The sequence below is a fragment of the Streptomyces sp. Ru71 genome, assembly GCF_002920535.1.
Lineage (GTDB): Bacteria > Actinomycetota > Actinomycetes > Streptomycetales > Streptomycetaceae > Streptomyces.
Genome location: NZ_PQSS01000009.1, coordinates 113,094 through 158,072, shown reverse-complemented (window position 1 = coordinate 158,072; position 44,979 = coordinate 113,094). Strand labels below are relative to the sequence as shown.

General features: G+C 68.9%; 49 protein-coding genes and 3 pseudogenes. 29 read left to right on the top strand and 23 right to left on the bottom strand.

The features are described 5' to 3' along the window. Positions 1-678: 678 nt before the first annotated feature. The 10 genes from C3489_RS08625 (at position 679) to C3489_RS08580 (ending at position 14,321) form a co-directional block, all read left to right on the top strand. Positions 679-2,133 (top strand): glycoside hydrolase, encoded by a 1,455-nt coding sequence (locus C3489_RS08625; RefSeq protein ID WP_181139573.1) that lies wholly within the window; start codon positions 679-681, stop codon positions 2,131-2,133. A gap of 134 nt (positions 2,134-2,267) precedes the next feature. Then, positions 2,268-4,244, top strand: coding sequence for an alpha-glucuronidase (locus C3489_RS08620; RefSeq protein WP_103781150.1), 1,977 nt, complete (start codon positions 2,268-2,270; stop codon positions 4,242-4,244). A 105-nt stretch (positions 4,245-4,349) separates the two neighbouring features. Beyond that, entirely contained in the window at positions 4,350-5,351 is a 1,002-nt protein-coding gene (locus C3489_RS08615) for an acetylxylan esterase (protein ID WP_103781159.1), read from the top strand. Between the two features lie 125 nt (positions 5,352-5,476). Then, positions 5,477-6,538, top strand: coding sequence for a LacI family DNA-binding transcriptional regulator (locus C3489_RS08610; protein WP_103781149.1), 1,062 nt, complete (start codon positions 5,477-5,479; stop codon positions 6,536-6,538). A gap of 125 nt (positions 6,539-6,663) precedes the next feature. Next, positions 6,664-7,998, top strand: coding sequence for an extracellular solute-binding protein (locus tag C3489_RS08605; protein ID WP_103781148.1), 1,335 nt, complete (start codon positions 6,664-6,666; stop codon positions 7,996-7,998). A gap of 6 nt (positions 7,999-8,004) precedes the next feature. Then, positions 8,005-8,991: a carbohydrate ABC transporter permease gene (locus C3489_RS08600; protein WP_103781147.1), complete on the top strand. Its 987-nt coding sequence runs from the start codon at positions 8,005-8,007 to the stop codon at positions 8,989-8,991. Next, positions 8,988-9,833, top strand: a complete 846-nt coding sequence (locus C3489_RS08595; protein WP_103781146.1) for a carbohydrate ABC transporter permease — start codon at positions 8,988-8,990, stop codon at positions 9,831-9,833. Before C3489_RS08600 ends, C3489_RS08595 begins: the two co-directional genes overlap by 4 nt. A gap of 52 nt (positions 9,834-9,885) precedes the next feature. Then, on the top strand, positions 9,886-12,108 hold the full coding sequence (locus C3489_RS08590; protein ID WP_103781145.1) for a glycoside hydrolase family 3 N-terminal domain-containing protein: 2,223 nt from the start codon (positions 9,886-9,888) through the stop codon (positions 12,106-12,108). A gap of 64 nt (positions 12,109-12,172) precedes the next feature. After that, entirely contained in the window at positions 12,173-13,258 is a 1,086-nt protein-coding gene (locus tag C3489_RS08585; protein ID WP_103781144.1) for an endo-1,4-beta-xylanase, read from the top strand. 1 nt (position 13,259) lies between these two features. Next, complete coding sequence (locus tag C3489_RS08580) at positions 13,260-14,321, top strand: non-reducing end alpha-L-arabinofuranosidase family hydrolase (protein ID WP_103781143.1); 1,062 nt, start codon at positions 13,260-13,262, stop codon at positions 14,319-14,321. Positions 14,322-14,585: 264 nt separating this feature from the next. On the opposite strand, the gene C3489_RS38315 is transcribed toward C3489_RS08580, so the two are convergent. Both C3489_RS38315 and C3489_RS08570 read right to left on the bottom strand, forming a co-directional pair. Next, a complete protein-coding gene (locus tag C3489_RS38315) occupies positions 14,586-15,089 on the bottom strand; it encodes a hypothetical protein (protein ID WP_146075295.1) in 504 nt (167 codons plus the stop codon). Continuing rightward, the gene (locus tag C3489_RS08570) at positions 15,090-16,649 is read right to left on the bottom strand and encodes a sialidase family protein (protein WP_146075294.1); all 1,560 of its coding nucleotides are present in this window, start codon (positions 16,647-16,649) and stop codon (positions 15,090-15,092) included. A gap of 510 nt (positions 16,650-17,159) precedes the next feature. Between C3489_RS08570 and C3489_RS08565 the strand changes: the two genes are divergently transcribed. Both C3489_RS08565 and C3489_RS39985 read left to right on the top strand, forming a co-directional pair. After that, on the top strand, positions 17,160-17,345 hold the full coding sequence (locus tag C3489_RS08565) for an FAD-dependent oxidoreductase (protein WP_103781140.1): 186 nt from the start codon (positions 17,160-17,162) through the stop codon (positions 17,343-17,345). Continuing rightward, on the top strand, positions 17,276-17,779 hold the full coding sequence (locus C3489_RS39985; RefSeq protein WP_103781139.1) for an FAD-dependent oxidoreductase: 504 nt from the start codon (positions 17,276-17,278) through the stop codon (positions 17,777-17,779). The genes C3489_RS08565 and C3489_RS39985 overlap by 70 nt, the downstream gene beginning before the upstream one ends. On the opposite strand, the gene C3489_RS08555 is transcribed toward C3489_RS39985, so the two are convergent. Together C3489_RS08555 and C3489_RS08550 are read right to left on the bottom strand one after the other, a co-directional pair. Further along, on the bottom strand, positions 17,679-18,248 hold the full coding sequence (locus C3489_RS08555) for a hypothetical protein (RefSeq protein WP_103781138.1): 570 nt from the start codon (positions 18,246-18,248) through the stop codon (positions 17,679-17,681). The genes C3489_RS39985 and C3489_RS08555 overlap by 101 nt on opposite strands. A 314-nt stretch (positions 18,249-18,562) precedes the next feature. Next, positions 18,563-18,856 carry a DUF1330 domain-containing protein gene (locus tag C3489_RS08550; RefSeq protein WP_103781137.1) on the bottom strand — a complete coding sequence of 98 codons (294 nt, stop codon included), beginning with the start codon at positions 18,854-18,856 and terminating at the stop codon, positions 18,563-18,565. Positions 18,857-19,044: 188 nt separating this feature from the next. Here C3489_RS08550 and C3489_RS08545 point away from each other — a divergent pair, with 188 nt between their 5' ends. The 5 genes and pseudogenes from C3489_RS08545 to C3489_RS39815 form a co-directional block, all read left to right on the top strand. After that, on the top strand, positions 19,045-19,947 hold the full coding sequence (locus C3489_RS08545; protein WP_103781136.1) for a LysR family transcriptional regulator: 903 nt from the start codon (positions 19,045-19,047) through the stop codon (positions 19,945-19,947). Between the two features lie 476 nt (positions 19,948-20,423). Further along, positions 20,424-21,047 carry an ISL3 family transposase gene (locus C3489_RS39030; protein ID WP_219821938.1) on the top strand — a complete coding sequence of 208 codons (624 nt, stop codon included), beginning with the start codon at positions 20,424-20,426 and terminating at the stop codon, positions 21,045-21,047. 41 nt (positions 21,048-21,088) lie between these two features. Further along, on the top strand, positions 21,089-21,736 hold the full coding sequence (locus C3489_RS39025; protein ID WP_219821937.1) for a transposase: 648 nt from the start codon (positions 21,089-21,091) through the stop codon (positions 21,734-21,736). Positions 21,737-21,785: 49 nt separating this feature from the next. After that, complete coding sequence (locus tag C3489_RS08535) at positions 21,786-22,373, top strand: SMI1/KNR4 family protein (protein ID WP_103781135.1); 588 nt, start codon at positions 21,786-21,788, stop codon at positions 22,371-22,373. Between the two features lie 154 nt (positions 22,374-22,527). Beyond that, positions 22,528-22,722, top strand: a pseudogene (locus C3489_RS39815) (ISL3 family transposase); the annotation flags it as partial. A 141-nt stretch (positions 22,723-22,863) separates the two neighbouring features. On the opposite strand, the gene C3489_RS39215 reads toward C3489_RS39815, so the two are convergent. Continuing rightward, positions 22,864-23,079 (bottom strand): hypothetical protein, encoded by a 216-nt coding sequence (locus tag C3489_RS39215; protein WP_258054607.1) that lies wholly within the window; start codon positions 23,077-23,079, stop codon positions 22,864-22,866. Here C3489_RS39215 and C3489_RS39210 point away from each other — a divergent pair. Next, a pseudogene (locus C3489_RS39210) lies at positions 23,056-23,109 on the top strand (hypothetical protein); the annotation flags it as partial. The gene C3489_RS39215 and the pseudogene C3489_RS39210 sit on opposite strands and share 24 nt — an antisense overlap. Positions 23,110-23,164: 55 nt before the next feature. Next, positions 23,165-24,121 (top strand): transposase, encoded by a 957-nt coding sequence (locus tag C3489_RS39205; RefSeq protein ID WP_258054606.1) that lies wholly within the window; start codon positions 23,165-23,167, stop codon positions 24,119-24,121. Positions 24,122-24,153: 32 nt separating this feature from the next. On the opposite strand, the gene C3489_RS08525 is transcribed toward C3489_RS39205, so the two are convergent. Continuing rightward, positions 24,154-24,795, bottom strand: a complete 642-nt coding sequence (locus C3489_RS08525) for a hypothetical protein (protein ID WP_146075293.1) — start codon at positions 24,793-24,795, stop codon at positions 24,154-24,156. Between the two features lie 574 nt (positions 24,796-25,369). Here C3489_RS08525 and C3489_RS08520 point away from each other — a divergent pair. Continuing rightward, positions 25,370-26,080, top strand: coding sequence for a helix-turn-helix transcriptional regulator (locus C3489_RS08520; protein WP_103781133.1), 711 nt, complete (start codon positions 25,370-25,372; stop codon positions 26,078-26,080). Positions 26,081-26,180: 100 nt separating this feature from the next. Here the strand turns inward: C3489_RS08520 and C3489_RS08515 are convergent, their stop codons facing one another. Together C3489_RS08515 and C3489_RS08510 are read right to left on the bottom strand one after the other, a co-directional pair. Continuing rightward, positions 26,181-27,641 carry a nucleobase:cation symporter-2 family protein gene (locus tag C3489_RS08515; protein WP_103781132.1) on the bottom strand — a complete coding sequence of 487 codons (1,461 nt, stop codon included), beginning with the start codon at positions 27,639-27,641 and terminating at the stop codon, positions 26,181-26,183. 511 nt (positions 27,642-28,152) lie between these two features. Further along, positions 28,153-28,608, bottom strand: a complete 456-nt coding sequence (locus C3489_RS08510; RefSeq protein ID WP_103781131.1) for an Lrp/AsnC family transcriptional regulator — start codon at positions 28,606-28,608, stop codon at positions 28,153-28,155. A gap of 122 nt (positions 28,609-28,730) precedes the next feature. Between C3489_RS08510 and C3489_RS08505 the strand changes: the two genes are divergently transcribed. After that, a complete protein-coding gene (locus C3489_RS08505; protein ID WP_103781130.1) occupies positions 28,731-29,279 on the top strand; it encodes an alpha/beta hydrolase in 549 nt (182 codons plus the stop codon). Between the two features lie 153 nt (positions 29,280-29,432). Here the strand turns inward: C3489_RS08505 and C3489_RS08500 are convergent, their stop codons facing one another. After that, positions 29,433-29,984, bottom strand: a complete 552-nt coding sequence (locus C3489_RS08500) for a DinB family protein (protein ID WP_103781129.1) — start codon at positions 29,982-29,984, stop codon at positions 29,433-29,435. 238 nt (positions 29,985-30,222) lie between these two features. After that, positions 30,223-31,395, bottom strand: a complete 1,173-nt coding sequence (locus C3489_RS08495) for an epoxide hydrolase family protein (protein ID WP_103781128.1) — start codon at positions 31,393-31,395, stop codon at positions 30,223-30,225. A 102-nt stretch (positions 31,396-31,497) separates the two neighbouring features. Between C3489_RS08495 and C3489_RS08490 the strand changes: the two genes are divergently transcribed. Beyond that, a complete protein-coding gene (locus tag C3489_RS08490; protein ID WP_103781127.1) occupies positions 31,498-32,073 on the top strand; it encodes an ABATE domain-containing protein in 576 nt (191 codons plus the stop codon). Positions 32,074-32,591: 518 nt separating this feature from the next. On the opposite strand, the pseudogene C3489_RS08485 reads toward C3489_RS08490, so the two are convergent. From C3489_RS08485 to C3489_RS08470, 4 genes and pseudogenes are all read right to left on the bottom strand, one after another. Further along, a pseudogene (locus C3489_RS08485) lies at positions 32,592-32,858 on the bottom strand (DUF4235 domain-containing protein). Positions 32,859-32,862: 4 nt separating this feature from the next. Next, positions 32,863-33,318 (bottom strand): DUF3618 domain-containing protein, encoded by a 456-nt coding sequence (locus C3489_RS08480; protein ID WP_103781126.1) that lies wholly within the window; start codon positions 33,316-33,318, stop codon positions 32,863-32,865. Continuing rightward, positions 33,315-33,743, bottom strand: coding sequence for a phage holin family protein (locus tag C3489_RS08475; RefSeq protein WP_374936725.1), 429 nt, complete (start codon positions 33,741-33,743; stop codon positions 33,315-33,317). The genes C3489_RS08480 and C3489_RS08475 overlap by 4 nt, the downstream gene beginning before the upstream one ends. Before the next feature lie 571 nt (positions 33,744-34,314). Then, complete coding sequence (locus tag C3489_RS08470) at positions 34,315-34,779, bottom strand: phosphatase PAP2 family protein (RefSeq protein ID WP_374936724.1); 465 nt, start codon at positions 34,777-34,779, stop codon at positions 34,315-34,317. A gap of 935 nt (positions 34,780-35,714) precedes the next feature. Between C3489_RS08470 and C3489_RS08460 the strand changes: the two genes are divergently transcribed. Then, on the top strand, positions 35,715-36,320 hold the full coding sequence (locus tag C3489_RS08460) for a dihydrofolate reductase family protein (RefSeq protein WP_103781124.1): 606 nt from the start codon (positions 35,715-35,717) through the stop codon (positions 36,318-36,320). A gap of 119 nt (positions 36,321-36,439) precedes the next feature. Here the strand turns inward: C3489_RS08460 and C3489_RS08455 are convergent, their stop codons facing one another. Further along, positions 36,440-37,009, bottom strand: a complete 570-nt coding sequence (locus tag C3489_RS08455) for a TIGR03086 family metal-binding protein (protein ID WP_103781123.1) — start codon at positions 37,007-37,009, stop codon at positions 36,440-36,442. A gap of 63 nt (positions 37,010-37,072) precedes the next feature. Here C3489_RS08455 and C3489_RS08450 point away from each other — a divergent pair, with 63 nt between their 5' ends. Continuing rightward, a complete protein-coding gene (locus tag C3489_RS08450) occupies positions 37,073-37,816 on the top strand; it encodes a helix-turn-helix domain-containing protein (RefSeq protein ID WP_219821936.1) in 744 nt (247 codons plus the stop codon). 58 nt (positions 37,817-37,874) lie between these two features. Here the strand turns inward: C3489_RS08450 and C3489_RS08445 are convergent, their stop codons facing one another. The 4 genes from C3489_RS08445 to C3489_RS08430 all read right to left on the bottom strand — a co-directional run bounded on the left by C3489_RS08445 (position 37,875) and on the right by C3489_RS08430 (position 41,175). Further along, the gene (locus tag C3489_RS08445) at positions 37,875-38,267 is read right to left on the bottom strand and encodes a DUF2267 domain-containing protein (RefSeq protein ID WP_103781121.1); all 393 of its coding nucleotides are present in this window, start codon (positions 38,265-38,267) and stop codon (positions 37,875-37,877) included. An 83-nt stretch (positions 38,268-38,350) separates the two neighbouring features. Continuing rightward, a complete protein-coding gene (grpE, locus tag C3489_RS08440; RefSeq protein ID WP_103781120.1) occupies positions 38,351-38,896 on the bottom strand; it encodes a nucleotide exchange factor GrpE in 546 nt (181 codons plus the stop codon). A gap of 2 nt (positions 38,897-38,898) precedes the next feature. Beyond that, positions 38,899-40,761: a molecular chaperone DnaK gene (gene dnaK, locus C3489_RS08435; RefSeq protein WP_103781119.1), complete on the bottom strand. Its 1,863-nt coding sequence runs from the start codon at positions 40,759-40,761 to the stop codon at positions 38,899-38,901. Positions 40,762-40,800: 39 nt separating this feature from the next. Then, a complete protein-coding gene (locus C3489_RS08430) occupies positions 40,801-41,175 on the bottom strand; it encodes a J domain-containing protein (protein WP_103781118.1) in 375 nt (124 codons plus the stop codon). Between the two features lie 233 nt (positions 41,176-41,408). On the opposite strand from C3489_RS08430, the gene C3489_RS08425 reads away from it, so the two are divergent. The 3 genes from C3489_RS08425 (at position 41,409) to C3489_RS38610 (ending at position 42,523) form a co-directional block, all read left to right on the top strand. Further along, a complete protein-coding gene (locus tag C3489_RS08425) occupies positions 41,409-41,789 on the top strand; it encodes an STAS domain-containing protein (protein ID WP_146075292.1) in 381 nt (126 codons plus the stop codon). Then, entirely contained in the window at positions 41,786-42,175 is a 390-nt protein-coding gene (locus tag C3489_RS08420; protein ID WP_103781116.1) for a hypothetical protein, read from the top strand. Before C3489_RS08425 ends, C3489_RS08420 begins: the two co-directional genes overlap by 4 nt. A 195-nt stretch (positions 42,176-42,370) precedes the next feature. Further along, entirely contained in the window at positions 42,371-42,523 is a 153-nt protein-coding gene (locus C3489_RS38610; protein WP_181139570.1) for a hypothetical protein, read from the top strand. Positions 42,524-42,838: 315 nt separating this feature from the next. Here C3489_RS38610 and C3489_RS08415 read toward each other — a convergent pair whose 3' ends face one another. The 4 genes from C3489_RS08415 to C3489_RS39810 all read right to left on the bottom strand — a co-directional run bounded on the left by C3489_RS08415 (position 42,839) and on the right by C3489_RS39810 (position 44,114). After that, positions 42,839-43,261 carry an Hsp20/alpha crystallin family protein gene (locus C3489_RS08415; RefSeq protein ID WP_103781115.1) on the bottom strand — a complete coding sequence of 141 codons (423 nt, stop codon included), beginning with the start codon at positions 43,259-43,261 and terminating at the stop codon, positions 42,839-42,841. Between the two features lie 86 nt (positions 43,262-43,347). Next, positions 43,348-43,530, bottom strand: coding sequence for a hypothetical protein (locus C3489_RS39200; protein ID WP_258054605.1), 183 nt, complete (start codon positions 43,528-43,530; stop codon positions 43,348-43,350). 198 nt (positions 43,531-43,728) lie between these two features. Further along, complete coding sequence (locus tag C3489_RS39195; RefSeq protein ID WP_258054614.1) at positions 43,729-43,944, bottom strand: hypothetical protein; 216 nt, start codon at positions 43,942-43,944, stop codon at positions 43,729-43,731. Continuing rightward, a complete protein-coding gene (locus C3489_RS39810) occupies positions 43,839-44,114 on the bottom strand; it encodes a DUF308 domain-containing protein (protein ID WP_308460803.1) in 276 nt (91 codons plus the stop codon). The genes C3489_RS39195 and C3489_RS39810 overlap by 106 nt, the downstream gene beginning before the upstream one ends. Positions 44,115-44,281: 167 nt before the next feature. Here C3489_RS39810 and C3489_RS08400 point away from each other — a divergent pair, with 167 nt between their 5' ends. Together C3489_RS08400 and C3489_RS08395 are read left to right on the top strand one after the other, a co-directional pair. Beyond that, the gene (locus C3489_RS08400; protein ID WP_103781114.1) at positions 44,282-44,704 is read left to right on the top strand and encodes an Hsp20/alpha crystallin family protein; all 423 of its coding nucleotides are present in this window, start codon (positions 44,282-44,284) and stop codon (positions 44,702-44,704) included. Between the two features lie 46 nt (positions 44,705-44,750). Continuing rightward, positions 44,751-44,930, top strand: coding sequence for a hypothetical protein (locus C3489_RS08395; protein WP_103781113.1), 180 nt, complete (start codon positions 44,751-44,753; stop codon positions 44,928-44,930). Positions 44,931-44,979: the final 49 nt, after the last annotated feature.

Here is a 44,979-nt window from a genome sequence, read left to right as displayed (position 1 = left end):
TCGCTGCTAACAGCAGGCCGCGGATCTTCCGTCGGACAACGGGTGGGGGGAGGGCGTAGGAGCCCATGACTGTGCCTCCAAGGTAGAAATCATGGAATGACTGAAAGCGGAGGGGAAAACGTCGTCCGCTCCCACTCGGCACCGGGGGATCGTCTCGTGGCGTCGCGTACCTCTCCAACTGCACGAAGAGCCGGGATGCGCTGGTGCGAACCTCACCGGAACGAAACGGAGTCGGCGCAGGTGCTGTGCTGCGCATATCTGTCGTGCGGCTTTGCGTAGAACTGCCGGGCGGTGCGGGTCGGCCGGGCCGAGGTGGTTCGACATTGCGAACCACAGCCGGTGTCTCAGACAGGGATGTTGAAGGAACGGCGATGGATCGTCAATACTCCCCGCAGAAAAGCTTTCTGTTCCAGACCGAAACTTTCGGAACGAGGAGTGGGGGCGGCGAACCCCGCGCCGTCGAGCGCGCACCGCCCCGAGGAACCCAGCCGTGCGTCAGCTGGGTTTCCTCTCGCCCTCGGTTGCAAGGGCTTTCGCGACCTCCAGCCGAATTTGTTAAGTGCCTTGACAGATTGGTCGCCGCTGGCGACGGTACCTGGAGCACGACGCACGTCTACCACCCACCGCACCGCACGCCCCTCTGGAACCACAGGTTCACCGGACTACGGGAGCACATGGATGCCGTCGAAGCTCAGGCCCCGCCGCCTCACCCTGCTCGCCTCCGCCGTGGCGCTGGCCTCGGCCGCGCTCGCCCTGCCCGGGGCCCCGGCAAGCGCCGACACAGCGCCGGGAGGCATCGACTTCTCAGTACGCCACCAGCGCATCGACGGCTTCGGCGTCTCGGAGGCATTCCAGCGCGCCGCCGTCATCCACGGTCTGAAGGGCCTGTCCGCCGAGAAGGGCGACGAGATCGTCAAGTTGCTCTTCTCGCGGGAGGACGGCGCGGGCCTGAGCATGCTGCGCCTCGGCGTCGGCTCGTCCACGGACGAGGTGTACGACCACATGCGGACCATCGCGCCGAACGCGCCCGCGAGCCCCGACGATCCGCTGACGTACACCTGGGACGGAAACGATGGCGGCCAGGTCTGGCTCGCCAAGGAGGCCCGGAAGTACGGGGTGAAGCGGTTCATCGCGGATGCGTGGAGCGCTCCCGCGTACATGAAGGACAACAACTCCGACTCGAACGGCGGCACCCTGTGCGGAGTCGTCGGCACCGACTGCGCAACCGGCGACTGGCGCACCGCTTACGGCAAGTACCTCGCCCAGTACGTGAAGTTCTACCAGCGCGAGGGCATCCGCATCACCGACCTGAACTTCACCAACGAGCCCGACTGGAAGGCGTCGTACGCCTCCATGCTCTTCACCCCCGCACAGGCCGCCGACGCCGTGAAGGCGATCGGCCCGGTGCTGCGCGCCGAGGCACCCGGCACCAAGCTGTACTGCTGCGACAGTTTCGGCTGGAACCAGGGGAAGGCGTACGCGGCCGCCATCGCGGCCGACCCGGCTGCCGAGAAGGAGGTGGCCGCGTACAGCGCCCACGGCTATGCCTCCGCCGCCACCAGCCCGCTGATCGACAGTGACAAGCCGGCGTGGATGTCGGAGTGGGCGGGCAGCGGCGTCTGGCCGAGCAAGTGGGACGACGGCACGAACGCGGCCGGTCTGTACGTGGCCGAGAACATCCACAACGCTCTCGCCCAGGCCGACGCCTCCGCCTACCTCTTCTGGCTCGGAGCCTCGATCGGCGACACCGGCGCGCTCATCCGCATGGACGGCGACAGCTACATGGTCTCCACACGGCTGCGGGCGATGACCGCGTTCAGCCGGTTCATCCGTCCCGGCGCAGTCCGCGTGGACGCCTCCTCCGGCGACGAGACGGTGCTCGCGTCGGCGTACCGCAACACGGACGGGACCGATGTGGCCGTCCTCATCAACACCGGTAGCCAGGCCACGACGACGGACATGGCCCTGAAGGCGGCGAAGGGACACCAGGTGACCGGATACCTCACCGACGGCGATCACGACACGAGGGCTGTGGAGGGCCTCGCACAGGTCGCCGACGGACATCTGACGGCGAAACTCCCGGCACGTTCGGTCGTCACCGTGGTCCTGGCTCCAGGCCGGTCCCAGGGCTGACAGCGGTTCGTCGAACCGACGGTCCTCACCTTCGACGCCGGACGTACAGGAAGGATCCGCCCCGACATGACCAGCAGCGACCCCGGAGCCGTCGAGGGCGTCCTCGGCAGCGTGGCCCTTGAGGCGGCGGCGTCATGACCACCGTCGAGACAGACCCTGCCTGGCTGCCTGACGAGGCACTGCGCGGCGTGGGGACACGGCGGGTGTGCGTGCGCGGCGAAGGACTGCTCGTCGACACCGTACGGGCAGAAGTCGGCCGTGCGTGCCACAAGTTCGGTGGCAGCGATGACGCGGACGACGCGGCGTGCGACCTGCTGCTGAAGGTGGTCGCCGGCGGTGACGAAGGTCCCGAGGGGTTCACGGTGACACGGACCGCGCGGCGCACCACCCTCACCGCCGCCGCCCCGGCCGGGCTCCTCCACGGCTTCTTCCACCTCGTGCGGATCGGCGAGGCCGCGTTCACGCAAGGCCCCGACGAGACCCACCGCCCCGCCCTCGCCCTGCGCATGCTGGACCACTGGGACAACGTCGACGTGCACCCCGTGATGGGGCAGGTCGAGCGAGGCTATGCGGGCGGCTCGCTGTTCTGGCGGGACGGACGGGCGCGAGGTGACCTCTCCAGGATCCGCGCGTACGCAAGGCTGCTCGCCTCCTGCGGCATCAACGCGCTCGCGGTCAACAACGTCAACGTCCACGCGAGTGAGACCCGCCTGCTTACCGAACGGTTCACTGAAGTGGCCGCCATCGCGGCCGAGTTGAGGCCGTACGGCATCCGAACCCACCTCTCCGTGAACTTCGCCGCACCCCTCCTGCTCGGCGATCTCGACACCGCCGATCCGCTCGACGAGGGTGTGCGTGCGTGGTGGCGCGAGGCGGCCGACCGGGTCTACGCGCTGGTCCCCGACTTCGGCGGTTTCGTCGTCAAGGCCGATTCGGAGGGGCAGCCGGGCCCGTTCGCCTACGGACGCAGCCACGCCGACGGCGCGAACCTCCTGGCCGGCGCGCTCGCCCGGCACGGCGGCACCGTCCACTGGCGGGCCTTCGTCTACGACCACCGACAGGACTGGCGCGACCGCTCGACAGACCGGGCGCGCGCCGCGTACGACCATTTCGCCCCGCTGGACGGTCAGTTCGCGGACAACGTCATCCTTCAGGTCAAGCACGGGCCGATGGACTTCCAGGTCCGTGAACCCGTCTCGCCCGTGATCGGCGCCCTGCCCCGCACCCGCGTCGCCGTCGAGCTGCAGGCCACCCAGGAGTACACGGGCCAGCAGCGGCATGTCTGCGCGCTCGCGCCGATGTGGTCCGAGGTACTCGCCTTCCGGCCGGAGGGGGAGGGCGGTCCCACGGTCGGGCAACTGGTTGCCGGCGGAGGTCTCGTGGCGGTGGCGAACGTCGGTGACGACCCCTTCTGGACCGGCCACCCCCTTGCCCAGGCCAACCTCTACTCCTATGGCCGCCTCGCCTGGGACCCGACCGCAGACGCAGATCAACTGCTCGACGAGTGGGCAGAGTTGACGTTCACACCGGATCTCACCGGTGACCCCGAGCGGCTGCGCTCCGGGCTTCGGGCGGTGCTGCACGGTTCCTGGGCCACGTACGAGAAGTACACCGCGCCCCTCGGCGTCGGCTTCATGGTGCAGCCCGGACACCACTACGGGCCGAGCGTCGACGGCTACGAGTACAGCACATGGGGGACGTACCACTTCGCCGACCGCGACGGCATCGGAGTCGACCGCAGCCGGGCCACCGGCACCGGATACGCAGGGCAGTACGCGAAGCCGTGGGCGGACACGTACGAGCGGGTGGAGAGCTGTCCCGACGAGCTGCTGCTCTTCTTCCACCATGTGCCGTACGGGCATGTGCTGCACAGCGGCAAGACCGTCGTGCAGCACATCTACGACACTCATTTCGAGGGAGTCGAGGAGGTCGAGGCCGCCCGGGAGGTCTGGGCCGCACTCGCCGACCTGGTCTCGCCCGCCCGGCACACTCGGGTGGCCGAGCTCTACGAGGAGCAGCTGCGCTGCGCCCGCGAGTGGCGGGACCAGATCAACAGCTACTTCCTGCGCAAGTCCGGGGTGCCGGACGCGCACGGCAGGCGCATTTACTGACGAGAATTTTCCGGCAACGTCGCCGCAACCTGAAGCCGCACCCGACCCCGTCCAACGGGTGTCGCACATGAGGAAGCCGGCTCCCCAGACCCGTGTGAGGTGTCCTTGCCCGCCGTCGATCTCCCCCTGGACCAGCTCGAACGTCACCGCCCACCCCTCGACGAACCCGCCGACTTCGACACCTTCTGGCAGACCACTCTGAAAGCCGCCGAGCATCCGCGGCCGGTCGTCAGTGCCGAACGGATCGACAGCGGGCTCCGGCTCGTCGAGACATGGGACGTGACGTTCCGCGGATTCGCCGGCGACCCGATCAGCGCCTGGTACACCCGGCCCGCCGGCACGGGCGGCCAACTCCTTCCCGCCGTCGTGGAGTTCGCCGGGTACGGGCGCGGCCGCGGCCTCCCGCACGAGCGGCTCACCTGGGCGAACGCCGGATACGCGCACCTGCTCATGGACAACCGCGGCCAGGGCGACCAGTACGGCAGCGGCGGCGCGACCCCCGACCCGCACGCGAGCGCGCCCGGTGGCCCCGGCGCCATCGTGCGCGGCATCCTCGACCCGCACGACCACCACTACCGGCGGCTGATCACCGATGCGGTGTGCTCCGTCGCCGCGCTGCGCGCGCTGCCCGGTGTCGCCGCGGACCGGGTCGCGGCCGTCGGCAACAGTCAAGGCGGGGGAGTGGCCCTCGCGGTCGCGGGACTCGTCCCGGATCTGGCGGCCGTGCTGGTCAGCGCGCCGTTGCTGTGTGGTGTCCGGCGGGCCCTGGACCTCACCGACGACGGGCCCTACGGAGAGGTGGCCGCCTATCTGGCCGTGCACCGGGGCGCCGAGAGGGCCGCGTACCGGACGCTGGCGTACGTCGAGGGGATCTCCTTTGCGCGTCGCGCGTACGCTCCCGCCCACTTCGGGGTCGGCCTGCGCGACACGGTCTGCCCGCCCAGTGGCGCGTACGCCGCATACCACCGCTACGGCGAGCTGACCGGCCACGATCCCGCGCGGGAGATCCACGCGTATCCGTTCAACGGGCACGAGCACGGGGACGCCACGCATACGCGGCGGCAACTTGCCTGGCTGCACTCGGTGCTGGACGGCGGGCAGGCGTAGACCCGAGCCCGTACGTTCGACGAGCCGGACGGACGCTGCCTCGACCGCGAGAGGGCCGGTGGCATGTTCTACGCTTTCCGGAAGATGCGCGGAGATTTTCCGGACGCAGAGCTACGGAGGTGGGGATGGTGGCCCCGGACGGCGCCCAGCACAAAACAGCCACGCGGAGCTCGGACGGGCCGGCCAAGGTGACGATCACCGAGATCGCGCGGGAGGCCGGGGTCTCGGTGCCGACCGTCTCACGGGTCGTCAACGGACGTTCGGACGTGTCGCCGGCCACCCGGGCGAAGGTCGAGGACCTGCTGCAACGGCACGGCTACCGGCGCCGTGCGCCCGCCCCCGGTGCCCGGCCGGTTCTGCTCGACCTGGTCTTCAACGACCTCGACAGCCCCTGGGCCGTGGAGATCATCCGCGGGGTCGAAGAGGTCACGCACGAGTCGGGCGTGGGGACGGTGGTCTCCGCGATCCACAACCGGGCGGGCTCGGCCCGGCAGTGGATGACGAATCTACGGGCCCGCGCGTCCGACGGCGTGATTCTCGTGACCTCCGTCCTGGAGCCGAGACTCCACGACGAACTGCGGCGTCTGGGCGTGCCGCTGGTGGTGATCGACCCGGCCGGCTCGCCCGCGTCCGAGGAACCGACCATCGGCGCCACCAACTGGGCGGGCGGCATGGCCGCGACCGAGTACCTGCTGGGCCTGGGGCACCGCAGGATCGGCTTCATCGAGGGTCCGTCCCGCCTGATGTGCTCACGGGCCAGGCTCGACGGCTACCGGGCCGCGCTCGACGTCGCCGGAGTACCGGTCGACGGCGAACTGATCGTGCCCGGCGACTTCTACCACGAGTCCGGGTTCACCGGCTGCAACCAGCTGCTCGACCTGGACGACCCGCCGACCGCCGTGTTCGCGGCCAGTGATCAGATGGCACTCGGCGCGATGGAGGCACTGCGCCGCCGAGGGCTGCGCGTGCCCGAGGACATGAGCGTCGTCGGTTTCGACGACCTGCCGGAGATGCTCTGGGCGTCGCCGCCTCTGACGACGGTCCGCCAGCCGCTGGCCGACATGGGCAAGCTGGCGGCACGGGTCGTACTGGACCTGGCCCGGTCCGTCGTACCCACGTCACCACGTGTGGAACTCGCCACTGAGCTGGTGGTCCGGGCGAGCACCGCGCCGCCGCGCCGGGCGTAGCGGAAGATAACACTCCGGGGGTGTCAGCGGCCCATTTTGTTAAGGCCGTTGACACCCCCGACGCGTGCCCGTAACTTGCGTGGCCATGTCCCGATAGTTTCGTAAGAACTTCCGGAAGGTGCGCCATGCCAACCTTCGATCGTGCCGCTGCAATCGCCTCCAGCGCCGCGTCATCCGTCTTCTCCCGCCGCCGGTTCCTGGGGACCGCGACAGCGGCGGGCCTGGGCGCGGCCGGTCTGTCCGCCTGCTCGGACTCCGACTCGGGCACCACCGACAGCAAGGGCCGTACTGTCGTGGAGTGGTGGAACATCCAGACCACCGAGCCGTCCAAGAGCGTCTGGCCCGAGCGGGCCAAGGCATTCGAGGCCGAGCACCCCGACGTGCACATCAAGCTCGTCACGCTGGAGAACGATGCCTACAAGTCGAAGATGACGGCGCTGACCAGTTCCGGAAAGCTTCCGGACATCTACCACACGTGGGGTGGCGGCGTTCTCAAGCAGCAGATCGACGCGGGCCTCGTCGAGGACCTCACCGACACCGTCAAGCCCATGGCCGGCACCCTCGTCGGGGTCTCCGCGAAAGCCTACGAGTTCGACGGCAAGACGTACGCGATGCCCTTCGACATCGGCGGCGTCGGCTTCTGGTACAACAAGGCGCTCTTCAAGCAGGCCGGCATCTCGTCCCCGCCCGCCACCTGGGACGACTACCTGGACGCCGTGAAGAAGCTGAAAAGCGCCGGGATCACGCCCATCGCCCTGGCGGGCAAGGAGAAGTGGCCCGGCATGTACTTCTGGGCCTACCTGGCGATGCGTATCGCCGGTGTCGACGGCATGCAGAAGGCCGCCGACGCCAAGGACTTCACCGGCGACGACTTCGTCAAGGCCGGTGAACGCCTCAAGGAACTCGTCGCCCTGCAGCCGTTCCAGAAGGGCTTCCTCGGCGCCGCGTACTCCACGCCCAACGGCGAGGCCGCGGCCATGGGCAACGGCAAGGCCGCGATGGAGCTGATGGGCCAGTGGGCGCCGGTCGTGCAGGCCGACGCGGGCAAGGGCATCGGCGAGGACCTCGGGTTCTTCACCTTCCCGACCGTCCCGGGAGGCAAGGGCGCCGCCACCGACATCTTCGGCGGAGGCGGCGGCTACGCCGTGCGCAAGGGCGCCCCCAAGGCGGCCGTCGACTTCCTGAAGTTCTTCTTGTCGGCCGAGTCCGACAAGATCCTCGTGTCCAAGGGCTCGATGATGCCCGTCGTGAAGGACGCCACCGGCTCCCTCACCGACCCCAACCTCAAGCTCGTCTCCGCCGCCCTGGACAAGGCGACCGGATTCCAGCTCTACCTCGACCAGGCCTACCCGCCTGCCGTCGGTCAGGAGGTCAACGACTCGGTCGCCGCCCTCATCGCCGGCGCCAAGTCACCCGAGCAGGTGGCGCGTTCCATCACCCAGGTCGCCAAGAGCCAGTAGCCCACGATGACCTCGACCCAGATCAACGAGGCACCCGCTCTCGCCAAGGAACCGGCGGCACCGGCACACAACCGGCGCCCGCTGGTGCGCCGGGTCCGGGACTGGCTGACCGCCTTCACCTTCACCGTGCCCGCCCTCGTTCTGTTCGCCCTGTTCGTCCTCACGCCGATCCTCTACGCGCTGTACGTCAGCTTCTTCAACTGGGGCGGGTTCGGAACGCCTTCGGACTTCGTCGGCACCGACAACTACACCCGCTTGTTCGACGACCCGGTCTTCCTCGGCGACCTGTGGCGCGGCCTGCTCCTGGTCGTGTTCTCCGTCGGCCTGCAGCTTCCGTTCGCGCTCGCCATGGCCGTCCTGCTCAACCAGAAGCTGCGTGGCCGTGCCGTCTACCGCATGCTGTTCTTCGCGCCGTACGTCCTGTCCGAGGTCATCACCGGCGTCCTGTTCTCCATGATCTTCGCGCCGGACGACGGACTCGCCGACAAGGTGCTCGGCTCGATCGGCCTCGACAGCCTCGGCGGTCTCTGGTTCGCCGACCAGGACTGGGTGCTGCCCACCCTCTTCCTCGTCATGATGTGGAAGTACTTCGGCTTCCACATGATGCTGTACCTGGCCGGCCTGCAGGGCATCCCCACCGAGCTGCACGAGGCGGCCCGGATCGACGGCGCAGGTCCCTGGCAGCGCTTTCGCAACATCACCCTGCCGCTGCTCGGACCGACCATCCGCATCAGCGTCTTCCTGTCCGTGATCGGCGCCATCCAGCTCTTCGACCTGGTGTGGGTCACCACCCAGGGCGGCCCCGACCATCACTCCGAGACGATGGCCGTCACCCTCTTCCAGTTCGGCTTCAAGCGCTACCAGATCGGCTATGCCAGCGCGATCAGCATCGCCATGTTCCTCATCAGCCTCGTCTTCGCCCTCGCCTACCAGCGGTTCGTGCTGCGCCGTGACACCGAAGGAGCCCTCACCACCATGCGAGGTAACCGATGAGCGGCCTGAGTCCCGCAGCCCGCCGGCGGCTGCGCTCCACACCGCTGTACGTCATCGTGTGGCTGGTCGGCGTCGTCATGGTCACCCCGCTCCTGTACGCGCTGGTGTCCGGCTTCAAGTCCACCGACCAGCTCTCCCAGAACGCCTTCGGGCTGCCCTCGCCCTGGGTCGTGTCCAACTACACGGACATCCTGGCCGACAGCTCGTTCTGGCGGATGCTCGGCTCGTCCACGCTGGTCGCCGTCGGCACCACGGCCCTCACCGTCGGCACCGCCGCGCTCGCGGCGTTCGCTCTCGCCCGATTCGCCTTCAAGGGAAGGGAGTTGATGTTCACTCTCTTCGCCGTCGGGCTGATGTTCCCGTTCGCCGTGGCGATCCTGCCGCTGTTCATCCTGCTGCGCACGTTCGGGCTGCTGGACAACCCGTGGGGCGTGATCCTGCCACAGGCCGCGTTCGGTCTGCCCATGACCATCGTCATCCTGCGCGGCTTCTTCCGGGAGATCCCCGGCGAGCTGGAGGAGGCCGCCACGCTCGACGGCTGCTCCCCGTTCGGCTTCTTCTGGCGGATCCTGCTGCCGATGGCACGGCCCGCGCTCGGCACCGTCTCCGTCCTCGCAGTCGTCGGCAGCTGGAACAACTTCCTGCTCCCGCTGCTCGTCTTCAGCGAACCCACCTGGTGGACGATCCCCGTCGGCGTCCAGCAGTTCCAAGGCCAGTACGCCGCCGACATCGCCCGCGTCTTCGCGTACCTCGTCCTCGCCATGGTGCCCGCGCTCGGCTTCTACGCGGTGGCCGAACGGCAGTTGATCGGCGGCATCACGATGGGCGCGACCAAGGGCTGACCGCGCCCTCACCCATCAACCGGCCTATTTTCTACTGCACTTGAGGAGTTCCATGGTCGAGCCATGGCAGGACACGACCCTGCCCGCGCACATCCGGGCGGCGGACCTGCTCGCCCGTATGACCACCGAGGAGAAGACCGCCCAGCTGTCCAGCGTATGGATCGGCGCCGACACCGAAGGCGCCGACGTCGCCCCCGGCCAGCACACCTACGCCTCCCGCAGCGCCGCCCTCGACGCGCTGCTCCCGTACGGGCTTGGCCACCTCACCCGACCTTTCGGCACCGTGCCCGTCGAACCGGCCGAGGGTGCGGCCCGTCTCGCGGAGCTGCAGCGCACCATCCGCGCGGGCAACCGGTTCGCCCTGCCGGCCATCGCCCACGAGGAGTGCCTGACCGGCTTCACCGCCTGGCAGGCCACCATCTTCCCGACACCGCTCGCCTGGGGCGCCACCTTCGACCCGGCGCTGATCATGGAAATGGCCCAGGCCATCGGCACGTCGATGCGCGCGGTCGGCATCCACCAGGGACTCGCCCCGGTCCTCGACGTCGTGCGCGACGCCCGCTGGGGCCGCACCGAGGAGTCCATCGGTGAGGACCCGTACCTGGTCGGCACCATCGGCACCGCGTATGTACGTGGACTTGAGGCCGCGGGCATCGTCGCCACGCTGAAGCACTTCGCCGGCTACTCGGCCTCGCGCGCCGCGCGCAACCACGCCCCCGCCTCGATCGGCCCGCGTGAGCTCGCCGATGTGATCCTGCCGCCGTTCGAGATGGCCGTGCGCGAGGGCGGTGCCCGCTCCGTGATGCCCGCCTACAACGATATCGACGGCCTGCCCGCCCACGCCCATGCCGGACTGCTCACCCAACTCCTGCGTGATCAGTGGGAGTTCGCCGGTACCGTGGTCTCGGACTACTACGGCGTCTCGCTGCTCGACGAGGCCCATCGCATCGCCGACGGCGAGAGCGCGGCGGCGCGCATCGCACTGGCGGCCGGTGTCGACGTGGAACTGCCGGCGGCCCGCTGCTTCAGCCCCGAGGATCCGCTGCCCGAGGAGCTGCTCGACCGGGCGGTGCTGCGCGTCCTCACCCAGAAGTGCGAACTCGGGCTGCTCGACGGCGACTGGGAACCGGTCACCGGCGACCTGCCCGTCGACCTGAACCCCCCGCACATGCGGGAGCTGGCGCAGAAGGTGGCCGAGGAGTCGGTCGTCCTGCTCGCCAACGACTCCGGGGTACTGCCGCTGAGCGACGGCCTGCGTATCGCGCTCCTCGGTCCGCTCGCCGACGAGCAGGCGGCCATGCTCGGCTGCTACACCTTCCCCCGGCATGTGGGCGTCCACCACCCCGACCTGCCGACCGGCGTCGAGGTGCCCACGCTCGCCGAGGCGCTCCGTGCCGAGCTGCCGAACGCCGTCCTCGGTGATGACCCGTCTGCCGCCGATGTCTGCGTCGTCGTCGTCGGTGACCGGTCAGGTCTGTTCGGACGCGGCTCGTCGGGTGAGGGATGCGACGCCGAGGACCTGGAACTGCCGTACGGGCAGGGTGAGTTGCTGGACGAGGCGATGGCCTCCGGTGTGCCGGTCGTCATCGTCGTGCTCAGCGGCAGGCCCTATGCGCTCGGCCGCTGGGCCGACCGGGCCGCAGCGATCGTCCAGGCGTTCTTCCCCGGGCAGGAGGGCGGCGCCGCCGTCGCGGGCGCCCTGTCCGGGCGTGTCGACCCCTCCGGGCGCCTGCCCGTCGGGGTACCCCGCACGCCCGGCGGCCAGCCCGCCCCGTACCTTGCCCCGCCGCTCGGCCGGCACGGCTTCCCCAGCACCGTGGACCCGACCCCCCTGTACCCCTTCGGCCACGGCCTGTCCTACACGACGTTCGCCTGGGACACCCCCCGGTGCGACACCGTCGAACTGCCCACCGACGGCGAGACCACACTGCGCCTCACCGTCCGAAACACCGGCCGCCGACCCGGCACCGAGGTCGTCCAGCTCTACCTCCACGACCCCGTCGGCACCGTCGCCCGGCCGGAGGTCCGGCTGGTCGGCTACGCCCGCGTCACGCTCGACGCCGGAGCGTCAGCCGAGGTGCACGCCACGTTCCCAGCCGACCTGGCCGCGTACACCGGCGCCGACGGCCGCCGCGTCGTCGAACCCGGCGCCCTGGAGCTGCGCGTCGCCGCGTCCAGCGAACACGTCCACCACACCGTGCCGCTCACCCTCACGGGGCCGGTGCGCGAGGTCGGCCACGACCGCAGGATGCGCTGCGAACTCCGCGTCAAGTGACCCCACGGACCAGCCCCGCGCAAGGCAACCGCGCCAACCCTTCCCACCGTTGAGGAGACCCGCCATGAACACACCCGCACGCCGTTCGCGCGTCAGATCCGCCGCGCTCGCCGCGTCGGCGGCCCTGCTGCTCGGCCTCGCCGTCGCCCCGGCCGCCCAGGCCGGCACCGACGGCGCGAAGAGGACGAAGACGCTGCACGAGCTCGCCCGCGAGACCGGGCGCTACTTCGGCTCCGCCGTGGACAACCCGGAGCTCGCCGACACCGAGTTCGCCGATCTGCTCGGCAAGGAGTTCGGCCAGACGACACCCGGCAACGGCATGAAGTGGTACGCCACCGAACCGCAGCGCGGCGTCTTCGACTACACCGCGGGCGACGAGATCGTGAACTACGCGAAGGCCGAGCACCTCAAGGTGCGCGGCCACACCCTGCTGTGGCACAACCAGCTGCCGAGCTGGCTCACCTCCGGCACCTGGACCAAGGACGAACTGCGCTCGATCCTCAAGAACCACATCACGAACGTCGTCAAGCACTACCGCGGCAAGGTCTTCGCCTGGGACGTCGCCAACGAGATCATGAACGAGGACGGCACCTACCGCGAGAACATCTTCTACAAGACCATCGGCCCGTCCTACATCGCCGACGCCCTGCGCTGGGCCCGCGCCGCCGACCCCCACGTCAAGCTCTACCTGAACGACTACAACGTCGAGGCCATCGGACCCAAGTCGGACGCCTACTACACGCTCATCAAGCAGCTCAAGGCCGACGGCGTCCCGATCGACGGCTTCGGCATGCAGGCACACCTCGCGCTGCAGTACGGTTTCCCCGACCGGCTGCAGCAGAACATCCAGCGGTTCGCCGACCTCGGTGTCGATGTCGCCATCACCGAGCTCGACATCCGCATGATCCTTCCCTCCGACACGGCCAAGCTGGCCGAGCAGGCCGACTGGTACGGGAAGGTGACCGACGCCTGCCTGGCCGTGCGGCGCTGTGTCGGCATCACGGTGTGGGGCTACACCGACCGGCACTCGTGGATCCCGTCGGTCTTCCAGGGCGAGGGCGCCGCCCTGCCCTGGGACGAGAACCTGCAGCACAAGCCGGCGTACGACGCGATCCACGACGCCCTCGCCGCGGCCGCGCAGGAGGACTGAGATGCGCATCCGCACGCGCCTGTCCGCTGCCGCGGCGGCGGTGGCCGCCCTGGTCGCCGTGCTCGGCACGGCGCCCGCCGCGACGGCCGACGGACAAGGGCGGCTCACCAGCACCTTCCAGTGGTCGTCGACGGGTCCGCTGATCGCCCCTCAGCCGGACGCCACGCACCCCGTCGTCTCCGTGAAGGACCCCTCGGTCGTCCGCTACAAGGGACGGTGGCACGTCTTCGCCACGACCGCCGACACGTCCGGCGGCTGGAGCCTCGTCCAGACAAGCTTCGACGACTGGTCGAAGGCCGGGGCGGCGCACCAGACCCCGCTGGACACGACGGCGATCGGCAAGGGCTACCGGGCGGCGCCGCAGGCCTTCTACTTCGCTCCGCAGAAGACGTGGTACCTCGTGTACCAGACGGGCCTGCCGTCGTACTCGACGACGAAGAACATCGACGACCCCACCTCCTGGAGCGCACCGAAGAACTTCCAGGACTCCATGCCACAGGTCATCAAGGACAACATCGGCAACGGCTACTGGGTCGACTTCTGGACCGTCTGCGACGAGGAGAAGTGCTATCTCTTCTCCTCCGACGACAACGGACACCTGTACCGCTCGGAGACCACGGTCAAGGACTTCCCGAACGGGTTCGGCAACACGAAGATCGTCCTCCAGGACAGCAAGTTCTCGCTTTTCGAGGCGAGCAACGTCTACAAGATCAAGGGCACGGCCGACCAGTACCTGCTGCTCGTCGAGGCCATCGGCAGCGACGGGCGGCGCTACTTCCGCTCGTGGACGGCGCATGGACTCGACGGTCGGTGGACACCGCTGGCCGACACGGAGGCCAACCCCTTCGCGAGGTCCAGCAATGTGACCTTCGCGGACGGGACGGCATGGTCCAAGGACATCAGCCACGGTGAGATGGTCCGCGACGGCATCGACCAGACCATGGAGATCGACCCGTGCCGGCTGCAGTTCCTGTACCAGGGGCTGGATCCGGCGGCGTCCGGAGCCTACTCACAACTCCCGTACAGGCTGGGTCTGCTGACGCAGACGAACAGCAACTGCTGACGCCACTCACCCATCTGGGGCGCGAGGCGCGAGTCGGGGGTACACCCGCCACTCGCGCCTCGCGCAGCGGCATACGCACGTGGGCACACACCGCGCGCGACCCGGCTTGCCGCACGGGGCGGCGCCTGGCTGCGCACCGTCGTGTCGTTGACTGACGACCGGTGGGCCTGTGTCGAGCCGTTGCTGCCGGACCGGACCTCTCGGAGTCACGGAAGGTGGCCCCTTGCAGTGTCACCGGTCGGCAAGAGGGTGGCCGGGCCGGGTTCAGGGGACGGCGGACGTCAGGTACGTGAGGTACACCCCTGCCTCGCAGTCGGGCATCTTCCGCAGGGTCCAGCGGCCCCGGACGCTCGTGGAGGAGAAGTTCGACTCGGCGTCGTCCTCTTCCACTTCGCCCTCCTCAGGGATGTAGCCGGCCTTGGGGAGCTGCTTGTGCAGGAACGCCAGGGTGGTGTCGAATCCGTCCCGTACGACGGTGGCGACGACGAGCCGGCCGCCGGTGCGGTGCTCCACCGAGGTCACGATCGCGCCGTCGGGCACTGGCAGGTTCTTCGGGAAGTCCTTGGGGAGCGGCAGTGAGGCGGTAGTCGGACAGCTGCCGGTGACGGAACCGGCTGCGTTGCCGTCCGGGGGATCGGTTGCTTGCTTCTGCGCGTACGGCGTCGCCCGCGGGGGCTTGGCGTGCTGGTTCGTCGCCGAACATCCTGTGACCGAGGCCAGGCTGAAGACAGCTGCTGCCAGTACGGCAGCCGTGGGCGGTGGTTTCATCTAGTGGCTTCCTTTGCGCTTGTTGTGCTTGCCCTGGACCACGGCGTCGTACGCGCCGTACAGCGTGTTGCCGGAGGCCTGGCGGGCGATGGAGGCCAGGGCGTCGAAGTTCTGGGCGCCTGCGGTCGCGCAGGTGCCGGTGCAGCCGTCGGCGTAGGCGGCGAGCACGCGGCCCTGGGCGTCGGTGGTGACGTCGATGAAGTCCAGGAGGTTGCGGTCCTGGCCGCAGGTGGTGCCGCCCGTGCAGATCGACCCTTTCTGCACCGGGTCGGTGGGGGTGGCGTCGACGGTGACCCAGGACTGGCCGCCGTCGTAGGTGGTGGCCACGTACAGGTGCCAGACTCCCTTGAAGTCGGCCGCGTCCTGATAGTTGCCGCCCGTGGTGGTGCCCAGGAAGGCGAAGGCGGCGCGGTTGTCGTCGCCCGCGGTCACGGCTGGGAAGACGATGTTCTTGATGCCGAGGGCCGCGCCGACGTTCTGGTCGTACAGCCACGTCTTGCCCTTGTCGTGGCTGACAGCGATGCGCGCAGTGCCGTCGTTGTTCTGGTAGCCCATGTAGACGGTCCCGCCGGACCCGATCCCCACGCTCGGGTCCGAGTCACCGGGGGTGCTGGACGGGTTATTGCGGACGGTCCACGTCAGTCCATTGTCCTCGGAGACGGCCACGGCCTGATGACCACTGCAGCCCTTGTTGGGCACGTACACCGTGCCGTCCGGGGCCACCTTCACATGCCCGTGCAGGCCGCCGCAGTCCAGCAGCGAGTACATGGGAACGGCGGGCCCGTACGTCCTGCCGCCGTCACGGCTGACCGCGCAGGATGCGTCGGCGATGTCCTGGGAGCAGTAGTAGACGGCGTTCGGATACGACGTGAGGGCACCTGGACCGCTCGTGGCGAAGGGGCCACCACCGATGGTCTGGTGGTCCACACCGGAGTTGATTCCGGAGCCGCCCGTCGGCGACCACGTTTCACCGTCGTCGTCGGTGTAGCAGGTCAGGGCGGTCTTGCCGGCGAGCTGCGACTCGAAGGTGCGATGGGTGACGGGGTCGGTGAACAGGATCGGGTCGAGGCTGGTGGTGCTGCCCTGGGGGCAGCCATTGGCCGCGCTCGCACTCTTGTCCTGCCACGTGGCGGCACCGGCACTGTCGTAGGTGACCTTGAGGGTCGATGTGTACGCCTGGAACATCGCGGCGCCGCTCGCACGGTCAACGCCTATCGAGGGTTCACCGGCGTTGTGCGCATCGGCGATGCCGTCAGGTGCCCAGGAGTTCGCGTACGTCGGTGGTGTGGCCGTACTCGGCGGCGGATCGGCCGGAGCGGTGATCAGGCTCGCGGTGCCGGTGAAGCTGTCGCCGAGCGGCGCGTACGGCACCACGCGCACGGTGTAGGACGCCGACACCGCCGGAAGCAGCACGGTCTCCGGGTCGCTGGAAGAGGCCGAGGCAGCCACCTCTCGGCCGTCCGCATCGAGGACGTACAGGTCGAAGTCGGCGGCGGAGTCCGGCCATTTGACGTCGATGCGTAGGCTGTGACCGGCGTCGTAGCCGGCAGGCACCGACACCTTCAGGGCGTAGTCGTCGCAGGGTTCCGCATTCCCGCAGCTCACCGTTCCGGCGGTGCCGGAGACATTCGGGACGGCGAAGGGACCGGCGCTCCACGTGGTCGTGGGCGCGGTGTCGCTGATCGATCCGGAGAGCGGGGTGGCGGCGTCGGCAGCCGCATTCGGCAGGGTTCCGGCGATGAGGGCCAGCAACCCGACGGCGAGGCGCCCTCGCGACCGCGGGTGGCGGTGAGGACGTAGTGCGCAGAGGAGAGTCACGGGTACCTCTTGGGTTCGCGAGTCGGACGAACGGTGGCTGTGTGCGGCGGTACGGGTGATGCCTTCGTCTGCTCTACGGGGACGCAGCCGGCGTCCGTCGCGTGAAACCGAACTCTTTCGAAAACGGGTGGGGTTCAGCGGGAGTCGGTGACGTAGGGCGTGTATCGAAGGTGGGCCAGGCGGCAGCTGATCTACGGCATACCGTTCCGGGTTCGCACCGGCATCCCGTGGTGACCCTGGAGAGAGAAGAAGATGGACACCATCGTCGTCGGCGCTGGAATCGCCGGCATCACCGCGGCACGACTGCTGCACGCCGCAGGACAGTGCGTGGTCGTGCCTGAGGCGCGAGAGGGTGTCGGTGGACGGATATGGACGGGACGGCGAGGCGGGGTTCTCCGACGACGGTGGAGCCTCATGGATCCGCGGTCTCACCGATAACCCGCTCACGGAACTATGGGTTCACCTTCGCCGGCGGTGGTTGGGGTCGGGAGATCGCGCGGAAGACCGATGCGGAGGTTTTCTCGTCGGTGCTCGGCTCCTCCGCGAGATCTACGGCGACTCCATCCCCCGTTGCGCACGGGATCACACGCTGGGGCTTCGACCCTCTCGCCCTCGGCTCGCACTCCTACGTCGCCGTCGGCTCCTCGCACGACGACCACGATGCGATGGCAGGACCCGTCGACGGCGTTCCCCACTTCGCGGGAGAGGCGACCTGGGGGCGCGAGCCGGCTACCGTCCACGGCGCACTGCACTCAGGGCGGCAGTCGACGGTCAGCCGACGCGGCGCCGCACCGCTTCCAGGACCTCCGCCACCTCGCGGGCGCCCTGTCCCATGTCCCAGGCGGACAGGCCGAGCCGGGGCGCGCTGCTGACCCGGACCACGGAACGCTCCGGCCCGCCGGCGGCCTCGACCCGCACCACTATCCGCTGGGCCATGCGCTGGCGGGAGCCTGGGCGCACCGCTGACAGCTGCCCGTCACCGTCGCTGCGGGCGGGCCGTCCATACAGCGTCTTCAGGGCCCGGGCGGCGGCCTCCCGCACCTCGGCGGGGGAGGCCGCCAGCTCGCTTTCACCGTGCTGCCCGACCCGGACGGCGGCGAGCTCGGCCGGGCGGCCCGCGGCGCGCACGGCGCGGACGTGGGCGAGCCCAACGCCGAACTGGCCCAGCACGAGCACCGCGCACAGGCCGGCGCCGACGACCGCGGCCGCTTCGAGACGGCCGCCCTCGCGGCCATGTCCGGTCAGCTCGGTGACGGCGACGACGACGGCTGTCAGCATGATCCCGTAGGCGATCCCGTACAGCAGGGCACGGCGGGCGACGTACAGGACGATGGGGAACATTTCACCTCATGTGTGACTACGGGGAACGGTCGTCGGAACGAATGTGAGAAAGGCGGGGGTTCCGCATCGCCCGAATGTGATGCGGAACCCCCGACTGGTGCTGGAACCGGTCAGGAAGTCGCCCAGTTCACAGCGCTGCGTATCTTGTTGTAAACGCCCCGCCCCAGGTAGTCGATGATATAGGGGCGGGCCTTGCCCAGGAAACGGAAGATCTGTCGCCGGTACTTGCGCGCCAGTTTGAACGCGCCTTGTGCGGCGCCGTCACCCGTGCGCGTATCAGGTGACGGGAGGTCAGCGATGGCTGGGCCCGCCGGTCACTCGATGCCTTCGATGATGCGGAAGTCGCGCTGGACGCCGCTGGGGAGGGCCACCAGCGCCTTCTGGTATGCCTCGCTCTCGTATGCTGCGACGGCCTTCTCAAAGCTGTCGAACTCGATCAGAACGACGCGTTGCGTGATGCCGTCCTCGTGGGCGACGACTCGACTGCCACGGGACAGGAGGCGCCCGCCCCCAGCCTGGACAGCCGGACGGGCCAGCTTGTCGTAGGCAGTCAGCCTCTCAGGGTCGGAAATGGTGGGGTAGACACTGACCCAGTAGCCCTTAGCCATGGAAGCCTCCTGTGTTCGGCCGGACACGTCCAACTTCGAAAAGACACTCAGATCCATCGATCCCGGCGACGGGAACTGCGGTCAATGGAACCGACATATGCGCAGGCTAGGGCTTGATGTGCGGTCGAGGGAAAGACCGGTACGGGATAGACTCAGAAAGGATCGCTATGAATCGCCAGGGAGGGCACGTGGCGCCGGATACGGTGAGCCTGCGGTACTTCCTGGTGCTGGCGCAGGAGTTGAACTTCACCCGCGCGGCCGCACGGATCGGTATCGCACAGCCCGCACTCAGCGCCCGGATGCGCCGATTGGAGGCGGAACTCGGTACGGCCCTGCTGGTCCGCAACACGCGTAGCGTCGTATTGACCACGGCAGGTGCGGCTTTGGCGGAATCCGCGCCGCCCGCGCTGGCGGCGCTGGACCGGGCATGGGACACCGCCCGGAGCGCGGCGGCCGGTGAACTGGGCACGCTACGCATCGGATACAGCCTCAGCACCGGGGCCGAGACGGCGCCGGCCCTGGTGGACAGGCTGATTCGCGGCAACAGCGGACTCCGGGTCGGAGCGGTCCCGATGGCGACACCGGAGATCTCCCCCGCGGTCGCCGACGGCCGCATCGACGCCGGGATCACCCGAGGTGAACAACCGGGCCGTGGCGTGCGCCGGTTCCTGCTGCGGCGGGCGCGCATCGGTGTCCAGCTGGCGCAGCACCATCCTCTGGCCGAACACCCGGAGATCGAGATCTCCGACGCGGCCGCGTATCCGCTGCGACTCCCGGACCGTGCGGCCAACCCCGTGATCCACGATCAGCTGTCCGCACTGTTCCAAGACGCCCGACCACGCCCCCGATTCCACACGCCCGCAGTCTCTTTCGACATGTCTCAGCGCGACCTGCACGACGGGGTCACCCTCGCCCCGGCCGGAGAAGCCGCGGCCACGGCACAACCGGCCGGTCTCACCTGGCGACCGCTGCGAGGCGTGCCCAGCCTGACGATCCACCTGGTCCTCCCGCGCGAGCAGTCGCCACTACACCGCCGCATCCTTACCGTCGCCAAAACCCTGGCGCACGAGCTGCACTGGCTGCCGGACTGACGCGCAAGAGGTCAAGCGGGACGGACGCCCGGTGGCGAGGCCGAAGACCCTGCGCCCGGCGGACTTCGCGGTGATGACGACGGCGGCCTTGCTGAATGTCCGACACGAGGCCCCGTTGCCTCCAGGTGACGTCTTATCTGGGGTTCTGGCTCAACTTCTGTGGCGCGGCCACGCTGAGTGACGGCTGAGCTTCTCCGGGCAGTAGGTGAAGTCGCCCGAAAATGAGCCGTGGTCAAGGCGGTTGCGATGACAGTTCGGGGCCGTGGAAGAGATCGTGCTCCGGTTGAAGGAGCTGTTGTTCCCGTCGATCGCGGACGTTGCGGTGCTGTCGGTGGACGTGAGCATCGCGATAGTGCGGGTCGACGCGGAATGCACTGCGAACGGTGCCGCTTGCCCGGCGTGCGGGGTCTGGTCGAACCGGGTTCATGGTTCCTACCTGCGGTTTCCCGCTGATGTGCCCAGCGCCGGGCGAAGCGTTGTTCTTTCAGCTGAGGGTCCGCCGGTTCGCCTGCAGGAACTCGGGGTGCACCCGCCGCACCTTCGTCGAGCAGATACGCGGCCTGACCCGTCCGCACGGTCAGCGGACCGAGCGGCTGCGCGCGACGCTGGCCGCGGTCGGCCTCGCCCTGGCGGGCCGTGCCGGCGCCCGCCTGAGCTCCGCGCTCGGGGTCTGCGTCAGCCGGAGCACCATCCTGCGCCTGGTCGACGCCCTTCCCGAGCCGGAAGTGCCCGCACCGCGTGTGGTCGGCGTTGACGAGTACGCCACCCGCAAGGGCCGTCATTACGGCACTGTTCTCGTCGACGTCGAGACCCGCCGTCCTGTCGACCTACTGCCCGACCGGGAGGCATCGAGCCTGGCGGCCTGGCTCGCCGATCGGCCCGGCGTCGAGGTCGTATGCCGGGACCGGGCGCCGTTCTTCGCCGAGGGCGCCACCGCCGGTGCACCGCAGGCCGTCCAGGTCGCGGACCGGTGGCATCTCTGGCACAACCTCAGCGAGGCCACCGAGCGGAGCGTCGCCCAGCACCGTCGCTGCCTCCGCGCTCTGGTCCCCGCGGTCCCCGGACCCGGGCCAGGCATGCCGCCGTCCATGCACTGCTGACGGCGGGACACAGCCGGCGCTCGGTCCAGCGGCAGCTCGGGATGACCTACCGCACCGTCAAGCAGTTCGCTGACGCCACGACGCCGGAAGAGCTGTTCATCGGTCAGTGGCAGAACCGGCCCTCCGTCCTCGACGACTACAAGCCCTACCTGGACGACCGCTGGAGCAAGGGCTGCACCAACGCCTGGAAGCTGTGGGAGGAGATCGTGCCACTCGGCTACAAGGGCAGCTACCAGCGCGTTCGCGCCTACCTGCACGACAAGCGCACCTCGCTGCAGCCGGTGACCGCCCGGCCGCCCTCGCCCCGGACCGTCGCCGGATGGATCCTCCGCCGTCCGGACGCCCTCACCGAGACCGAGCAACTCCAGCTCAAGGCTGTCCGGACGCACTGCTCCGAACTCGACGCCCTCACCAGGCACGTCCGCTCCTTCGCGACCATGCTCACCGAGCGCAAGGGCGAGCGCCTGCCCGACTGGCTCGACGCCGTCCGGCGAGACACCCTCCCCAGCCTCCACACCCTGGCCGCGGGCATCGACCGCGACCGCGACGCCGTCATCGCCGGCCTCACTCTGCCGTGGAGTTCTGGCGTTGTTGAAGGGCACGTCAACCGGATCAAGATGCTCAAGCGCCAGATGTTTGGCCGGGCCGGCTTCCAGCTGCTGAGGAAGCGAGTCCTGCTCGCAGGATGAGCTCTGGTGCCGTGCGATAGATTGCGGGCGACACGAGAGAAGAGCTCGCATGGACTCCCGTATCCCGCGGTTGCGACGCAAGCTGGCACGCATCCCCTACGCGCCCAACCGAAGCCACTCCTTTGGGGAGGAGCGGCACGAATTTCGTCTCGGCCCCCGCCTCACCAAAGGTCAGGCAGATGCCTTTCAGGCCGAGCATGACGTGGAACTCCCGCAGCCCTATCGAGACTTCCTCATCAACATGGGCGGCAGTGGTGCGTCTCCGTACTACGGACTGATCCCGTTGGGGGACTGCACGCTCTTCACGATGAACTCCAAAGACGCCAGCACGGGCTCAAGAGGATTCAGCCGGGCCTACCGCCCCACCCGCCGTGGTGACCTGTTCCTACACGTCATCGAACGCGGATGCAGCGATCTCGTCCTCATAGGCATAACCGGCCCTCTCACCGGGCGCATGCTCATCGGCAACGCAGACGGCTTCTGGGGCCCGAACGTCTCCTCAGCCCCGGACTTTCTCGCCTGGTATGAACGATGGCTTGACCACATGGCTGCCGGACAGGACAACCGGGCTCTGGAGCTCACCTCACCCCAGCTCCGAGCGCATCCGATTCGGCAGCAGCTCGCTCACTCGCCGTGACCACTCGACAGAACCTTAGCCAGAACCCGTTCTGGCTCTGGTCCAACTTCTGTGGTGTACCTACTCCCTGTGACTGCCGGTCCTGCTGATAGGTCTCGCGAGATCGTCCGGAAACTGCCGGTACCGACCGCTTCCGGGCTGATGGTTCTGGGTTGTGCGCGAGGTACTGCTCCGATTGGAAGAGCTCCTCTTCCTGGCGGATCCGGGGATCAGGGTGGAGTCGGTCCAGGAGGATAGCGAGGTGATCCGAGTCGGTGTCAGATGCCGGACGGCTGGGGCTCAGTGCCCAAGCTGCGGGAGGTGGTCGGGGCGGTTGCACGGCTCCTACCTGCGATTTCCCGCCGATCTTCCCGTGGCAGGACGGCGGGTGGTGCTGCGACTTCGTGTCCGGCGCTTCACATGCGAAGACATCTCGTGCGCGCGACGGACGTTCGTCGAGCAGGTCGCGGGCCTGACCCGGCGGTACAGCCAGCGGACCGAACGATTGCGGTCAGCCCTGGCCGAGGTCGGCCTCGCCCTGGCCGGCCGCGCCGGTGCCCGGCTGGCCGATGTCTTCGGGGCAAGGGTCAGCCGGAACACCGGCTTGCGGCTGGTCAAAGCTCTCCCGGAACCCCAACTGCAGGTCCCGCGGGTGGTCGGCGTCGACGAGTACGCGATGCGCAAGGGCCGTGTCTACGGGACCGTGCTGGTCGACGTCGAGACCCACAGGCCGGTTGACCTGCTGCCGGATCGAGAGGCGGGCACGGTCGCCTCCTGGCTGGCCGAACGTCCAGGGATCGAGGTCGTGTGCCGTGACCGTGCGCTGGCCGTTCTTCGCCGAGGGCGCCAGGATCGGGGCACCCACCGCAGTCCAGGTCGCGGACCGGTTTCACCTCTGGCGCAACCTCGGCGAAGCGGCCGAACGGTGCGTCTCCCGCCACCGCCCGTGCCTCCGCGCAACCTTCGCCGAGCCGGTGCCAGAGAAGGCACCGGCACCGGCCGAAAGCGGGACGCCGTGGCCCACCGGGCACCGGTTCGCCGACCGCACCCGCGCCAAGCACGCCACCGTCCACGCCCTGCTGGCCGCCGGCCACAGCCGACGCTCGATCCAGCGACAGCTCAGCATGACCTATCGCACCGTCCAACGGCCGGCCGACGCCGCGAGGCCGGAGGACCTGTTCCAGGGACAGTGGCAGAACCGCAAGACCAATCTCGACGACTTCAAGCCCTATCTGCACGAGCGGTGGGCCGAGGGCTGCACGAACGCCTGGACCCTCTGGGAAGAGATCAAGACGCACGGCTACACCGGCGGCTACGGCGCCGTCCGCGCCTACCTCCAGCCGTTCCGCACATCCCCGAGGGCACCGGCAGCCCGTCCGCCGTCCCCACGCACGGTCACCAGCTGGATCCTGACTCACACCGACACCCTGCCGGAGAGCGAGCGTCTGAAGCTCAAAGTCGTCCTCGCAGGCTGCCCCGAACTGGATGCTCTCACTGAGCACGTCCGCGTGTTCGGAAAGATGCTCACCCAGCTCCAGGGCGACCAGCTACCGCAATGGATCAAGGCCGTCCGCGCCGACGACCTGCCCAGCCTCCACACCTTCGCCAACGGCCTCGAACGCGATCTCGCCGCAGTCACCGCCGGCCTCACACTGCCGTGGAGCTCCGGCGTCGTCGAAGGCCACGTCAACCGGATCAAAATGATCAAGCGCCAGATGTATGGCCGAGCCAGCTTCGACCTGTTGCGGAAGCGTGTCTTGCTGGCCTGACCGCAGAGCTGTCGCTCGACGAACGGGTCGGTTCAGCTCATCGCGAGCCGCACGGGATCCAGGCCCAGCTTGCTCCGGCATGAATGGACGGCCCGGGCGACCCAGGCAGTCACGGCGTCGCGATCTGCCACGAGCGCATGCAGCTCACGCGTCTTCTCCTGGGCGTCGACCATCCACGGGGCCAGCGGGTCCTCTCGAAGGACTCGCTCGAAGTGATCGCGGGCCGTGTCCGGGTCACCGGCCAGGGCGGCCGTGATGCCGGCGTCGAAGCCGTCCCAGAGGAATCCCCGGCGCACCGGTCGGGATGCCAAATATCGGGCAACGTCCGGCAGAGCTGGGAACTTCTCCCTCAGCGCAGTCACGTTCGCAGCCGCCTGTCGGCTGAGTTCGAGGGCCAGTGGTGTGAACTGGTCCTCGGTGCGGAACGACTCGGAGCCGACCCGGACTGCGTCCACATGGAACGCTGGGTGGTCCACGTCGTGCCAGAGCCACATCGCACCGACGTGCAGACCGCTGCCGGCAGTCCGTGGCGGGGTGAACTCCACAACCCCCAGCCACCACGCGTGATCATCAATCCACAGCCGCGACCGCCCACGCTGGGCCAGGCCGAGCGGCTTCAGGGACTCCCGCGCCGCCGAGGTGATAATCCGAAGAACCGGACTGCGATCTGCCATGACCGGCATTATCGCCCCTCGTACCGACACCCCCCATCAGTACTGAGCGTCACCGGTCCACAGAAGTTGGACCAGAGCCTTATCTGGTGAACATCCGCGGCACTCATCGTGGGCATGGCTGTGCTGCGGTTTCGCTGCTACCGAGCGCATCACGGGCTGTCTGCCGCGCAGCCGGGGTGGGAGCGGGTAGCGACGACGTGAGTACCCACGGTAAGACTCAACTGATTCCGTGTAAAACACCTGCCGTTGATGTGTCTTTCCGTCGAATTTCAGCCGGTTATCAACTCGATCCGTTGTGATGGAGGCCGAGTGTCCCAGGATCTCGTCCCGGCGGTCGGGTCTTCCAGTGTGTCGGCGGTCCGCTGGGTGGTGGATCAGCCCAGGTCAACGTGGCGTGCTCGGATGTTCCGCCAAGGGGTGCCGGTTGCGTTTACGGTCGCGACGGATACGGAGCCGTCCGGACAGCGCCTCGCAGGGTCTGATTGCTAAGGTCACGGCCTCCTGGAACCCCTTCCCCCCGTCCTGTCCCCAGCCCTGTCCGGCTCGTGGCGGGCTCCAGCGAGGTGCCGACGACATGTCCGAAGTTCCCTTCTTTCCCGCTGAGGCGAAAGCCGCCCGGCTTCGCATGGGTATGACCCCCGATCAGGTCGCCGAGGCGATGACGCGGATCGGCGTCCCGACCCTGCCGCGGACCGTCGTCGCCGCGGAGGAGGGAGTGCACCGGCCGGGCGAGTCCTACCTGTTCGCGCTGGCATCGGTTCTGTGGTGCGCGGTGACCGACCTGATGGGCGTGCAGCCGCGTACACTGCGGGAGTTCCGCCTGGCCCGGCAGCTGAACGCCGACCAGGTGGCGGCCCGCATCGGCATGGACCCCGGGGAGTACGCCCGGGCGGAGTACGAGGAGTTCTGGACCGGGGACTCCGGCCAGACCAGGGAGCTGTCCGAGGTCCTCGGCGTGCCGCTGCCGTATCTGATCGCGGTGATCGGCCAGGACACCGAGCTGGTGGAGCGGCTGCGGACGGCGGTCCTGGGCCGGTGGAAGCCGCACGTCAGGTCTCTGTCGCGGGCCACCGGAGCAGCCGAGTCGCTGGTGGCCGACGCCCTGCGCACGCTGTGCGAGGAGTACGCCGCCTTCGAGGAGCGGTACATGGGGCATCTTGTCGCTCGCAACGGCGATGCCCGGCTGAGGGAGACGGCACGGGAGCGGGCCGCCTGGCTGAGGGCCCTGCCCTCCCGCTTCCGCGAGCTGCTCGCCGCCGACGGCGCCGGGTTCCCACGAAGCTGACCACGACCCCATCGGCGTCCGGCACAGGGACGCGCGGGGCGCGGAACGGACGGCACGTCGCGCCCCGCGCAGCCCTCAGCCGGACACGGCGGCCTTCACCTCAGTAACGGTCCCCGGCACGCCCGTTGCCCCACGACGACGAGACCCCGGGCACCGGCCCGGTGTCTGCCTCCGACGCCGCCAGTTCGTCCCAGCTGATCTTCGCCGGCGCACTGCGGTTGAAGGCGTGGAAGAAGAGGTTGAGGAGGATGGCGGTGAGGCTGCCGAGGGTGATGCCGCTGTCGAGCACCGCCTGGAGCCCGCTCGGCAGCCGGTCGAAGACCGCCTCCAACGCGGTCGGCAGCAGCGCCGCCCCCAGGCTGACGGCGAGGATCAGCGCATTGCGCTCGTCCCGCAGGTCGACCTTGGCCAGGATCTGGATGCCGACGGTCGCCACCATGCCGAACATCGCGACCGCCGCGCCGCCCAACACCGGCTGCGGCACGGAGGCGACGACAGCCGCCACCTTCGGCAGCAGACCCAGGACGATCATGATGACGCCGGCCGCGACCACCACGTACCTGCTGCGGACCCGGGTGATGCGCACCAGACCGATGTTCTCGGCGAACGCCACGTAGGGGAAGGAGTTGAAGACCCCGCCCAGCACCGTGGAGAGGCCGTCGGCGCGCAGCGCCCGGGCCACGGTCTCGCCGTCGACGCGCTTGCCCGTGACCTCACCGACGGCGTACACGTCGCCGGTCGTCTCGATCATGGTGATCAGCATGACGACCACCATCGCAAGGATGGGCAGAGGCTCGAAGGTGGGAAAGCCGAAGTGGAACGGCGTGGTGAGCCCGAACCAGTCCGCCTGGGAGACGGCGTAGCTGGTGGCGTCGCCCCGCAGGTAGGCGACAGCGGTGCCGCCGACCAGGCCCAGCAGGACGGCGATGCTGCTGACGAAGGCCCCGCCGAACCGCGACACGACGAGGATGAACAGCAGCGTGCCGCCCCCGTACGCCAGATTCACCGGGTCGCCGAACGCGGGGGAGTCCTTCAGGGCGGCGCCGCCCCCGATGTCCTGGAGGGCCACGGGGATCAGCGTGAAGCCGATGATGGTCAGGATCGTCCCGGTGACCACGGGCGGGAAGTACTTCACGAGCCTGCCGAAGAACGGTGCCGCGAGGAACGTGGCGATCCCGGCCGTGATCACCGCGCCGTAGATCGCCAGCAGGCCGGCCGTGCCGCCGCCGGCCCCCTGGCCGATGGCGATCATGGGGGAGACGGCCGTGAACGTGGCGCCCTGGACCAGGGGCAGCCGGGCGCCGATCCGCCAGAACCCGAGGGCCTGGATGATCGAGGCGATGCCGCAGGTGAACAGGTCCGCGTTGATCAGATGGACGAGGTCCTCGTCGCTCAGCCCGAGGCTGCCGCCGAGGATGACGGGGACGATCACCGCACCGGCGTAGAACGCGAGCACGTGCTGAAAGCCGTACAGGGCGAGCCGGGGGAGCGGGAGGATCTCGTCGACGGGGTGGGGGTGCCGCCGCCGGGCCGTGTCGGGAGCCGGGGTCGGATGTGCCATCTCTGCCTTGCCTTTGAGCGGTAGGTGAATGAGAGGGGAGGGGGCCCGCTGCTGGCCGGCGTTCGTCCTCGGGTGGGAGGGCAGGGCGCAGCGGATGTCCTGGATGGCAGGAGTGGGAACACGTCCGTCGCGGCGGAGGTCGATCCGCCGATGGGGTGGGGGACGGCCACAGGGACGGAAGGGCTCACAGTAGAAGCCCGGGGCGGGGTTACCCGCACGTCGGGGCGATCCGTGATCATCTCTTCATTGGCCTGAGACCATCTGGCCTCGGAATTGACGGGCCGTTTGCCTGTGGAGGGCGAGAAGGAGGGGTTAAGGGCCATCCGGAGGCTTCGATACGAAGGATTCTGGCGTGCCGCGAGGTCTCCTCTGCCTTGAGCCCCATGCCGAGAAGCGCGCCCAGGACCTCATCACGCAAAGGCGCGCAGCATCCCCGGTGGCACCATCAACCGGCGTGGGATCAGCGCTTACGTGAGCGGCGTCTCCCGACCGCCGCGCTAGCCGTTGCGGGTCATGACGTTGTTGGTGTGGCTTCGGTCAGCGGCTTCTGGGGGTAGGCGCGGAGCACGAGGGATGTGGTGACCGGGCCGTAACGGGCAAGTGCGTCTACGACTTCTTCGAGTCGTCCTGCCTGCGGGCAGTAGACGTCGAAGATGAGGCAGTCTTCGCCGGTGACTCTGAGGGTGGAGATGATCTCGGGTGTGCGGGAGGCGAAGTCCAGGGCGCGTGAGAGCTGGGCGTGCGTGGTGCGCAGCCGGATGACCGCATGAATGTTCAGACCGAGGGCTGCCGGGTCGACCACGGCTCGGTAGCCGGTGATGACGCCGTTCTTCTCCAGCCGCTGGATGCGCGCGCTGGCCGCGGGCTGTGAGAGTCCGACGCGGCGCCATACCTCCGCGCCGGTCAACCGGCCGTCGGTCTGGAGCAAGGCGAGGATGTCTCGGTCTATCCGGTCGAGTGATTCCATCGTCGTCCGTACCACTTTCTTTGAGATCACTTGTGTCACTGCCGCCGCCCCGATGCATCCAACAGAATCTGCGCAGGCGCTCCCAGGATCGCAGGGAGCGACGAGTGAAATGGTGGTGGGCAGTGGTCGCGTACGTCATCATCCCGGGCATCGACGGCTCGGACGAGCAGCACTGGCAGACCTTGTGGGAGCGGCAGTGGGGCGCCTCAGCGGTGAGGATCTCCCCTGACTCGTGGTCCGCCCCCGATCTGGATGACTGGGTCGACGCTGTCCAGGCGGCGTACGACGAAGCTTCCCGGCGGGACAGTCAGGTTGTGCTGGTGGCCCACAGCCTGGGCTGCTGGGCGGCGTCCGCCTGGCTGGCCAAGAACCCCTCAAGCCCGACAGGCGGTGCATTCCTGGTCGCGCCGCCCGACCCGCATGGGCCGGCGTTCCCGCGCCAGGCAGCCGCGACGTTCACCGAACTGTCGGCACAGCCGTTGCCGTGCCCGGCTCTGGTGGTGGGCAGCGCCAACGACCCGTACTGCACACCCGAGGCAGCCGCCGACTTCGCGGCGCGGTGGGAGGCGCGATGGCACCTGGCGGGCGCGTGCGGACACCTCAACTCCGCCAGCCATCTGGGCTCGTGGGAGCAAGGCCGGGAACTCCTGGACTCGCTGACTCGGCAGTAATCAACCTCCGCGCGGCAGCAAGGGCGTCCGGCCTGTCGGCTTCGACAGCGAGATCTGCAGACGCGAGGGCCTACGTCTTCCACGGCACCGTGACCACCGCCGCGATCCGCTTACGGCTCCGGCCGTGATCACTCGGCAGGAACTCGCCCTAGTTCACCTCGGCGGATCCTCGCCCGTGAGCCCATCGACGGATTCACGGATGAGGTCGGCGTGACCGGCGTGGCGAGCGTACTCCTCAATGAGGTCAAGAAGAACACGACGGAGGTTGGGGCGTTCGCCGCTTGGGGTGGTGTAGGCACCGAGCTGGTCCAGCCCGCCCGTGCTGAGCGCCTCGTCAACGATGACTCGGGAACGGGCGACTGATTCCTGCCAGAGAGTGAGCAGTTGCTCGGGGGTGTCCTTCGCCGCGGAGCGGTAGTCCCAGTCGGGAGTGTCGTCCCAGTCGACGGTGTCCCAGGGAGCACCGACGGGGGAGCCAAGCCACAGCCGGGCGAAGTGGCTGTCTTCCACGTGCGCCAGGTGTTTGAGCAGGCAGCCCAGAGTGATCGTGGACCTGCCGAGTGTGGCGCGCAGGCCGGAGGCGTCCAGGCCGGAGCACTTCCAGGCCAGCGTAGCCCGTTGCCGTTCGAGGGCGCCGAGGATGGCTGCTGCCTCGGTGCCGGCGAGTGGAGGTTCCGGCCAATCTTCGGTTCTTCCCTCGGTCATGGCTGCAGACCTTAGCGAACGGAACTGAAGTGCAGCCCACGAGTGAACTGCAACGAACCGATCAGTTAGAGCCACAAGATCCGCCGGACAGGCTTAGCCCTCACCCAGCTGGGCGTCGGGGAGTCGGTCACCAACGGATGCCGCAGTGCAACAGCTTCAGTCCCGTGCGCGCTTAGGTTCTGGCGGTAGGCAGTGAATGCCTGACACGCGCATCTCCTGGTGCCGGCCGGCACGGCACTCATCGATTGGCGGCGAGCACAGCCGCGAGGCCCTCTTGAAGGTCCCTGACGAAGTACTCGGGGACCTCCAGCGACGGGAAATGCCCGCCGCTTTCGGGCGACCTCCATCGGACGATCTGTCGGTACCGCTCCTGAGCCCAGGGCCGTGGGCACTTTTCGATGTCACGGGGGTACATGGTGATCGCTGACGGGACATCAACCCGTAGCTCGGGATCGAGCGAGTTGTGGCTCTCGTAGTAGATGCGGGCCGCCGATGCGCCGGTCCGTGTCAGCCAGTACAGGGTGACGTCGTCAAGAATCCTGTCTTTGGAGATCGTCTCGAACGGGCTGTCCTCGGTGTCCGACCACTCGGCGAACTTGTCGAGGATCCAGGCAAGGAGCCCGACCGGTGAGTCGACGAGCGAGTAGCCGATGGTCTGCGGCCGGGTCGCCTGTTGCTTCGCGTACGCCGCGCGATGGCGCCAGAAGTCGCGGGTTTCCTCGGTCCACTTGCGCTCGACCGCCGTGAGCCCGTCCGTCGTCAACCCGGGCGGCGCCTGGGCGAACAAGGAGTGGATGCCGAGAACGTGTGCAGGGAACCTGCCGCCGAGAACCGTGGTGATGTTGCCGCCCCAGTCACCGCCGTGGGCCAGGAACTTGCTGTAGCCGAGCCTTCCCATCAGCTCCACCCACGCGGCCGCGATTTTCTCGGTTCCCCACCCGGTGGTGGTGGGCTTGTCGCTGTAACCGAATCCCGGCAATGACGGAACCACAACATGGAACGCCGGAGCGCCCGCATCGCTCGGCTCTGCCAGCTCGTCCACCACATCGATGAACTCGGCAATGCTGCCTGGCCACCCGTGCGTCAAGATCAAGGGAGTGGCATCTGCGCGCTGGGATCGGCGGTGCAGGAAATGGATCCCCAGATCATCAATGGCCGTACGGAACTGGCCGATCTGGTTGAGGCGTGCCTCGAACGACCGCCAGTTGTATTCGGTGCGCCAGTAGTTCACGACCTCTACGAGATCGGCGAGGGGAACGCCCTGTGCCCATCGGCGGGGGCCGGGCGCGTTGCGATGCACCGTCTCGGCCTCCGGTAACCGCGCGGCGGCCAGTCGTGTGTGCAGATCGTCGAGGTCGGCGTCGGTTGCGTGGGCTTCAAATGCGTGTACGTCGCTGGTGGGACGAGGCATGAGACCTCCTGGCCGTCGCGGAACCGGCTGCGACCGATGCGAACCGGCTAAGCCGGTTCTAGCATGCCCCTGCCCAAGCAAGCAACCGGCTAAGGTGGTTCCATGCATGCTGGGTTCCCTGACTTCCGCCTCGGCACGGTGCTGGCGACCAGCTTCACGGCGACTCTGACGGAGCGTTGCGGCGACGCTGTGGAGCGCATCCCCACGCCGCAGCGACTCGTCGACTGGCTGGCAGTGAACGGCCTGGCTGTCGAGTCCTGCACCGCTGCGCAGCTCGACCTCGCCCTGACGCTCAGGGAGTCGATCCACGCCGCCGCGACAGCGGCCGCGTTGAAGGAAGCTCTCCCGGCATCAGCTGTCCGGGTCATCAACGACTGCAGCATCCGCGGCCGGGCCGCGGCTGTCCTGACGCCCAACGGCAAGCGTGCATGGCGACTTGGCTCGGCCTCCAGCGTGGAGGATGCCCTCAGCGTCATCGCCGCCGACGCGATCGACATCCTCTCCGGCGAGCGAGACGGAAGACTGGCCCTGTGCACATCACCCACCTGCCGGGCCGCCTTCTTCGACACCAGCCAAAGCCGCACCCGCAAGTGGTGCGAGATGAACACCTGCGGCAATCGCCAGAAGAAGGCGCGCTTCAACGCCAAGCAGCGCAAGAACTCCAGACCAGCGGAGTGATCGTCACCTCGATACGAGGAGGTTGCGTTGTGACTGATCACAGTTCACGGGTCGGAGACCTCGCGGACGAGCGCGACCGACTGCCATCACGCCCCACCACCTTTCGGCACGTGTGTGCGCCCACTGTGTCCGAACGACCGCCGCCGCGCCGGCCTCTCACCCGCGGGTGAAGACGCACGCCATCCGGATGCCCGGGTCGCTGCTCAAGCCCACGATCGCACCATGCCAGCGCCACGCGCCATTCGGCGTCGGAATATTCCCAGTCGGCGAAGGCGCCGACCGTGGGCCTCCTCTTGCGCCACGCTCTTGTGTCACCGGGCTGCTAAGACGCAACAGCGCTGGTGAGGCGCCGGCGTCGTAGCGGTCCGCGTGTCATCTCGGTGCCCTGCACCGCTGTCGCGGTCGGGCCAGGTGTTGCGGGGGAGTGGACACGGCTGGCGATCTTTGCGTGCAGGTATGGGATGGGCAGGGGTGCCGGTAGCCAAGATCTACCGGCACCCCTGTCGGCCGTAGCGGGTTCAGCCGGGCCAGGTGCCGGTCATCCTGCGGGTCGCTGTGGCGCCGGCGCGGTCGACGGCGGCCTTGACCCCGGCGAACATGGCGCCCTGCAAGGTGGCCGCGAGGAGGACCTCGCTCCAGGTGCGTTCTTCGTCGGTGGCGTCAGGGGCGTCCTCGTCGTGGCCGACGATCTTTCATGCCTGCTTGAACAGCGCTCCGGCCAGCATGCCGCTGACGGCGCCCAGCGCCAGGCCGACCGGCTTGTAGGCGATCTTCGAGGCCTTCACCGGTTCATCCCTTCTTGCGACGGCAGGCCAGCCACACGACACCGGCGCCGGCTGCCATCGCCAGCAGCATCTTCCGGTTCTCGCGGGCCGCCCGGGCGGTCTGTGCCGTCTTCTCCCGCACCGGCTCGGGGGCCTTGTCCTGCCAGATCCGCCCGGCCCGCGCCGCCCCGATCCGCGCCTGCTCGGCGGCCCGGGCCGCCTTGTCCTTGACCGGAGCGGGCAGCTTGTCCTGCACCTCGTGTGCGACATCGGCTGCCTTGACCTTCAGCTCACCCGTCCTGACGGCAGCCTGCTCCTTGACCTCGGTCGCCTTCTCGCGGACGCGGGCCTTGATATCGGCCTTGTCCGCCAGAGCCTCGACCGTCTGCCCCAGTTCGTGCCGGGTCTGCTCGACCTGCTCGCGCAACTCCTCGGGGGTGGGAGCCGTAGAGGCGCTCGACTCGTTGTGCTGCTGGGTCATCGCTTGGCACTCTCCTTGATCTCGGCCACGTCGGCCTTGACGCTGTCGATGGTCTGCTGCGGGGCCGGCGGCGTAGCCTGGCCGACCTGCTTCCTGCCCATCAGCGCCATCACCGCGGTGATGACACCGAGCGCTGCGGTCACGATCAGTGCGGCCGCCCACACTGGCAGCGGCACTGCCAAAGCCGCGATCGCCGTGGCGACCAACGCCTGCAGCATCAAGAAACCCACGACTCCGGCGCCGCCGAACAGGCCACCGCCCTTGCCGTAGCGCTCGCCTTTCTCCTTCATCTCTGCCTGCGCCAGCTTCATCTCGCCGCGCACCAGCTCGGTCAGCTGCTGCGAGGCGCGCTGAACCAGCTCACTCACCGGCTCACTGCCCGAGCCCCGGCTGCCGTGGACACCGTCGGCGTACGACGGCGGTATGTGCGACACGGCGCTCACCTCCCATCACTCGCTTCTTCCGCGGCCCGACAACGCCACGAGGACGCCATCGACGTGATCACGCGGGTACCCCGAACAGGCCAGTGCAGGACACGCCTTGAGGACCGCCGGGGACCGGGCGGAACCGGCCGCTCGTGCGCAGCGGGCCGGCGGTGACCTGAACGGTCGCGCGCTCGCACGTGGCCGTACAACCTCGGCGAGCCGGCTCCTCGAATCGAGCGCGGGAGCAAGGTAATTACCCCCCATGTCACCGCACGCCCGCCCCACCGTCGCTCGCACCCGCGTTCAAGTGCCGCTCGACCGGTTGGCACGGTCTTCCCCAGGCGAGCAGGCCCTGCGGGGGAGGCGATGGGACACCGGCACACGAAGCCCCCCAGTCCTTGGCCGGGGAAAATGAAAGAGCCGGGGCCATCTGCCGCCGCTCGCCCGCAGCCTGATACCGGGCACCCGCGTAGCCTCACCGCCACGCCGGTGCGGGCACGGGTCCGCCGGCACGGCCGATGCCCCTTGCGTCACGCGATCAGCCCCCGACAGGCCCCGAGATAGCGCGTCGTCAACTACGGCCGATGAGCCGGTGGCGCAGCAGGCGCGGAGCGCGGCGCGTGAGCCCGGCGGCGGCCAGGCCGATGACGGCGCCCGCAGCGACGTCGCTGGGGTAGTGAGCCCCACTCTGCACCCGCTCGATCGCGACCGCGGCCGTCGGCACTGCGCACAGCGCGCCGGCCAGCGGCCACGCCGGTGCGACGGCCGCGGTGAACGCCACGGCGGCCGCCGTATGCCCGGAAGGGAAGGAAGAGGAGTCCGGGCGGTCCTCGACCTCATCGTGCGGAATCCAGTCCTTGGGCGGCCGGCGCCGGTCGGCCGCCTGCTTGCACACGCCGTTGGAGACGAGCTGCGCCACCACGACAGCCGCCACGCCTGCGGCTGCCGCTCTGCGACCTCGCCAGCCGCCCAGCCACGTCATCACCCCGGCCGCGCCGCACCACAGTTTCGTGCCCTCTGCAGCCTCCTCGACCACCGACAACCCCTTCGCCACCCTGGAGGGGATGCGGGAAGCCGCCCCTTTGGTCAGCAGCCGGTCGGCCTCACGTACTCCGTCCAACAACCTCACGCACTGCCGGTACCCCAGGTCACCGGGTTACACCAAAGATCGACCCACACCCTTACTCCCGTCGGCGACGATCGGTGCCGTCCCACTGAGGGTGTCGCGCGGCCGGGTGCAGGGCCCGTCCTCGGTCCGGTGGCCGACATTGCGGTGGGGTGAGGTCAGTGGCGTCCCGTGTCGGTGGCCCATTCGACGAACTGGACGATCACTCCGTTGGGGTCGCTGACCTGGAACAGTCGCTTGCCCAGGGCTCCGCCGCTTGGAGCCCTCGCTCTCCCACTACGCAACAGCGTGAGTCATGCGTCGCTCAGCCGATGCTCCGCTGCCGCCATGCCCGTGGCAACGAACGTGATCCACTGAAACGGCCGCCCCTGGAAGCGGAGCGGACCGCCGAGACGACGATGACGGCCGCGCGGCGGGAGGCCGCGGCACCCGCAGCCGCCGAGGTGGCCCGGACCCGAGGCCGAAGACGCGGACGCAGCGGCCCGCCGCCCAAACCGGGACCGTGGAGGCCAACGTAGAACTGCGTCATGCCCGTGCGTCCATGCCACGTGCCTCTTCCCCGGCCACAGCCCCCGCCGCGGCCTCTCCGCCACCGCGCCGTCGACCACGGCGACACCGCCTCTCCGCCACCGCGCCGTCGACCACGGCGACACCGAGACCCTGATCAGCTTGGCGTTGTGGCGGGCGGGGACGGGGAGGGGGCCGAACGCCTTTCTATGGCAGGCCGCCGCCCACGGGAACACCGACGCCCTGGTCCACCTGGCTCTGCTCACTCCACAGCGCGGCCGATGAGTTTGTGTCTCGTGGCCGGTCCAAGTTTGTGACGTCTCAGGAAGGGGACCGCCATGTCGGAGCTTCTCGTCGACTTCATCACTTCCCTCGACGGTTATGCGTCGGGGGAGGGATGGCCCGGGTTCTGGGGCCTTGAGGGCCCGGACTACCTCGCGTGGCTCGGTGAGCAGCCCAAGGCCACCTACTTGATGGGAGCAAACACCTACCGCCTGATGTCGGGCTTCGCCGCAGGCGAGGTCCCGAAGGGTCAGGACGAATTCAGGCCCGAAGAAGAGGCGTCCGTCGACGAGCTCACGCGAGCGTCCAAGGTGGTGTTCTCCTCCTCACTCCAGGAGCCACTGAAGTGGGCCAACTCCACGCTGGTCCGCGATGATGCCGTCGAGGCGGTCCGCGCCATGAAGTCGAGTGGCTCGGGGCTCCTCAGCACGATCGGCAGCCTCAGCCTGTGCCGGTCCTTGCTGCGAGCCGGACTCGTCGACCGCTTCCGGGTCGTGATGTTCCCGGTGATCACCGGGGCCACGGGTGAGGAACGCATCTACGACGGCTATCCGGACGTTGCCCTTGAGATGATCGACCACCGCACCTTCGACGGCCGTATCCAGCTGGTCGAGTACAAGCCCCGCGTGCTGGAGCACCCCCCGCTCGGCGTCCCTGAGTGACCACGCGCTCGTCCGCCGGTTTGGACGGCCGCCAGGCCGGCGCCGGCGGGCGTGAAGCAAGACCTGAAGGGGGACGGTCAACACCAGGTGCCGTCCCCGCCTCACGGCCGGAGCCGAGGCTACGCCCAGGCGGGATCACGGCCGGTCAGGCCGATGATGCGGTCCAAGATGGGAGCGTCGGCCGGCACGGCGACCTCTGGTCCGTACAGGCCCATCTCCCGCCCCTGTTCCACGCCGACGAGCATCGTGTCGTGCAGATGCGCCAGCAGATCGGCGGGCAGTTCCAGCCGCTGCCCGGTCGCGACCGCCAGGTCCCAGCCGTGCACGGCCAGCTCGCTCACGATCATGTCCCCCATGACGGGCGCGGGCAGCGAGTGCGGCGTGCCCATGCTCGTCTCGCCCTCCCAGGCGCTCGGCGGCGCCCACGACGACGTGATGTCGTTCAGCAGGGCGAGCAGACGGCCGCGCCAGTCGCCGCCCGTCAGGTCCACATCGGACTCGGCGGCCGCCGGCTGCGGAACGGACTCCTTGCGGCCGGCGCCGGCGAGCGACGGGCCCCAGAACAGGAGGTGGTTGACCAGTGCCCGCACGTCATACTCCGTGCACGGAGTCTTGTTGGCGAGCTGGTCGTCGGTGATGGTGCGGGTGACTGCGGCCATGGCCTCGGCCGCGTTGGAAAGATGAGACATGGCGGCGACGCTAGGCGCTGTGGGCTGAGGGGTATTGAACAAAGGCGACATACACTCTGCCGTATGGGGCGGGACGTTCGTGAGCTGCGGAGTGCGTGGAGCAGGTATCAACGCCACGCGTTCCACAGTCCGTCGCCGGCGCTCGCGCCGTGGGTGGAGCGGTACTGGGAGGTTCGCTGGGACTACCCCGAGCCCTACCGGCAAAAGATCGTGCCGTACCCGAATGTGCACCTGTCGTTCGGCGGCGGCCGCGCTGACGTCAGCGGCGTGTGCAGCGGATACCAGGTCAAGGTCCTCGAAGGCCGCGACCACGTCTTCGGCGTCGCGTTCCGGCCGGGCTGCTTCCGGCCGTTCCTCGATGCCTCCGTCTCGACGATCACCGACCGCGTCATCTCGGCGACCGAGGTGTTCGGCCCGGACCTGCCCACGACGCTCGACGTGCCGACCATGGATGCGTTCCTGCTGAAACACCTGCCGGACGGCGACCCCCGGGTGCGCCAGGCGGTGGCCGCGGTCGAGCTGATCGCTCAGGACAAGGCCGTGACCCGGGTCGAACAACTCGCCAGCGAGTTGGGGCTGAGCATTCGAGGGCTGCAACGACTCTTCGCGGAGTACGTCGGAATCGGGCCCAAGTGGGTGATCCGCCGCTACCGCCTGCACGAGGTGACCGCACGCATGGCCGCCGGCGGGACGATCGACTGGGCCACGCTGGCGGCGGACCTCGGCTACGCCGACCAGGGCCACTTCATCCGCGACTTCAAGAGCATCTTCGGCGAGCCACCGACCCAGTACGCGCAGCGGTATTGACAGAGCGTTGTTGTCAAACCTTGGCGAAGCCTACTCGGGGTGCCGACGGGTCCTGGTATCAGCTGGCCAGGTCGGCTTTGCCGAACAGGACGGCGTAGCCGGAGGGGAGCTGGCTGAGGATCTGGTTCAGCTCGCCGCCGGAGACGGCGGCGGCCAGTGTGGTCAGGACCGCGCTGGCGTCCCACTCCGCGGTGCGCGGCCGGGCGCCGGTGCGCTCCGCGACCCTGCGGTAGAACTCCGCGATCCCAAAGCTCTCGGCCTGCGCCTGCTTGGCCGCGGCCAGTGCCTGGCCGAGCGGTCCGGGCAGCTGGGAGGCGAGGTCGTCGACCTCACCCGGGCTGATGCGCTGGGCGAGCACGCTCAGCACCGCGTCGGTGACCTTCGCGGCTTCGTCCTGGCTTGCGTATTCGCCGAGCTCGCGTACACGAGCGAGGAACTCGTGGTGCTGCATCGTTCGTCACCTCCGCTTGCCAGTGATTCTCGGGGCATCGAATGCGATGCCCCTTCTCCGGTACCCAGGTAGGGGCAGGCGTTTCAGGTCGGCGCGACAGGCAGGGGCGGCTTGTCCGCGCGGGCGGATGCACCCCGGACGCCGCACTCGGGCCCCGGTGCGTTCTTCGCGGGCGGGGCCGGCCCGGTGACCTCGACGGTGGCCGGGCGGAGCAGGTTCTCGCCCAGCCGGTAGCCGGGCCGCAGGATCTGCGAGCACACCAGGCGTTCCGACTCGGGGTCGATGCGGTGCGTCAGGGCGTCGTGGCAGGCGGGATCGAACGGATCGCCCACCTCGCCGAACGACGTGACGCCCAGCGAGCCGAGCTGCTCCTTGAGGCTGTCGGCGATGTCTTTGAGACCGGGCGTGAGTGGCTCGTGCGCCAGCGCCCGGTCGACGGCGTCCAGCACGGGCAGCAGCGCCTTGAGCACGTTGGCCGCGGCGATCTCCCGCACGGCCAGGCGGTCCCGCCGCACCCGCTTGCGGTAGTTGTCGTACTCGGCCTTGATCCGCTGCAGGTCGGCGGTCCGCTCCTGAACCAGGCGCCGCAGCGTGTCCAGTTCGGTGCTCTGCGGACCGCTCCTGGTCATCGTCAGCCAGCCTCCGGCTTGTCGTCGTCGACGATCTCGGCGTCCACCACGTCGTCCTCCGGTCCAGCGGTCGCACCGCCGCCTGCCGACGCGCCGGCCGGCTGCTCGGCCTGGGACTGCTGATACAGGGCCGTGCCGATCTTCTGCGCGGCCTGGGTGGTGCGGTCGATGGCCTGCCGGATCGCGGCCGTGTCCGCGTTCTCGTCCTTCAGCTTCTCCTTCAGCTCGGCCAGCGCCGTCTCCGTCTCGGACTTGGCGTCCGCCGGGATCTGCTCGGCGTTGTCCTTGAGGAGCTTCTCGGTGGAGTAGACGAGCTGCTCGCCCTGGTTGCGGGTCTCGGCGGCCTCGCGCCGCTTGCGGTCTTCCTCGGCGTGCGCCTCGGCCTCGCGGACCATGCGGTCGATGTCGTCCTTGGGCAGCGCCGAACCGCCGGTGACGGTCATCTTCTGTTCCTTGCCGGTGCCCAGGTCCTTGGCGGAGACGTGCATGATGCCGTTGGCGTCGATGTCGAAGGTGACCTCGATCTGCGGCACCCCGCGCGGTGCCGGCGGCAGACCGGTCAGCTCGAACATGCCGAGCTTCTTGTTGTACGCGGCGATCTCCCGCTCGCCCTGGTACACCTGCACGGTCACCGAGGGCTGGTTGTCCTCGGCCGTGGTGAAGATCTCCGAACGCCGGGTCGGGATGGTGGTGTTGCGCTCGATGAGCTTGGTCATGATGCCGCCCTTGGTCTCGATGCCGAGGGACAGCGGTGTGACGTCGAGCAGCAGGACGTCCTTGACCTCGCCCTTGAGCACGCCGGCCTGCAGCGAGGCACCCACCGCGACGACCTCGTCGGGGTTGACGCCCTTGTGCGGGTCCTTCCCGGTCAGCTCCTTCACCAGCTCGGTCACGGCCGGCATCCGGGTCGAGCCGCCCACCAGGACCACGTGGTCGATGTCGGACACCTTGATCCCGGCGTCCTTGATCGCGTTGTGGAACGGTGCCTTGCACCGCTCCAGCAGATCGGCGGTGAGCTGCTGGAACTGGGCGCGGGTGAGCTTCTCGTCCAGGTGCAGTGGGCCCTCGGCCGAGGCGGTGATGTAGGGAAGGTTGATGATCGTCTCGGTGGACGACGACAGCTCGACCTTCGCCTTCTCCGCCGCCTCCCGAAGGCGCTGCACGGCCATCTTGTCCTTGGACAGGTCGACGCCGTAATGGTTCTTGAACTGCTTCACCAGGTGATCGACGATCCGCTGGTCCCAGTCGTCACCGCCCAGGTGGGTGTCGCCGTTGGTGGCCTTGACCTCGATGACGCCCTCGCCCATCTCCAGCAGCGAGACGTCGAAGGTGCCGCCGCCCAGGTCGAAGACCAGGACCGTCTGGTCGTTCTCCTTGTCCAGGCCGTACGCCAGCGCGGCCGCGGTGGGCTCGTTGATGATCCGCAGCACGTTCAGGCCTGCGATCTCACCGGCCTCCTTGGTGGCCTGCCGCTGGGTGTCGTCGAAGTAGGCCGGGACGGTGATCACCGCGTCGGTGACGTCCTCGCCCAGGTAGGACTCGGCGTCCCTCTTCAGCTTCTGCAGCACGCGCGCGGAGATCTCCTGCGCGGTGTAGTGCTTGCCGTCGACGTCCCCGTGCTCGGGAAAGCGCCAGGCGTGGTCGCCCATGTGCCGCTTGACGGACCGGGCCGTGCGCTCGACGTTCGTCACGGCCTGCCGCTTGGCGACCTCGCCGACGAGCACCTCGCCGTTCTTGGAGAAGGCCACCACCGACGGGGTGGTCCGTGCGCCTTCGGTGTTGGTGATGACGGTGGGCTCGCCGCCCTCCAGGACCGAGACCACCGAGTTGGTCGTTCCCAGGTCGATACCAACCGCCCGTGCCATCTGTGCTCCTCCTTCCTCGTCCTCACCTCGTTCTTCGTCTCACCGGCCGGGAATCCACCGGACCGGCCCCGCCCGCAGCGGCGGGTCACGCCAGACGTCCCCGAGTACGGCGTACGGCCGCGCGGGCCGCGCGAGCGCGGTAGGGGCCGCTCCTCGATCGGACGCCGGCAGCGTGCGCTCGTCGAGTCGCTGGTCGAGTCGCTGGTCGTAGGCCGCCCGCAGGACCGGATCACGCAGCGTCGCGTACGCCGCCTGCACCTGCCCGAACCGTGCGGCGGTGTCAGCGTCCACGCGGGTGTCGGGGCGTAGTTCCCGCACCCGGGCGCGGAAGGCTGAGGTGATCTTCTCGGCCGTTGCCGAAGGCTGCACCCCCAGCACCGCGTACAGGTCCGATTCCTGCTCGCGCACCCGCACGTCCGGCCACCTCCTCGCCTGTGCTGATCTGCGTTTTCATGCCATCTTGCCTACCTCTATGGGGTAAAACTTGAGTCTTGCCTTGTCAAGTCTGGGCGGGGTATAGGGGAAGTATCCGCAGTACTGCCCAAGGCAGACCGGTGCAGTGGGCGAAGGAGTTGCAGTAGAGATCCAGGACCGCCGACCGGGGGCGGCCCATGGGGCACTGAGGAGCAGAGAGCGGGGTGCGGACCATGGCAGTGTTCCTCGCGGCGCACTGGCACAACGGCTGGGCCGTGATCGAGATCAACGGCGTCCTGGACGCGGCCACGACCCGGGAACTGCGTGACTTCGCGACCTGCGTCACCGCGCAGCAGCGGCACGAGCATCTGATCCTGGACCTGTCCGAACTGACCCATGCCGACGCCGACGGCCTGGATGCTTTGATGTCTGTGCGGGCGCTGCTGGACCAGGATCAGGGGGAGCTACGCCTGGTATGCCCCCAAGGGCGCATGGAGCGGCTGCTGCGCAGCAGCAGCGCTGCTTCCGCTCTGCCCTTGTACCCCTCTCTTGATGCGGCCCTGTCAGCCCCCCGGACCGTTTCCGCACACCGGATGGGAGGTGCACTGCAGTGATCACCGAACTCGCTGTCGAACGCGTGGAGTTCACCTGCGGTTCGTGCTGGCACAGCTGGAGCGTCGACTACGACGTCCAGCGCTACCGAGACTCTCTCGACGCCGAGTGGGAGGTCTTCTACCGCGACAACACCGCCGTTCCCTCCCCGTACACGCCGCAGGGCGCCCCGCCCTGTGAGCACTGTGGCCGCCGCTGGGTCGGACGTCTGGCGGCGCGTCGGCCTGTGCCGCTGCCCGGTGACGCCGAAGCGCCGCGCAGCCGTGTGCAGGTCGAGGGTGCCGACCGTCCCGAGCGGCACGCCGCGCCGATGCTGCACGCCGCCGGTCACCCGCAGCCGCAGCCTGGCGCACGAGCCGCCCAGGCGTCCATGAAGCCGTCACGGTGACCCCGACACTGCGCGCCCGCCCTTGACGGCGGGCGCGCACTGTCTGCCAGGGACTTCGCGCGCCCATTTCCTGGGCGCTGCGGCGGCCCCTCAAGGCGTCATGATCGGCACTCACGTGTGAGCTGCGGCATTGCCGGCCCACGCGGTCGGCCTCCACGATGACCGGACCAGACGAGGTCAAGGAGGCGGCTCCTCATGGGTGATCATGTGCATGTGCGGCTCAGCGAGGGATTGAGCGTGTCGGCCGACGGCGAGCTGATCGAGCACTCGCGTTGCCGGTGCGGGGCCACCTTCACCAAGGTGTTCGACGCCGACGGCGGGGAGCCGGAACGCCTCCCCGGGTCCTGATGCCGGCCCCGCCGCCGTGCGGCCGGTGCCCAGGTCAGTCGCCGTGATCGGCGTGCTCGGATCTGCCAGACCGGTCAGCGGCCGTGGCTCGGATCACGCCGCCGCCTCGCGACGTCGCAGCCGCTTACCCCGCCCACCGGGCCCTCGCCCGCCCTCGGCGTCGGGCTTTGCCGTGCGGGAGCCGGACTACGGCAGGGACGCGGGGCCTGTCAATTGCCGGCGCTCCGCGGTCGTATACGCGCGAAGGGTCAAAGACGGCGTCAGGGCCCCGGGCCTGATGCCCGGGGCCCTTGAAGAGATGGCGTTGCTGTGGCGTCAGCCGCCCAGTTCCTTGCGGTCGCTGCCGCCGCTGATGGCGATCTTGCGGGGCTTGGCCTGCTCAGCGACCGGGATCCGCAGCCTCAGCACACCGGCCTCGTAGGAGGCTTCGATCTTCTCGGTGTCGAGGGTCTCGCCGAGGAACAGCTGCCGGCTGAACGTCCCCGCGGGCCGCTCGGTGACCACCGTCTCGGTGTTCTCGCCGTACGTCGGCTTGCGTTCGGCCTTCACCGTCAGGACGTTGCGCTCGACATCGAGATCGATCGACTCCGGGTCCACGCCCGGCAGGTCCAGCTCCACGAAGAACGTGTCACCCTCACGCCAGGCGTCCAGCGGCATGCCCGCCGGGTGCGCGGCCGTGCCCCAGACCCGCTCGACGAGCCGGTCAAGCTCGCGGAAGGGATCCGTACGCATCAGCATCTGTCATCCCTCCTTCACGTCGTTCCCGCGTCCTGTTCGCTCTCCTTCTTATGTACCACTACGTCGGAAACTTGACAAGACTCGACTCAACTTTTTGAGGGCTTGGCGTTGGCCTGCCGCAGCAAAGCCGCGTCGGACTCCGGATCGAATGTGGACACGGCCAGGCGGGCGTAAGGCGCGTCGCGGCCGGAGGTCGTCACCACGAGGACGGGGCCCTCGGCGCGCAGGGCGGCGAAGTCCCGGCCACGCTTGTGCTCCAGCTCGCCCACGCATCAGCGCCCCGGGCGGAATCGGCAGCGGCGCCCGGAGTGCGGGCGCACCGCGCGCCACCAGTGCGGCTCCACGCGGACCTCATCGACGAAGCGAAGCGGCAGGCGCACGCTGCGGCCTGCCTTCCAACATCCATGGCGCACCGCAAGCCCGTGGCGTGCGGTGCGCCGGGCCCCGGGGTTGTGGGGGCGGCGGTGTCAGAGGGCCATGAGCGCTCCGGACGGCCGCCCGGTCCACGACCGCGAACCGTGCCCGGTGCCGGTGCGGTACTCCCGCCAGGCGGCAGCCAGCCACAGGCCGCCCATGATCAGCGCGTGCCCGCCCAGGATGAGCGCGACGGCCACCGCGTCGGCACCAGGGCGCAGCCACAGCAGCACACCCGCCGCCACCGACACGACGGCGGCCACCACCACGCGTGCCGCAGCTCGTGCCGCATCCGCGTGGCGACCCACAACTCCAGGCAGCCCGTGACGATGGCCCAGGCGCCTGCCATGACCACCAGCGCCAGGGCCGCCAGACCCGGCCACCCGTCCGGCCTTCCCGTGCGCCGACCGTCCGGACCGCCTTCTGCGGTCGGAGACATAGGCGCGACCGGGTGCTCACTGCCCGTGGAGGAGATTGAGTCTCCTGCTGTCAACTTCATGTAGTCGCAGCTTGTCAGTGAATCTTCGGTCGGCTATATGGATAGGTGGTACTCGATCGCCGGGCTGCGGTCCCGGCGGCCTGCTTTCAGGGAGGGAGAAATTGGACATGCTTGCGCGTACGGGCGTCCTGGGCGATCTCGACCGGCTCACGCAGCAGCTCGCGAACGGCGCCGCCTCCGCCGGCACCATCATTCCGGCGGATGCCTGGCGCGACGACGAAGCGCTGTACCTGCAGTTCGACCTGCCCGGTATGGACCGCTCCAGCATCGAGCTGACCACAGAGCATCACTCGCTCATTCTGACCGCCGAGCGGCCGTCCCCGGTCCCCGCCGATGCCCGTCCCGTGCTCACCGAGCGGCCCGCCGGCCGCTTCACCCGCCGCCTGGCCCTGTCCGACGCCCTGGACACCGCGGCCGCCGAGGCCGCCTACGACAACGGCGTCCTCACCCTGCGCATCCCGCTGGCCGCACACGCCAAGCCCCGCAAGATCGCCATCTCCGGCGGCGCCCCCAAGCAGCTGACTGCCTGAGCTCCGCCGGCCCGTCCGTCCCATCGCAACGAAGGAGGCTCACACCATGGGCGCCCTGCTGTGGCTGCTCATCCCCCTCTTTGCCGGTATCGCCGCCAGCGTCTGGGCCTGGGGCACTGGACGCCGCAACCCCAGCCCGCCCGACCACAACACCTGGGAAGACCTCGACCGTTACCAGCAACTGCGCATCGTCCTGAGCAGCAACGAACACGCCAGGATGGCGTAAGCGCGGCGTCTCGACGGTCCCGATGCCGGTGGGGCTGCCGGGGGTCGTC

Excerpts from the sequence above, each read along its gene's own strand:
- C3489_RS08625 (WP_181139573.1), top strand. The coding sequence starts at position 679 with ATGCCGTCGAAGCTCAGGCCCCGCCGCCTCACCCTGCTCGCCTCCGCC.
- C3489_RS08620 (WP_103781150.1), top strand. The coding sequence starts at position 2,268 with ATGACCACCGTCGAGACAGACCCTGCCTGGCTGCCTGACGAGGCACTG.
- C3489_RS08610 (WP_103781149.1), top strand. The coding sequence starts at position 5,477 with ATGGTGGCCCCGGACGGCGCCCAGCACAAAACAGCCACGCGGAGCTCG.
- C3489_RS08605 (WP_103781148.1), top strand. The coding sequence starts at position 6,664 with ATGCCAACCTTCGATCGTGCCGCTGCAATCGCCTCCAGCGCCGCGTCA.
- C3489_RS08600 (WP_103781147.1), top strand. The coding sequence starts at position 8,005 with ATGACCTCGACCCAGATCAACGAGGCACCCGCTCTCGCCAAGGAACCG.
- C3489_RS08595 (WP_103781146.1), top strand. The coding sequence starts at position 8,988 with ATGAGCGGCCTGAGTCCCGCAGCCCGCCGGCGGCTGCGCTCCACACCG.
- C3489_RS08590 (WP_103781145.1), top strand. The coding sequence starts at position 9,886 with ATGGTCGAGCCATGGCAGGACACGACCCTGCCCGCGCACATCCGGGCG.
- C3489_RS08585 (WP_103781144.1), top strand. The coding sequence starts at position 12,173 with ATGAACACACCCGCACGCCGTTCGCGCGTCAGATCCGCCGCGCTCGCC.
- C3489_RS08580 (WP_103781143.1), top strand. The coding sequence starts at position 13,260 with ATGCGCATCCGCACGCGCCTGTCCGCTGCCGCGGCGGCGGTGGCCGCC.
- C3489_RS38315 (WP_146075295.1), bottom strand. The coding sequence starts at position 15,089 with ATGAAACCACCGCCCACGGCTGCCGTACTGGCAGCAGCTGTCTTCAGC.
- C3489_RS08565 (WP_103781140.1), top strand. The coding sequence starts at position 17,160 with ATGGACACCATCGTCGTCGGCGCTGGAATCGCCGGCATCACCGCGGCA.
- C3489_RS39985 (WP_103781139.1), top strand. The coding sequence starts at position 17,276 with ATGGACGGGACGGCGAGGCGGGGTTCTCCGACGACGGTGGAGCCTCAT.
- C3489_RS08555 (WP_103781138.1), bottom strand. The coding sequence starts at position 18,248 with ATGTTCCCCATCGTCCTGTACGTCGCCCGCCGTGCCCTGCTGTACGGG.
- C3489_RS08550 (WP_103781137.1), bottom strand. The coding sequence starts at position 18,856 with ATGGCTAAGGGCTACTGGGTCAGTGTCTACCCCACCATTTCCGACCCT.
- C3489_RS39025 (WP_219821937.1), top strand. The coding sequence starts at position 21,089 with ATGACCTACCGCACCGTCAAGCAGTTCGCTGACGCCACGACGCCGGAA.
- C3489_RS08535 (WP_103781135.1), top strand. The coding sequence starts at position 21,786 with ATGGACTCCCGTATCCCGCGGTTGCGACGCAAGCTGGCACGCATCCCC.
- C3489_RS08525 (WP_146075293.1), bottom strand. The coding sequence starts at position 24,795 with ATGGCAGATCGCAGTCCGGTTCTTCGGATTATCACCTCGGCGGCGCGG.
- C3489_RS08520 (WP_103781133.1), top strand. The coding sequence starts at position 25,370 with ATGTCCGAAGTTCCCTTCTTTCCCGCTGAGGCGAAAGCCGCCCGGCTT.
- C3489_RS08515 (WP_103781132.1), bottom strand. The coding sequence starts at position 27,641 with ATGGCACATCCGACCCCGGCTCCCGACACGGCCCGGCGGCGGCACCCC.
- C3489_RS08510 (WP_103781131.1), bottom strand. The coding sequence starts at position 28,608 with ATGGAATCACTCGACCGGATAGACCGAGACATCCTCGCCTTGCTCCAG.
- C3489_RS08500 (WP_103781129.1), bottom strand. The coding sequence starts at position 29,984 with ATGACCGAGGGAAGAACCGAAGATTGGCCGGAACCTCCACTCGCCGGC.
- C3489_RS08495 (WP_103781128.1), bottom strand. The coding sequence starts at position 31,395 with ATGCCTCGTCCCACCAGCGACGTACACGCATTTGAAGCCCACGCAACC.
- C3489_RS08490 (WP_103781127.1), top strand. The coding sequence starts at position 31,498 with ATGCATGCTGGGTTCCCTGACTTCCGCCTCGGCACGGTGCTGGCGACC.
- C3489_RS08480 (WP_103781126.1), bottom strand. The coding sequence starts at position 33,318 with ATGACCCAGCAGCACAACGAGTCGAGCGCCTCTACGGCTCCCACCCCC.
- C3489_RS08460 (WP_103781124.1), top strand. The coding sequence starts at position 35,715 with ATGTCGGAGCTTCTCGTCGACTTCATCACTTCCCTCGACGGTTATGCG.
- C3489_RS08455 (WP_103781123.1), bottom strand. The coding sequence starts at position 37,009 with ATGTCTCATCTTTCCAACGCGGCCGAGGCCATGGCCGCAGTCACCCGC.
- C3489_RS08450 (WP_219821936.1), top strand. The coding sequence starts at position 37,073 with ATGGGGCGGGACGTTCGTGAGCTGCGGAGTGCGTGGAGCAGGTATCAA.
- C3489_RS08445 (WP_103781121.1), bottom strand. The coding sequence starts at position 38,267 with ATGCAGCACCACGAGTTCCTCGCTCGTGTACGCGAGCTCGGCGAATAC.
- grpE (WP_103781120.1), bottom strand. The coding sequence starts at position 38,896 with ATGACCAGGAGCGGTCCGCAGAGCACCGAACTGGACACGCTGCGGCGC.
- dnaK (WP_103781119.1), bottom strand. The coding sequence starts at position 40,761 with ATGGCACGGGCGGTTGGTATCGACCTGGGAACGACCAACTCGGTGGTC.
- C3489_RS08425 (WP_146075292.1), top strand. The coding sequence starts at position 41,409 with ATGGCAGTGTTCCTCGCGGCGCACTGGCACAACGGCTGGGCCGTGATC.
- C3489_RS38610 (WP_181139570.1), top strand. The coding sequence starts at position 42,371 with ATGGGTGATCATGTGCATGTGCGGCTCAGCGAGGGATTGAGCGTGTCG.
- C3489_RS08415 (WP_103781115.1), bottom strand. The coding sequence starts at position 43,261 with ATGCTGATGCGTACGGATCCCTTCCGCGAGCTTGACCGGCTCGTCGAG.
- C3489_RS39810 (WP_308460803.1), bottom strand. The coding sequence starts at position 44,114 with ATGTCTCCGACCGCAGAAGGCGGTCCGGACGGTCGGCGCACGGGAAGG.
- C3489_RS08400 (WP_103781114.1), top strand. The coding sequence starts at position 44,282 with ATGCTTGCGCGTACGGGCGTCCTGGGCGATCTCGACCGGCTCACGCAG.
- C3489_RS08395 (WP_103781113.1), top strand. The coding sequence starts at position 44,751 with ATGGGCGCCCTGCTGTGGCTGCTCATCCCCCTCTTTGCCGGTATCGCC.